Source organism: Rathayibacter sp. AY1B8, assembly GCF_002932775.1.
Lineage (GTDB): Bacteria > Actinomycetota > Actinomycetes > Actinomycetales > Microbacteriaceae > Rathayibacter.
In genome coordinates this window covers 55,638-100,053 of record NZ_PSWJ01000010.1, presented here as the reverse complement: position 1 = coordinate 100,053, position 44,416 = coordinate 55,638, and the positions used below count along the sequence as shown (strand labels likewise).

The following is a 44,416-nucleotide window of genomic DNA, read 5'->3' as shown; positions in this document are numbered from 1 at the left end:
ATCGCAGGACTTTCTCGAGTGGCCGGCGGGGGCCGGAAGAGGGGGTACTCGATGCTCGCACGGCGGACGCACGAGTGCGACCGGAACGGGGGCCCTCCGTCTGGGGGACGCGCGGGAGCTGAGGTCCTCCGCGGGTCAGAGCGCTGGGAGAGGCCGCCTGAGAGCGTCCAGCCGCTTCCGCCAGGCGTCCAGGCGGCCCGGCTCCGCGGCGAGCGCCGGTCCGTCCGCCCAGGCGGTCGCCAGCCGCAGACCGTGCAGGGCGTTGGCCGTCCAGACCTCACGGCCCTCGAGCGACTCCGGCTCGGCCGGGGCCTCGATCACGTCCACGCCGAGCGCGCCGGCGAGCACCGAGACGGTGCGAGCCGTCACGCTGCGCACGCGGGTGCTCGTCGCCGGAGGGACGACCAGCGCGTCGCCCAGCCACCACAGGATCGCGCTGCTCGCTCCGTCGATGACGGCGCCCTCGGCGTCGAGCAGCACGGCCTCGTCCGCTCCCGCGGCGTGCGCGCGCGTCCGCAGGAGGGCGAGACGTGCGATGTCCGGCCCCTTCCAGGACGGTGTCCGGCGCGGATCCACGGGGCTCGTCCACAGCACCACGGAGCGGGTCGTCGGCGGGGCGGATCGCAGCCGGAGCCGCAGGGCGCCTCCCGAGAGCTCGACGCGGGGGAAGGAGCGGCCCTCGCGGGGCAGGGCGGCGATCGCGGCGTGGAGGAACGGCTCGACGTCCGGGTGCCCGCCCGCCGAGGCGACGGAGGCGGCGAACCGCTCGCGGTGCAGGTCGAGCCCGCGGACGCGTCCCTCGTCCACCAGCCAGGAGTCGGCCGCGTCCAGGGAGGTGCCGGGCGGCTCGGGAACGCTCGTCAGGGCCCGCCCGTCCCACTCCCGAACCTGCTCGCCGTCCACGACCGCCTACGCTAGCCCAGTGGTCTCGGAGGATCGGCACGTCCGCTCGGTCGAGCTGCCCTGGGTCGATCCGGAGCTCGCGCACCACGCCCTGTTCGCCACGGCCGAGGCGTCGTTCTGGCTCGACTCGGGCCTCGGAGCGACGAGCGGCCGCTCCTACCTCGGGGCGTGCGCCCGCGAGGACGTGCTCCTCGTCGAGGCCGGCGGCGACGTGGCGGCGGCGCTCGCCGCGGTCGACGACGAGGCCCCCGCGGGCGACCGCGCGCTCGGCCGCTACGGCTGGATCTCCTACGAGGCGGGAGCCGCCTCCGTCTCCCTGCCCTCGGCGCCGACCGGCCCCGCGGATCCGCCGGCCCTCGCCCTGCTCCGGGGCGACCCCGTGCTCGAGTTCGACCACGGCACCCGGACCGTCCGCCTGGTCGCCACGGGAGACGCGCAGGAGCTCACCGTGCGCCTGCTCGAGCTCGTCGGCGCGCTCGCACCCGCGGACCCCGCGGATCCCGAGCCCGCCGGCGTCCCGGTCCGCCGTCACTCCGCCGCCGAGTACACGGCGCTGATCGGCCGCTGCCAGGAGGCCATCCGCGCGGGGGACGCCTACCAGCTCTGCCTCACCGACGAGATCGTCGTCGAGGGCCGGTTCGATCCGGTCGAGGCGTACCGTCGCCTCCGCCGCTCCAGCCCGAGCCATCACGGCGGGCTGATCCGCCTCGGCCCGCTCGCGCTCGTCAGCGCCTCGCCCGAGCGGTTCCTCACCGGCGGGGCCGATGGACGCGTCGCCACGCATCCCATCAAGGGCACGCGCCCCCGGGGCCGGGACGCCGACGAGGACCGCGCGCTCCGGGTCGAGCTCGTGTCGAGCGTGAAGGAGCGGGCCGAGAACGTGATGATCGTGGACCTCGTCCGCAACGACCTCGCCCGGATCGCCGCCCCCGGCTCCGTCGTCGTCGACCGCCTGCTCGAGGTGGAGAGCTACCCGCACGTCCACCAGCTGGTCAGCGAGGTCTCGGCCCGCCGCGCGCCGGGCGTCGGGATCGCCCAGCTGATCGCAGCCCTCTTCCCGGCCGGCTCGATGACGGGAGCGCCCAAGCGCCGGGCGGTGGAGCTGCTGCGGGAGTGGGAGGGCGGTCCCCGCGGCGTCTACTCCGGCGCCTTCGGCCGCCTGGGCTCGGACGGCTCGCTGGACCTCGCGATGACCATCCGCACCCTCGTGCTCGACGGCGAGCGCGCCCGCCTGGGGACCGGCGGCGGCATCACCGCGCTCTCGGTGCCGGAGGAGGAGGTCGAGGAGACGCGGCTGAAGGCGCGGGCGCTCCTCGCGGTGCTGGGCGCCGCCGAGGAGTGAGCGGGCGCCGCGTTCGTCTGCCGTGCGCGCGGGGCCAGTAGGGTTGATGGTCGAACGCAGCCGCCCACGCGTGCGCGTTCTCCCCCTCCTTCAGAAGTGAGAAGCACCTGTGGCAGAAGACACCTCCCGGCAGACCGGCGCGAGCGACGAGGAGCGCTACGACTTCCGAGCGCTCCAGGAGAAGTGGCTCCCGATCTGGGAGGAGACGCGCCCGTTCGCGACGGACGACCCCGAGGACAAGCGCCCCCGCAAGTACGTGCTCGACATGTTCCCGTACCCCTCGGGCGACCTGCACATGGGCCACGCCGAGGCGTACGCGCTCGGAGACGTGATCGCGCGCTACTGGCGCCAGCAGGGCTTCAACGTCCTCCACCCGATCGGCTGGGACAGCTTCGGCCTGCCCGCCGAGAACGCCGCGATCAAGCGCGGGCTGAACCCGGTCACCTGGACCTACGACAACATCGAGCAGCAGAAGCGCTCGATGAAGCGCTACGCCGCGTCCTTCGACTGGGACCGCGTGCTGCACACCTCCGACCCCGAGTACTACAAGTGGAACCAGTGGCTGTTCCTCAAGATGTACGAGAAGGGCCTCGCCTACCGCAAGGACAGCTGGGTCAACTGGGACCCGGTGGACCAGACGGTCCTGGCGAACGAGCAGGTCCTGGCGGACGGCACCTCCGAGCGCTCCGGCGCGGTCGTGGTCAAGAAGAAGCTCACGCAGTGGTACTTCAAGATCACCGACTACGCCGACCGCCTGCTCGACGACCTGAACCAGCTCGAGGGGTCCTGGCCGTCGAAGGTCATCGCCATGCAGCGCAACTGGATCGGCCGCTCCATCGGCGCCGACGTCGAGTTCGAGATCGAGGGCCGCGACGAGCGCGTCACCGTCTTCACCACGCGCCCCGACACGCTCTACGGGGCGACCTTCATGGTCGTCGCGCCCGACTCCGACCTCGCCTCCGAGCTGGTCGAGGGCTCCGAGCCCGCGATCCGCGACGCGTTCCGCAGCTACCTCGAGACGGTGCAGAAGTCGAGCGAGATCGAGCGCCTGACCGCCGACCGCCCCAAGACCGGCGTGTTCCTCGGCCGCTACGCGGTGAACCCCGTGAACGGCGAGCGGCTGCCGATCTGGGCCGCCGACTACGTCCTCTCCGACTACGGCCACGGAGCCGTCATGGCCGTGCCTGCGCACGACCAGCGCGACCTCGACTTCGCCCGCGCCTTCGACCTGCCCGTGCGCGTGGTCGTCGACACCAACGCCTCCGTCACCGGGGCGATCCCGGTCATCCCGGAGGACCCGGAGGAGCTGGCCGCGCTCGAGAAGGAGTACTCGCTCGACCCCGCCACGACCGGCGAGGCGCTGACCGGCGACGGCCGCCTGATCAACTCCGGGCCGCTCGACGGGCTCTCCAAGCGCACCGCCATCGAGCGCGTCATCAGGATGCTCGAGGAGCGCGGCCGCGGCCGCTCGGCCAAGAACTACCGCCTGCGCGACTGGCTGATCTCGCGTCAGCGCTACTGGGGCACCCCCATCCCGATCATCCACGGAGCCGACGGCGAGCTCGTGCCGGTGCCCGAGGACCAGCTGCCCGTCGTCCTGCCCTCCACCGACGGCCTCGACCTGCAGCCGAAGGGCTCGTCGCCGCTCGGAGCGGCGGAGGACTGGGTGAACGTGCCGCACCCGGTGGACGGCTCGCCCGCGCGCCGCGACCCGGACACGATGGACACCTTCGTCGACTCCTCGTGGTACTTCCTCCGCTTCCTCTCGCCGAAGGACGACACGCAGGCCTTCGATCCGAAGCTCGCCGAGAAGTGGGCGCCCGTCGACCAGTACGTCGGAGGCGTGACGCACGCGATCCTGCACCTGCTGTACGCGCGCTTCATCACCAAGGTGCTGTTCGACCTGGGCTACGTGTCGTTCACGGAGCCCTTCACGGCGCTGCTCAACCAGGGCATGGTGCAGATGGACGGCGCGGCGATGTCGAAGTCGAAGGGCAACATCGTCCGCCTCTCGGACCAGCTGGACGAGTTCGGCGTCGACGCCGTGCGCCTGACGATGGCGTTCGCCGGCCCGCCCGAGGACGACATCGACTGGGCCGACGTCTCGCCCGGCGGCAGCGCGAAGTTCCTCGCCCGCGCCTGGCGCCTGGCGAAGGACGTCACCTCGAGGCCCGACGTCGAGTGGAAGTCGGGCGACGCGGCTCTGCGCCGCCAGACCCACCGCTTCCTCGCGGAGTCCCCGTCGCTGATCGAGGCGTTCAAGTTCAACGTCGTGGTCGCGCGGCTGATGGAGCTCGTCAACGCGACCCGCAAGGTCGTCGACTCGGGTGCCGGGGCCGGGGACCCCGCGGTCCGCGAGGCGGTCGAGGTGGTCGCGATGGCTCTCAACCTGTTCGCGCCGTACACGGCCGAGGACATGTGGCACCGTCTGGGCTACGAGGGCACCGTCGCGCACGCGCTGTGGCGCAAGGCCGACCCGTCGCTGCTGGTCGAGGAGAAGGTCACGGCGATCCTGCAGGTCGACGGCAAGGTCCGCGACCGGCTCGAGGTCTCGCCGAAGATCTCCTCCGACGAGCTCGAGGAGAAGGCGCGGGCCACGGCCGGCGTCGCCCGGGCTCTCGTCGGCCGCGAGGTCGTGAAGGCGATCGTGCGGGCGCCGCGCCTGGTGAACCTGGTGACGAAGGCGGTCTAGCCGCCGATCCGTCCCGACGGGGCTCCTCCTCTCGCAGGAGGGGCCCCGTCGTCCGTCCTGCGCCGGTGCTGCTCTCTCCTCCACAGGGAGGCGATCCGGCGGGCTGTCCCCGGATCGGTGTCGGCGGCCGCTCCGGGCGGTGACGCGGGTCCTACCGTCGGCGGATGCCAGAGACCAGCGGGACGGACGACGAGCAGTTGACGGCGCTGCTGCGGCCCCGCCGCGCCCGCCCGCGCTGGCGCGTGGGAGTGGGAGCGGCGGTCGTGCTCGTCATCGGCGCCGCGGTGGTCGCGGTGCTGCTCGCGGGAGCGCGGTCGAGCGGTCATGAGCGGGTCCTGGAGCCCGCCGTGTCGACGAGCGCGCCCGCTGCTGCGGCGGTCGAGTCGCTGTACGTTCACGTGGCCGGCGAGGTCGCCTCTCCGGGGCTGTACGTCCTGTCGCCGGAGGCGCGGGTGGCGGACGCGGTCGCCGCCGCCGGAGGGTTCCAGGAGTCGGCGGAGCGCGCGGCGGTCAACCTGGCCCGGAGGCTCGTGGACGGCGAGCAGATCGTCGTGCCGGCCGTGGGAGCGGCGCCGGCCGCGGCGGGAGCGGCTCCGGGCGGGGCCGCTCCAGGAGGAGCCTCCGCCGCCGGATCCGTGCTGAGCCTGAGCACGGCGACGGCGGCCCAGCTGGAGGAGCTGCCCGAGATCGGCCCGGCGACCGCGAAGAAGATCGTCGCCCACCGGGAGGCGAACGGCCCGTTCTCCTCCGTCGACCAGCTGCTCGAGGTCCCCGGGATCGGCGAGAAGACGCTCGCCGCGTTCCGCGACCAGGTCGCGCCGTGAGGAGCGTGCGGGCGGCGGACCTGCGGCTCCTGCCGGCAGCGGTGGCCGCCTGGACCACCGCGTGGGCGGCCGGGATGCTGCCGGTCGCGGCAGTGCTCGACGGGGGCCTCTCGTGGTGCGCCGCGGGCTGGGTGCTGCTCGGGGCGGCGTGCGTCCTGCTCCGGCGCGGCCTCGGCGGGCGGCTGGTCGGAGCGGTGCTCGTCGGGGGCGCGGGTGCCGCCCTCGCCCTCACCTCCGTCGTCGCCGCGGCGCCCGGTGACCACCCGGCGTCGCTGCGGGAGGCACAGGAGGATCGCGCCCTCACCCCGGTCACCGTGCGCGTCGACACGGGTGCCCGACCGCTCGCGACCGGGGGAGTGTGGTTCGACGCGACGGCGCTGCGGGTGGGAGACGCGTCGACCGCGGCCCCCGTCCGCGTGCTGCTCGCCGATCCCGGCGGTCGGCTGCCGGTGGGCGCCGAGCTCGACCTGGAGGCGCGTGCTGCGGCGCAGGAGGCGCCCGTCGGCGAGGCGACGATGCTGAGGGCGGCGTCCGTTCAGGACCGGCGCGGTCCCGGGGGAGCGGCGGCCGTCGCGGAGGTGCTGCGCTCGCGCTTCCTCGAACGCGCGGCGCTGGTCGGCGGCGACGTGGCGGGGCTCCTGCCGGGCCTCGCGACCGGCGACACGTCCGCGCTCGACGCGGGGCTCGAGGAGGCGATGCGCACCGCGTCGCTCACCCACCTGACCGCCGTCTCGGGCGCCAACTGCGCCGTGGTGGTGGTCGCCGGCTGGACGATCGCGGCGCTCCTCGGCGCCGGGCGCCGCCTCCGGACCGTCGCCGCCCTCGCCCTGCTCGCCGGCTTCGTGGTGCTGGTGACCCCCGAGCCGAGCGTGGTGCGGGCCGCCGTGATGGCGACGGTGGTCCTCCTCGCGCGGCTCGGGCGTCGCTCCGGAGCGGCCGTGCCCGCCCTGCTCGCGACCGTCGTCGTGCTCGTGGCCGCCGACCCCTCGATCGCGGGGAGGCTCGGCTTCGTGCTGTCCGTCCTCGCCACCGCCGGACTCCTGCTGCTCGCCGAGCCGATCGCGGGCGCTCTCGGTCGAGTGCTGCCCCGGCCTCTCGCCCTGCTGCTCGCGGTGCCGACCGCGGCGCAGCTCGCCTGCCAGCCCGTGCTGCTGCTCGTGGACCCGTCGGTGCCGGTGTACGGAGTGCTCGCCAACCTGCTCGCCGAGCCCGCGGCACCCGCCGCGACCGGGCTCGGGCTCATCGGCTGCCTGCTCGCCCCCTGGTGGCCCGGAGCCGCCGACGCTGCGATCCGGCTCGCCGCCGTCCCCGCCTGGTGGATCGCCTCGATCGCCCGCGCCGTCGACTCGTGGCCCGCCCCGAGGATCGCCTGGTGGCCCGGAGTAGGAGGAGCGCTCACGCTCACCGTGCTGACCCTGCTCGCCCTCGTGCTGGTCACGCAGTCGCCGCGGCTCGCGCGGGTGCGCCGGGTCGCCGCCGTCGGGCTGGCGTGCGCGATCGCCGCCGCCGGCGGCACCACCGTCGCCACGCCGCTCCTCCGCGCCGCCTCGGTTCCCGAGGACTGGCGTGTCGCGATGTGCGACGTCGGGCAGGGCGACGCGGTCCTCCTCCGCGGAGACGCGGGCGTGCTGCTCGTCGACACGGGGCCCGAGCCCGCACCGCTCGAGGCCTGCCTCCGCCTGATGGGAGTGGACCGGATCCCGCTGCTGGTGCTCACTCACTACGACCTCGACCACGTCGGCGGGCTCCAGGCCGTCCTCGGACGGACCGACGCCGCGCTCGTCGGGCCCGCCGCGGGCCGCGACGACGAGCGCGACCGGGCGGCGCTCACCGGCGCGGGGGTCGCCGTGCAGGAGGCGGTCCGCGGCGACAGCGGCGCGCTCGGCTCGCTGCGCTGGCGGGTCGAGTGGCCGGAGCGGCGGAGCGCGCTGCGGGGGAACGAGGCGAGCGTGACCCTCCGGGTCGACATCGGCCCGGACGCCCGCGGCGGCCCGCTCTCCGTCGCGCTCCTGGGCGACCTCGGCGAGCAGGAGCAGGGACGCGTCTCCCGGCTGCCGGTCGGCCGGGTCGACGTCGTCAAGGTCGCGCATCACGGCTCCGCCGACCAGTCGCCCGCCCTCTACGACGCGCTCGGCGCGAGCGTCGGGCTGATCTCCGTCGGGGCGGAGAACGACTACGGACATCCGAATCCGTCGCTCCTCGCTCTGCTGGCCGAGCGCGGGGTCGAGGCGCTGAGGTCGGATGTCGAGGGTACGGTCGTGCTCGCGTCCCGCAGCGACGGGATCGCGGTCTGGGTGAGCGGCGCGACGGCTCCCGCGGCGGCCTCGGGGCGCCGTGAGCGGGCCGTAGGGTGGAGGGCGCTCGGACGGGCGCGGCACGGAAGGACACGGCATGGCAGGCAGGGCCCCGGCGCGCGCGAAGGCAGCGCCCTCGAAGGCGGCGATCCCGCAGCTCGCCTGGAACCAGACCCGGCCGGCGCCGATCGTGCTGATCACCGGCCCGGAGCAGTTCCTCGCCGACCGCGCGCTGCGCTTCCTCCGTGAGTTCCTCCGGGCCGAGGATCCGAGCCTCGAGGTCAGCGACATCGACGCCGGCGGCTACGCGCCGGGGGAGCTGCTGACGCTCGCGAGCCCGTCCCTCTTCGACGAGCCCCGCCTCATCCGCGTCTCGAACGTCGAGAAGTGCACGGACGCGTTCCTCCTCGAGACCCTCGACTACCTCTCGGCGCCCGCGGACGGGGCGACCCTGGTGCTCCGCCACGGCGGCGGCAACCGGGGCAAGAAGCTCCTCGACGCCATCCGCTCGGGCACGGGCGGCGGCATCGAGATCGTCTGCGCCGAGCTCAAGCGCGAGAGCGACAAGGTCGACTTCGCGATCGCCGAGTTCCGCACCGCCGGCCGCACGGCGACCACCGGTGCCGTCCGAGCCCTGGTGTCTGCCTTCTCCGACGACCTCGACGAGCTCGCGTCGGCGTGCCAGCAGCTGCTGTCCGACGTCACCGGCGAGATCACCGAGGCGACCGTGGCGAAGTACTACGGCGGCCGCGTCGAGACCACGGCCTTCACCGTCGCCGACTCCGCGATCGCGGGCCGTCACGGCGAGGCGCTGCTCGGGCTCCGCCACGCCCTCGCCTCCGGCGCCGACCCGGTACCGATCGTCGCCGCGTTCGCGAGCAAGCTGCGGACCATGGCGAAGGTCGCCGGCTCGCGCGAGGGCTCGGGCCAGGTCGCCTCGCGTCTGGGCCTCGCTCCGTGGCAGGTGGACCGGGCCCGGCGCGACCTGCAGGGCTGGACCGGCGAGGGCCTCGGCACCGCGATCCTGACGGTCGCCGACGCCGACGCCAACGTGAAGGGCGCCACCCGCGACCCCGTCTACGCCCTCGAGCGCATGGTCTCCGTCGTCTCCGCCCGGGGCGTCTGACCCGCCCGAAAGGCCCTGCGCCCGCGATCCGCACCGACCTCGTCCCCGGCGTGTCTCGATACGCCGCTCCGCGGCAACTCGACCAGCAGTGAGGGGATCACCTCCCCTCGCAGGGTCGCACCGCGGCCGACGAAGAGTCGGACGACGACCCCACAGGGTCACCGGTGATCCGCGTGTCAGCGGATCGTCGTACCCGGAACGGAACCCGCTCCTCCCACCGCGACCACCCCTGGAAGCCGACTGCGCGACGGGCGACGAGGCACGAGGAGCCCGTCGAGATCGGTGCGGGTCACCGGCGATCCGCGAGTCAGCGGATCGTCGTACCCCGAAACGCTCTCCGCTCCTCCCCCCGCGACCCTCCGCGGTAGCCGACCGGGCCGCAGCCGATCGAGAGCCGGACGATGCCCTCGCAGGGTCACCGGCGATCCGCGTGTCAGCGGATCGACGTACCCGGAACGGAACCCGCTCCTCCCACCGCAACCAAGCGCGGAAGCCGACTGCGCGACGGGCGACGAGGCACGAGGAGCCCGTCGACCGCGAAGCGGAAACGACGAAGGGCCCGGCCAGAGGCCGGACCCTTCGTCGTTTCCGCTTCGCGCAGTATTACAGCGCGGCGACCTGCTTCGCGATGGCCGACTTGCGGTTCGCGGCCTGGTTCTTGTGGATGACGCCCTTGCTGGCGGCCTTGTCGAGCTTCTTGGCGGCGAAGGCGAGGGCGGTGCCGGCCTTCTCGGTGTCGCCGGCGGCGATGGCGGTGTGGACCGAGCGGATGGCGGTCTTCAGCTCGCTCTTGACGGCCTTGTTGCGCTCGTTCGCCTTCTTGTTGGTGAGGTTGCGCTTGATCTGCGACTTGATGTTTGCCACGTGGATTACCTTCTTCTCGGATGTGCGTGTGTGCAGCCGGCTACTCGACGGAGTGCCCCTTCCGCGGGCGTCTGAACGCCCTGCGGTGCGACTGGAGGTCGCCGGCTTCTGATCACTCCACGCCTGCCGGGTGTCCGGAGGGGGAGCGCAAGCCAACAAGGAACTTTAGCGCACCCGTCGTCACCCTTCAACCGCGCCGCGCCCGCGGGTGCGGCGCCGTCCGGGTCGGGGCCGCCGGGGCGACACGCCGGGGGAGGCGGACCGCCGTGGCGTCTCGCGGTCCGGGCCCGCCGGTAACGTGACGCCGGTGCCCCGTCTCGCCGATCACCTCTCCGCGGTGCCGCCCTCGGGCATCCGCCACCTGTTCGAGATCGCACTGCGGCTCGACGGAGTGACGCTCCTCGCGGTGGGCGAGCCCGACGTGCCGACCGCGCCGCACATCATCGAGGCGGCCCGAGCGGCGTGGGCGGCCGACGACACCCGCTACGGGCCCAACGGCGGCGTGCCCGAGCTCCGGCGGGCCATCGTGGAGAAGCTGGCGCGCGACAACGGCATCGAGGCGGACGTCGAGCAGGTGTGGGTGACCGTCGGCGCCACGCAGGCGCTGCACCAGGCGATGACGCTCCTGCTCGGGCCCGGCGACGAGGTGCTCATCCCCGACCCGGGCTACACCGTCTTCACGACCAATGCGCGGACCATCGGCGCCGTGCCCGTGCCGTACACGCTGCGCGCTGAGAACGCCTTCCTCCCCGATCCCGAGGAGGTCGAGCGCCTGATCACGGACCGGACCCGCGTCCTGATCGTCAACAGCCCGTCCAACCCGCTCGGCGTGGTGTTCCCGAGGGAGGTCCTCGAGCGCCTGCTCGACATCGCCCGGCGCCACGACCTGTGGGTGCTCAGCGACGAGGTCTACGAGTACTTCACCTACGGGCGCCCGCACGTGAGCCTCGCGGCGATCGCGCAGGAGCGCGGGGACGACGCCGACCGCGTCCTCAGCGTCTTCTCCTTCTCGAAGACCTACGCGATGACCGGCGTCCGCGTCGGCTACCTCGTGACGCCTCCCGGCTTCACGTCGATCATGGTCACGGTGCAGGAGGCGGCGATCAGCTGCGTCGCCACTCCGGACCAGCGCGCCGCCCTCGCCGCTCTGACCGGGCCGCAGGACGCGGTGGCCGCCGCCTCCGACCACTACCTCGCCAACCTGCGGCTCGCGACGGGCGTGCTCGACGAGCGGGGGATCGCCTACCGCGAGCCCGAGGGCGCGTTCTACCTGTGGATCGACATGGCGCACGCGACCGGCGGGGACGTCGCCTCCTGGGTCGAGTCGTTCCTCCTCGAGACCCTCGTCGCCGTCGCTCCCGGCAGCGCCTTCGGCCGCACCGGCGAGGGCTGGATCCGCGTCTGCCTCGCCGCTGACCCCGCCGCGCTGGAGCACGGGCTGCGCGCTCTCCCGGCCCCGGTGCGCGGATGAGCGCCGCCGAGGTGCTGGTCCGGCGCGTCCGGGCCCAGGAGTACGACGAGGTCTCGCGCCTGCGGCTCGCCGCCTACGCCCACGACTACGAGCTGGGGGAGGAGTACGCCGCCGACGTCGCCGCGGTCGCCCGGCACGACGTCGAGGGCGAGGTCTGGGTCGCCGTCGAGGGCGACGGGCGGATCCTCGCGACGGTCACCACTGCGCGCCCGGGCGCGAACTTGTACGAGCTCGGCCGCCCCGGCGAGCTGGACTGGCGGCTGCTCGCCGTCGCCCCGGAGGCACGCGGGCGGGGTCTCGGGCGGCTGCTCACCGAGTTCGTCGTGATGCTCGCCGCCGAGCGGGGCCTCCAGCGGGTCGTGATGAACAGCGGCACGCTGATGACCACCGCGCACGCCCTCTACGAGAGCATGGGCTTCGTCCGCCTCGGCGAGCGGGAGAACCCGCCCGGCGTCGAGCCCACCCGCACCTACGGACTCGATCTGTAGCCGCCGGTCCCGGCCTCCGCCGCCGGGCATGGGACACTGGTCCCACGATGTCTCCACGTGCACACTCCGGGCTCGAGCCCGCCGCGACCGATCCGGCGTCCATCCGCAACTTCTGCATCATCGCCCACATCGACCACGGCAAGTCCACCCTCGCCGACCGGATGCTCGGCATCACGGGTGTCGTCGAGGACCGGGCGATGCGCGCGCAGTACCTCGACCGCATGGACATCGAGCGCGAGCGCGGCATCACGATCAAGTCGCAGGCCGTGCGGATGCCGTGGGAGCGCGACGGGCGCACGTTCGCCCTGAACATGATCGACACTCCGGGCCACGTCGACTTCTCCTACGAGGTCAGCCGCTCGCTGGCGGCCTGCGAGGGCGCGATCCTCCTGGTCGACGCGGCGCAGGGCATCGAGGCCCAGACGCTCGCGAACCTCTACCTCGCGCTCGAGAACGACCTCACGATCATCCCTGTCCTGAACAAGATCGACCTGCCGGCCGCGGACCCCGAGAAGTACGCGAAGGAGCTCGCGAGCCTCATCGGCGGCGACCCGGACGACGTCCTCCGCGTCTCCGGCAAGACCGGCATGGGCGTCGAGGCGCTGCTCGACCGCGTCACCGAGCTCATCCCGCCGCCCGTCGGCGACCCCTCCGCCCCTGCGCGCGCCATGATCTTCGACTCCGTGTACGACGCCTACCGCGGGGTCGTCACCTACGTCCGGATGATCGACGGCAAGCTCTCGCCGCGCGAGAAGATCCAGATGATGTCGACCCGCGCCACGCACGAGATCCTCGAGATCGGCGTGTCGAGCCCCGAGCCCGTCGCGACGCAGGGTCTCGCGGTCGGCGAGGTGGGCTACCTGATCACCGGTGTGAAGGACGTGCGCCAGTCGAAGGTCGGCGACACCGTCACCACGGCGTCGAAGCCCGCGACGCAGGCGCTGCCCGGCTACACCGAGCCGCTCCCGATGGTCTTCTCGGGCCTGTACCCGATCGACGGCAGCGACTACCCGGACCTGCGCGAGGCCCTCGACAAGCTCAAGCTCTCGGACGCGGCACTCGTCTACGAGCCCGAGACGTCGGTGGCGCTCGGCTTCGGCTTCCGCTGCGGGTTCCTCGGCCTCCTGCACCTCGAGATCATCACCGAGCGCCTGCAGCGCGAGTTCGGTCTCGACCTCATCACCACGGCGCCCTCGGTCATCTACGAGGTCTCGACGGAGGACAAGAAGACCGTCACCGTCACGAACCCGAGCGAGTTCCCCGTCGGCAAGATCGCCGCCGTCACGGAGCCGATCGTCAAGGCCGCGATCCTCGCGCCGAAGGACTACGTCGGCACGATCATGGAGCTCTGCCAGAGCCGCCGCGGGACCCTGATCGGCATGGAGTACCTGGGCGAGGACCGGGTCGAGATCCGCTACCACATGCCCCTCGGCGAGATCGTCTTCGACTTCTTCGACAACCTCAAGTCCAAGACCGCCGGCTACGCCTCGCTCGACTACGAGCCCGCCGGCTCGCAGGAGGCCGACCTCGTGAAGGTCGACATCCTGCTGCAGGGCGAGCAGGTCGACGCGTTCAGCGCGATCGTGCACCGGGAGAAGGCCTACGCCTACGGCGTGCTGATGACGGGGCGCCTGCGCAAGCTGATCCCGCGTCAGCAGTTCGAGGTGCCGATCCAGGCCGCCATCGGCGCCCGGATCATCGCCCGCGAGTCGATCAGCGCGATGCGCAAGGACGTCCTGGCCAAGTGCTACGGCGGCGACATCACCCGCAAGCGCAAGCTCCTCGAGAAGCAGAAGGAGGGCAAGAAGCGGATGAAGATGGTCGGCCGCGTCGAGGTCCCCCAGGAGGCGTTCATCGCCGCGCTCTCGGGCGACGTCGAGACCAAGGACAAGAAGTAGGACTCCTCCAGCGGAGGCGCACCCCCCGAGAGGGGACCTGCGGTGAGGGGCCATTGCGGCGCCGATCACTTCCCAGGTAGCTTTCGAGCGCTGGACGCGGCTGCGGATCGAGGACGATCCGCTCGGGGGCTGGAGCGTCGACGGTCGGCCCTCTCATCACGATCAAGGGGGAAGCCCGTGGACTCTGCACGCACGAGGAAGCACTGGATCAGATCGGGGGCGGCGCTGCTGGGCGTCGCAGCGGTGACGGCGGGATCGCTCGTCGCCGCCGCACCCGCATCAGCCGCGAGCCGTGAGGTGCAGGCGTCGCCCGCGCCCTTCGTCTGGGAGGACATCGACCAGTTCGGCGTCGCGAAGGGCCTGTCCGTCTCCTCCGACGCGGAGACCATCACCGTCGAGCTCCCGGCCGCGAGCGCGTCCGCCGGGTTCACGGAGTGGTCGCACCCGGGGTACGAGACCGTGGACTGGCGCCTCAGCACCAGCGATGCCGACTTCGTGTCGGGCTCCTCGGCTGTAGACGCCGCCGCCAACACCATCGAGATCCCGCTCGAGCGCACGGTGGGCTCGTTCGAGCAGCCCGCGGTGAGGCTCGACCTCACCGCGGAGGCGCCGCAGGCGGACGACGCCTACGTCCCCCCGGCGCTCGAGTCCACGACGGGCTTCGACCTCAGCGTCACCGCCGGCCTGACCGTCGCTCCGGCGAGCGGCGAGGACGCGGCCGTGGTCGACCTGTCCGCGACCACTCCGAGCTCGACCCGCCACGACGGCGTCTTCTGGGCCGGCGGCGGCAGCCTGACCGACGCGGGCGCCGGCGACGTCGTCGTCGTCGAGACGGGCGTGCCCGGCTTCTTCGGCACCTCCGTCCGGGCCACCGTCGGAACGGACGGCACCCCGGCGCTCACCGCCCCCGCTAAGGTCCTCGACGACGGCTCGTCGGTCGCGGTGAAGCCGAACCAGGACTTCTACGACCGGTACCAGAACTTCGGCGACACTTCGCTCACGGGCGCTCCCTCCATCCGCGTCACGGGAGCCGGCCGCGGTGTCGAGCAGCCGGCGGGCTCCGCCTTCGTCGTCCGGGTGCCCCTCAGGGTCGTCGCGTCGACGACTCCGCCGACCACCGGGCCGACCCCTGGCAACGGTCCGACGGTGACCCGCCTCGCGGGCACCGATCGCCAGGGCACCGCCGTCGAGATCTCGAAGGCGACCTTCGACACCCCCGGCGTCCCCGTCGTCTACATCGCCACCGGCGCGAACTTCCCCGACGCGCTCAGCGCCGGTCCCGCCGCCGCGAAGCAGGGCGGCCCGCTCCTCCTGGTCGACCGCGACTCTGTGAGCCAGGTCGTGCGCGACGAGCTCACCCGTCTCAAGCCCCAGCGGATCGTCGTCGTCGGCTCCGACCTCAGCGTCAGCGACGCCCTCGCGACCGACCTCGGCCAGTACGCGAACGGGAGGGTCTTCCGCCTCGGAGGCACCGACCGCTACGACACGTCGCGGAAGATCATCGAGAGCGCCTTCGGCACCTCGCCGAAGGGGGCCTGGCTCGCGACCGGCGAGAAGTTCCCCGACGCGCTCAGCGCCACCGCCGCCGCGGGCAAGAACTCCGCCCCCGTCGTCCTCGTGAACGGCGGCCTCCCGGCGGCCGACCCGACCACTGTCGGGATCCTGACGCGGCTCCGGCCGCCGGTGCTCACCATCGCGGGATCCGAGCTGTCGGTCAGCGCCGGCATCCAGAACTCCCTCACGGTGCCGGCCGGACCGGTCGTCAACCGCATCGGCGGGGTCGACCGCTACGACACCTCGGAGCAGCTCAACCTGGCGGCCTTCCCCCGCGGGTCGAAGACCGTGTTCCTGGCCACCGGAGAGAACTTCCCCGACGCTCTGGCGGGAGCCGCGGCCGCCGGGCTTACGGGGAGCCCCCTCTTCGCCGTGCCCCCGACCTGCGTGCCGGTCAAGGTGCTGCAGGACATCAAGGCCGGCGGAGCGACGCGCGTCGTCCTCCTCGGCGGCACCGGCACCCTCTCGGACGCCGTGGCGAAGCTGACGCCCTGCAGCTGACCCGACCCGCACCACGACGAGGGCCCTCCTCCCGCTCCGGCGGGGGAGGGCCCTCCGTCGTTCCCGGCTCGGGGCGGCGACGGTCGGATACGCTGGGTCGGATGGACAGCACCACCCGGCACGCGGACTCGACGCGCGCCGCGCTCGAGGAGTCCGGGAAGAAGGTCGGGACGTGAGCATCCGCCGCTCCAACTTCGAGGGCCAGCCGCAGGTCACCTACGCGGCCGTCGGCGGCACTCTGGCACCCGACCTGCTCGAGTACCCGCCGGACGGCTTCACGGCCGAGCGTTTCGAGGCCCGTCTCGGCTCGGGCGACGAGCGCTTCGCCATCACCACCGCCTCCCTGATGACCTGGGGCGTGCAGCGCGGCAGCGGCATCGAGGTGACCGACATCACCAGCGGGAGCGGCGTGCAGTACACCGGCGTCAACTTCGACGCGGCGGGCACCCCGATCGACCTCGTCAGCCGGCCGACGGAGGAGCACTTCGCTCCCGACGGCACCCCCTACATCACCGCCGGCGTGACCGCCGTGCTCCGCGTGACCCTGCTCGGCCGCGTCTTCGACGCCCCGGTCCGCGTGGTCTACGTCGTCGACGAGCCCGACCAGGTCGGCTTCGCCTACGGCACCCTCGAGGGCCACCCCGAGAGCGGCGAGGAGTCCTTCGTCGTCGAGAAGCGCGCGGACGACTCGGTCTGGCTCGTCATCCGGGTCTTCTCGCGACCCTCCACCCGTCTCTACCGCCTGGGCGCGCCGGTGCTGCGCGCCGTGCAGAAGCGCCAGGTCGCCAAGTACCTGCGCGCGCTGCTGCCGGCGCGCGTCAGCTGACGTGGGGAGCGCCCTCCCGATCGCCGATCCTGCTCCGCTCGACGGCGGACTGCCCGCGTCCGTCGTCGACGGCGTGGAGCAGCGGGACCTCGGCCTCTACGTGCACGTGCCGTTCTGCCGGGTCCGCTGCGGGTACTGCGACTTCAACACCTACACGGCGACCGAGCTCCGCGGGGCGAAGCAGCAGGACTACGCCGACGAGGCGATCACCGAGATGGCTCTCGGCGCCGACGTGCTCGAGCGCGCGGGCCTGCCCCGGCGCCCCGCCCGCACGGTCTTCTTCGGCGGCGGGACGCCCACCCTCCTGCCCGCCGGCGACCTGGTGCGGATGCTGGGCGGCCTCCGCACTCACTTCGGGGTCGCGCCCGACGCCGAGATCACCACCGAGGCGAATCCGGACTCCGTCGATGCCGCCTACCTCCGCGCGCTGGCCGAGGCGGGCTTCACCCGCGTCAGCTTCGGGATGCAGTCGGCCGTGCCGCACGTCCTCGCCACGCTCGAGCGCACCCACGACCCGGAGCGGGTCCCGCTCGTGGTCGAGTGGGCGAGGGAGGCCGGCCTGCAGGTCAGCCTCGACCTCATCTACGGCACGCCGGGGGAGTCCCTGGCCGACTGGGAGCGGTCGCTCGACTCCGCGCTCGCCAACCGGCCGGACCACCTCTCGGCCTACGCCCTGATCGTGGAGGACGGCACGAAGCTCGCCCGGCAGATCCGCCGCGGCGAGGTCGCGACCCCGGACGACGACCTCACCGCCGACATGTACGAGCTCGCCGACGCGCGCCTGGCCGCGGCCGGGTACTCCTGGTACGAGGTCAGCAACTGGGCGCGCGACGACGCCCACCGCTCCCGGCACAACCTCTCGTACTGGCTCGGCCACGACTGGTGGGGCGTCGGTCCCGGCGCCCACAGCCACGTCGGAGGCGTGCGCTGGTGGAACGTGAAGCACCCGGCGGCCTACGCCGACCGGCTGAGCACCGGGGTCTCACCCGCTGCCGGGCGGGAGACGCTCGACGCGGGCACGCGGCGGGTGGAGGACGTGCTGCTGCGCTCGCGCCTGGCGGACGGGCTGCCCATCGACGCGATCGACGCCGGTCGGCGCAGCGAGGTGGCGGGGCTCATCGCCGACGGCCTCGTCGACGGCCGGGCGGCGCTCCGGGGGCGGATCGTGCTGACCCTGCGCGGCCGTCTGCTGGCCGACGCGGTCGTGCGGCGCCTCACCGACGGCTGAGGCCGGATCCCGGGGCGGCAGGCGCACGGCCGCCCCGGTTCCGCGGCTACTTGAAGAACGGGATGCTGAGCGGGTACGTGTAGTACTCGCCCGCGCTGGCGCGCACCGAGGCGATGATCGCGAAGACGATCACCAGGATCGGCACGACCAGGAACACGATGAAGCCGACGAGGACGAAGGACAGGATCGTCCCGGCGACGTAGGCGATCAGCGTCGTCAGGTGGAAGTTGAGGGCCGTCTTGGCGTGCGCTTCGAGGAACGGTCCGCGCCCCTTGAAGACCAGGAAGACGATCAGCGAGGGCAGGAAGCTGAAGAAGATGCCGGTCACGTGCGTGACGATCGCCCAGGTCTTCTCGTCCGCCGGGTTCAGCGGCGGAGCCGGGGTCCCGTAGACGGGGGGCGGGGGAGGGGTGGCCGACATGATGGTCTCCGTTCCGGCGGCGGCGACGGGCGTCCCCCGTGCGCTCGGCGTCCATCGTGGCATGCGGCGACTCCCTCCGCACCGGGCCGCGCGGGACCTCCTCCTCGGGGATGACGGGGCTCCTCCCCGCGGCCCTGCAGGAGTGCACCCCGGCCGATCCCCGCGCAACCCCGCCGGGCGGTCCGCCTCCCGGTTATGATTGGCACTCAGAGTTGCGGAGTGCCAGGCTCCGCGCGGCGTCAGCGCCGCAGACGGTCGTGCCCGCGGGCACTCGGAGTCCGGCGGGAGGTCGGTCGTATGGTCACGGAGCGCGGTCTCCAGGTCCTGCGCGTGATCGTGCAGGACTACGTGGCGAACCGGGAGCCGGTGGGCTCCAAGTCGATCGTCGAGCGCCACGCGTTCGGCGTCTCGGCCGCCACCATCCGCAACGAGATGGCCCAGCTGGAGGAGGAGGAGCTGATCGCGGCTCCGCACACCTCGTCCGGCCGCGTGCCGACCGATAAGGGCTACCGCCTCTTCGTCGACCAGCTCGCCGACCTGCGCCCGCTCACCTCCGCGCAGCGCCAGGCGATCGAGACGTTCCTCGGGCAGAGCCCGGACCTCGACGAGGTGCTGGTCAAGACCGTCCGCCTGCTCTCGCAGCTCACCAACAGCGTCGCGCTCGTGCAGTACCCGTCGTTCGGAGCCGCGCGGCTGCGCCACGTGGAGCTCGTCGCCCTCGCTCCCCGCCGCCTCCTGTCGGTGCTGATCACCGACACCGGCCGGGTCGACCAGCGCGTGCTCGAGACCCCGGAGGACGTGGACGACGCGCTCCTCGGCGAGATCCGCGCGAAGCTCAACACGGCCGTGCTGGGCCTCGGGCTCCAGCAGGCGGCCGAGACGCTCGGCTCCGTCGCGGAGCGCTTCAGCCCCGAGCGGCGCCACGTGCTGACGCCGATCGTGCAGACCCTGCTCGAGCAGGTCGGCGCCAACCGGCAGGACCGCCTGGTCATGGCCGGCGCCGCGAACCTCGTCCGCACCGAGGAGGACTTCTCGGGCAGCATCTACCCCGTGCTCGAGGCGATCGAGGAGCAGGTGGAGCTGCTGCGCCTCTTCGCCGAGATGACCCCGGACCCCCGGGGCATCTCGGTGCGCATCGGCCGCGAGAACGCGCCGTTCGGGCTGCAGGAGACCTCGGTGCTCACGAGCGGGTACAACACCGCGGGCGGCCAGGTCTCGCGCCTGGGCGTGCTCGGCCCGATCCGGATGGACTACTCCGGCAACATCACCGCGGTGCGCGCCGTCGCCCGCTACCTCTCCCGCCTCCTCGGCGAGGAGTAGGCCCGACCTCCCGGCCCCCGCCGGATCCCCCCGGTGCGCCGTGCCCGGCCCACCGACCCACGAACGAAGGACGAAGCCACCTGTGGCCGATCACTACGAAGTGCTGGGCGTCGACCGCGACGCCTCCGCCGACGAGATCAAGAAGGCGTACCGCCGACTCGCCCGCGAGCTGCACCCCGACGTCAACCCGAGCGCGGACGCCTCCGAGCGCTTCAAGCTCGTCACGCACGCCTACGACGTCCTGAGCGACGCCCAGCAGCGGGCGCAGTACGACCGCGGGCCCCAGGAGGGCTTCGGCGGCGGCGGCCAGGGCTTCGGCGGGTTCGGCGACATCTTCGAGACCTTCTTCGGGCAGGGCGCGCAGGGCTCGTCTCGCGGGCCGCGCTCCCGCCGCGAGCGCGGCCAGGACGCCCTGCTGCGCGTGGAGGTCTCGCTCGACGAGGTCATCTTCGGCACCCACCGCGACCTCGAGGTCGACACGGCGGTGCTCTGCGAGACGTGCCAGGGCTCGTGCTGCCAGCCCGGCACCTCGCCGGTGACCTGCGACATCTGCCACGGCTCCGGCCAGATCCAGCGCACGGTCCGCTCGCTCCTGGGCAATGTGATGACGGCCAGCCCCTGCGGCACCTGCCGCGGCTACGGCACCGTCATCGCGACCCCCTGCTCCACCTGCCAGGGCCAGGGACGCGTCCGCGCCCGCCGCACCATCCCCGTCGACGTCCCCGCGGGAGTCGACACGGGCCTGCGCCTGCAGATGCCCGGCAGCGGCGAGGTCGGCCCGGCCGGCGGCCCCAACGGCGACCTGTACCTCGAGATCAAGGTCAAGCACCACGACGTCTTCAGCCGCAACGGCGACGACCTTCTCTGCACCCTCGAGGTGCAGATGACGGACGCGATCCTCGGCTCCACGGCGTCGCTCAAGGCGCTCGACGGGGACATCGAGATCGAGATCAAGCCGGGCACGCAGAGCACCGAGATCGTCACGATCAAGGGACGCGGAGTCACGCGCCTGCGCGGCAGCGGACGCGGCGACCTCCGCATCGGCATCCAGGTCGTCACCCCGACGAAGCTGGGCCACCGCGAGCGGGAGCTGGTCCAGGAGCTGGCGAAGCACTACAAGCCGCAGAAGCCCGCGCTGACCCACTTCCAGCAGGGCCTGTTCTCCAAGCTCCGCGACCGCTTCCTGGGCTGAGCCCGTGGCGCACCACTACATCGACGAGTCGCTGGACTCCGAGGGCTTCATCGTCGGGGGCCGGCTCGCGCTCACCGGCGCGGAGGCACGGCACGCCGCGACCGTCAGCCGGATCCGCGCGGGCGAGAGCGTCCGGGTCGGGGATGGGCGCGGACTCGTCGCGACCGCGGTCGTCGAGAGCGCGGAGCCGGCGCGAGTGGTGCTCGTCGTGGAGTCGGTGCAGGAGTCCCCGGTGCCGTCCCCGCGCCTGGTCCTCGTGCAGGCCCTCGCGAAGGGCGACCGCGACGAGCTCGCCGTGCAGGCGGCGACCGAGCTCGGGGTGGACGAGGTCGTCCCGTGGCAGGCCGCGCGGTCGATCTCGCGGTGGTCCGGCCCGAAGGAGGAGAAGGGGCGCGAGCGCTGGCGCGCCATCGTGCGCGAGGCGAGCAAGCAGTCGCTGCGCCCCCGGGTGCCCGAGGTCGCGCCGCTCGAGCAGGTGCGCGGTCTCGTCGCGCGCGCCGCGACGTCCCGCGTGCTGGTCCTCGAGCCCTCGGCGCAGGCGCGGCTCTCCCAGGTGGTCCCGGACGGACGCGACCTGGTGCTCGTCGTCGGGCCCGAGGGCGGCATCGCTCCGGAGGAGCTGCGGCTGCTCGCGGAGGCGGGCGCCGAGGCCGTCGCGCTCGGCGACTCCGTCCTGCGCACCTCGACCGCAGGTCCCGCCGCCATCGCCGTCCTCTCGGCCCGCCTGGGCCGCTGGTGACGCTCCTCCACAGCCGACTCGGGGCTCCGGAGCAGGGTGCCGTGGGCGAACGCGGCGCCCGTCGCGCACGGGCCCCGTTTAAGATGAGTGCATGAGCGAACCCACCGTCTTCACGCGCATCGTCCAGGGCGAGATCCCGGCCGATGTGGTGTTCGAGAACGAGCGCATCCTCGCGATCACCGACATCGAGCCGAAGGCGCCCGTCCACCTCCTCGTCTTCCCGAAGACCCAGGAGCACGCCACGGTCGCCGCCCTCGCCGCCGCCGATCCCGCCCTGCTCGCCGAGATGGTGCAGGTCGCCCAGTCGCTCGCCGACGCCCACAGCAACGGTCAGTTCCGCCTCGTCTTCAACTCCGGCGAAGAGGCGGGCCAGACCGTGTTCCACGTGCACGCCCACGTCCTGGGCGGCCACCAGACGGAAGGCTCCCTTGCCACCGGTTGAGAACACGGGCGCGAGCCCCGACGAGCGTCCCGCCCCCGGCGCGGACGCGTCCGAGACGACGCGGCGCGTCGTCGCCGTCGACGGAGTCGCGATGGTGCGCCTCCTCGGACCCCAGGACCGCCTCATCCGAGCGGTCGAAGGACGATTCCCCGATGTCCGGGTGCACGTGCGCGGCAACGAGGTGACGCTCGACGGCGAGCGCGAGCCCGTCGCCGCGGCGACGCGCCTGGTGGAAGAACTGGTGCGCATGACCGCGAGCGGGCACGATCTCGACCCGGAGGGCGTGCGCGAGTCCGCCCGCATCCTGCAGAACGGCGGGCCGGTGAGCCCGGCCGAGGCGTTCGGCCAGGCCATCCTCACGGCGCGCGGACGGAGCGTGAGGCCCAAGACGCTCGGGCAGCGCGAGTACGTCGACGCGGTCGATCAGAACACCATCGTCTTCGGCATCGGCCCGGCCGGAACCGGCAAGACCTACCTGGCGATGGCGAAGGCCGTGCAGTCGCTGCAGCGCAAGGAGGTCGAGCGGATCATCCTGACCCGCCCGGCGGTCGAGGCGGGGGAGCGGCTGGGCTACCTGCCCGGCTCGCTCACCGACAAGATCGACCCGTACCTGCGCCCGCTCTACGACGCGCTGAACGAGATGATGGACCCCGAGATCGTCCCGAAGCTGCTCGCGGCCGGCACGATCGAGGTCGCTCCGCTCGCCTACATGCGCGGGCGCACGCTCAACAACTCGTTCGTCGTGCTCGACGAGGCGCAGAACACGACGCCCGAGCAGATGAAGATGTTCCTCACCCGCCTCGGCTTCGGCTCCAAGATGGTCGTCACCGGCGACATCACCCAGGTCGACCTGCCGACCGGCGCGAGCGGACTCCGCCTCGTGACGCGCGTGCTCGACGGCATCGACGACATCCACTTCTCGCGCCTGACCAGCGAGGACGTGGTGCGCCACAGCCTGGTCGGCCGCATCGTGGACGCGTACACCGAGTACGACCAGCAGAAGCAGGCGCAGCACTTCGAGCGCGAGCAGGCCCGGGAGTTCGCGAACCGCGCCGAGCGCCGCGGCCAGGCCGCCCGCCCCCGTGAGCATCGAGATCAACAACGAGTCGAGCGTCCCCGTCGACGAGGCCGCCCTGCTGCGCCTCGCCGGCTACGCGCTCGACTCGCTCCACGTGCACCCCGACGCCGAGCTCGCGATCGTGCTGGTCGACGAGGGCGCGATGGAGCAGCTGCACGTGCAGTGGATGGACGAGCCGGGGCCGACCGACGTGCTCAGCTTCCCGATGGACGAGCTGCGTCCCGGGACCGAGGACGAGCAGACCCCCGCGGGGCTCCTCGGCGACATCGTGCTCTGCCCGCAGGTCGCGCAGTCCCAGGCCGAGTCGGCCGGCCACTCCGTGCTCGACGAGCTGCAGCTGCTGACCGCCCACGGGCTCCTGCACCTGCTCGGCTTCGATCACGCCGAGCCGGAGGAGGAGCGCGAGATGTTCGGCATCCAGCGCGACATCCTGGTCGGCTTCCACATCAGCGAGCGACGCCGCTAGAGCGCGCCGTGCCCACTCTCCAGCTCCTCATCGCCGCCCTCGCGCTCGTCGCCGTCGGCGGCTGGTTCGCCGCGACCGACGCCGCACTCGGCGTCCTCTCGCGCAGCGACCTGCTCGACATGGCCCAGCACTCCCGCAGCGCCCGCGCTCTCCGCGCGATCGCGGGCGACATGAGCGCCCACGTCAACGTCGTCAACTTCTCGCGGATCGCGGCCGAGACGACGGCCGCGGTGTTCGTCACCACGGTGCTGGTCGTCGAGGTCCCGCAGCTCTGGCTCGCGCTCCTGCTGGCGGTCCTGATCATGGCGGCGGTCTCGTTCGTCCTGGTCGGCTCCAGCCCCCGCAGCGTCGGGCGCGCGAACGCGCGTGCGGTCCTGTCCACCAGCGCCTCGCTCGTGCACGTGCTCCGGCTCGCGCTGGGTCCGGTCGCGCACGGGCTCGTGGCTCTCGGCAACCGGGTGACGCCGGGGACCGGGCGCTCGGCGGGGTTCTCCTCCGAGGAGCAGCTGCTCAGCATGGTCGACGAGGCGACCGAGCAGGACGTGCTCGAGCAGGACGACCGCGAGCTGATCCACTCGATCTTCGAGTTCAACGACACCTTCGTCCGCGAGGTGATGGTGCCCCGCACCGACATGGTGACGATCGAGGCGACCTCCTCCGTCGGCGCCGGCATGGGGCTCCTGCTGAGCCGCGGCATCTCCCGGCTCCCCGTCATCGGCGACGGCGTCGACGACGTCCTCGGCGTGCTCTACCTGCGCGACGTGGCCCGGCACACCTACGAGCGGCCGGACGACGACGACACGGTCGCCGATCTCGCGCGCCCCGCGCTGTTCGTGCCCGAGTCGAAGAAGGCCGACGAGCTGCTCCGCCAGATGCAGCTCGAGTCCAACCACCTCGCGATGGTGGTCGACGAGTACGGCGGCATCGCGGGCCTGGTGACGCTCGAGGACCTGATCGAGGAGCTCGTCGGCGACATCTCCGACGAGTACGACCGCGAGGTCGACCTCTTCGAGGAGACGGCGCCCGGGGTCTACCGCGTCTCGGCGCGCCTGCCGGTGGACGAGCTCGGCGAGCTGTTCGAGCTCGACCTCGAGGACGACGACGTCGACTCGGTCGGCGGACTGCTGACCAAGGCCTACGGGCGCCTCCCCGAGCGCGGCGCGACGGCGCGGATCGGCGGAGTGCTGCTCGAGGCCGAGCAGGCGGACCCGCGCCGTGGGACCATCTCCACGGTGATCGTCCGCCGCGATCCCGATCTGGACACCGCCGGCGAGCCCGGCACCGGCCCCGTCGCGATCATCGCGGACGGCGGCACCACCACCCCCAGCCCGAGCACGGCTCCCACCCGCGGAGCCACGGGCGATCAGCACGAGGACGCACGATGACCGACACCACTCCCGCCGCCGCTCCCTACCGGGCGGGCTTCGTGTCCTTCGTCGGCCGCCCGAACGTGGGCAAGTCGACGCTCACGAACGCCCTCGTCGGCGAGAAGATCGCCATCACGAGCTCGAAGCCCCAGACCACGCGGCGCGCTATCCGCGGCGTGGTGCACCGCACCGACGGCCAGCTGATCGTCGTCGACACCCCCGGCATCCACCGGCCGCGCACGCTCCTCGGCGAGCGGCTGAACTCGCTCGTCACCTCGACCCTCGGCGACGTCGACGTCATCGGGATGCTGTTCCCGGCGGACGAGCCGATCGGCCCCGGAGACCGCTTCATCAACGAGCAGCTCGACTCCTTCCCGCGCGCCCGGAAGGTCGCGATCGTCTCGAAGGTGGACCTCTCCTCGAAGAAGTCCGTGGCGAAGCAGCTGCTCGCCGTCTCGGAGCTGCGCGAGTGGGACACGATCGTGCCGATCTCGGCCGTGACCGAGGAGCAGCTGGACGTCCTGGCCGTCGAGCTCCTGCGCCTGATGCCCGTCTCGCCCGCCCTCTACCCGGAGGAGGCGGTGACCGACGAGGACCTGTCCTCGCGGATCGCCGAGTTCATCCGCGAGGCCGCCCTCGAGGGCGTCTCGGACGAGCTGCCGCACTCCCTCGCCGTGACGCTCGACGACATGGTCGAGCGCGAGGACGGCTCGCTGATCGACATCTACGCCAACGTCTTCGTGGAGCGCGACAGCCAGAAGGGCATCATCATCGGCAAGGGCGGCCAGCGTCTGCGCGAGGTGGGAGCCGTCTCCCGCGAGCAGATCGAGCGCCTGCTGGGCCGCCGCGTGTTCCTCTCCATCCGGGTGAAGGTCGCCAAGGAGTGGCAGCGCGACCCGAAGCTGCTGGGGCGCCTGGGCTTCTGACGCCGGAGGACGACGGCGGTCACCCTCCAGGACGACGCCCCCGGGCGCGCGGACCCGTAGCGTGGTCCTCATGCGCGCCCTCCTCGACCGACCGGCGGCCCTGCCGATCGCCGGGGCGCTGCTCGCCGCCCTCCACCTGCTGCTCGGGCTCACCGGGGTCACTCCGACCGAGCGGATCGCCGGCGGCCTCGTGCTCGCGCTGGCCCTCGCCGTCGCGGGATTCCTGCCCGCGCTCGCCCCCTCGCTCGTCGCGGTCGGCGCGCTCGCCGACGGAGGCGTCCTGCTCGGCGGCGTCCCCGTCGACGGGGTGCTCGTCGGCCTGGTCGTCCTCTGGCAGACGACCCGCCGGGTGGGCCCCTGGACCCGTGCCCTGGCGCTCGCGGGCGGCCTGATCCTCGCCGGGATCGGCGGCGTCACCGTTGCGCTCGGCCTTTCCGGCCCGCTCGATCCGTCCGGGCTCCCGGCGCGCGTGGAGTTCGTGGTCCTCGCCCTGGTCGCCCTCGCGGTCGCCTCCGTGCTCGGTGCGGCGAAGGTCCTCGTGTACCTCAACGCGCTGCGGGCGCCGGTCCTCGCGGGCGATCGGATCGACGCGCTGCTGACCCGGGTCGCCGGGCCGCAGGACCCCTTCGCGGTGGGGGTCGCCGGTGGTCAGGCGCTGGTGCTCCTCCTCGTCGCCGGCCTCCCGTTCGCCGGGGTGGAGGGCGCGATGCAGCTGCTGGTCGCGGGCGTGCTCGCGGTCGCGCTGGTGCTGCACCGGCGGTCCCCGGTCCTCGCCCTCTCGATCGCCTGGGCCGGTGCCGCCCTGCAGATGAGCGCGAGCCTCGCTCCCGGACCCGCGGATCTGGCCATCCTGGCCGTCCTCTTCGGCGCCGGCGCGTCGGAGTCGCGGCGGGTGCGGATCGCGGGCGCGGTGTCGGCCGTCCTCGGCGCCGTGATCGCCGTCGTCTACCTCGTCCTCGTCTTCGACCTCGTCGCGAGCGCCTACGACGGCCTCCTGTCGGCCGGAGCCACCTTCGGCGGGATCCTCGCGACGCTCGGCCTCTCCTGGACCATCGGACTGCTCTCGCGCTCGGTCCGCCGGGCGCGGGAGGGCCAGACCCTGCGCGCGCAGGCCGAGCAGGAGCGCGCCCGGGCGCAGCGCGAGCTCGACACCGTGGAGGAGCGCAACCGGATCGCCCGCGACATGCACGACGTCGTCGCCCACTCCCTCGCCGTCGTGATCGCGCAGGCCGACGGCGCGCGCTACCTCGGCGCCACCAGCCCCGAGCAGACCGACGCCGCGCTGCTGACCATCTCCTCCGTCGCCCGGGACGCCCTCGGCGACGTGCGCGTGCTCCTCGCCCAGCTGCGGCACTCGCAGAGCGACGGCCCGCAGCCCGGCGCCCGCGACCTGCCGGCCCTCCTCGACAGCGTGGGCGGAGCCGGAGCCCCCGTCCGCGCCGAGCTCGCCGTCGACCTGGAGGCGGTGCCGCGCGCCGTCGGTCTGGCCCTGTACCGCATCGCCCAGGAGGCGACCACGAACGCTCTCCGCCACGGCCGCCCGGGCTCGCCGCTCGAGATCGCCCTGCGCCAGGACGGCGGCGAGCTCGCCCTGACCGTGCGCAACGCCCGGTGCGCCGACGTCGAGCGCGACTCCCTGCCGGGCGAGGGCCACGGCCTGGTCGGCATGCGCGAGCGCGCCGCGCTCGTCGGGGGAGTGCTCGCCGCCGGCCCGGTCGGGGACGACTTCGTCGTCGACGCGCGCCTGCCCTCCTCCCCGTCCCTCGCCCGCACCGCCCCACCCCTCGCCTCCGGAGGCAGCCCCGCATGACCGACACCATCCGCCTCGTCCTCGTCGACGACCAGGCCCTCTTCCGCGCCGGCATCCGCATGCTGCTCGGCTCGCAGCCCGACCTCGAGGTGGTCGGCGAGGCCTCGGACGGGGCGGAGGGCGCGGAGCTGGTCGCGCGGCTGGCCCCCGACGTCGTGCTGATGGACATCCGGATGCCGGGCGTCGACGGGATCGAGTCGACCCGGCGGATCCTCGCGGACGCGCAGGAGCGGCGGGTCGAGCCTCCGCGCATCCTCGTGCTGACCACCTTCGACCTCGACGAGGCGGCCGCGCGCGCCATCCGGGCGGGCGCGAGCGGCTTCCTCCTGAAGGACACGGAGCCCGGCTTCCTCCTCGCCTCCGTCCGCACCGTGCACGCGGGGACCGCCGTGGTCGCCGCCTCCGCGACCCGCGAGCTCTTCGAGCACTTCGGAGCGGCGGGCAGCGGACGGGAGACCCCGCCCGCCTTCGCGACCCTCACCGACCGCGAGCGCGAGATCTTCCACCTGGCCGCGCGGGGGATGAGCAACACCGAGATCGCGCGCGCCGAGTTCCTGAGCGAGGCGACGGTGAAGACGCACATCAGCCGCACCCTCGGCAAGCTCGGCCTGCGTGACCGCGTGCAGCTGGTGGTCTACGCCTACGAGAACGGCCTGGTCACCTAGCGCGGGACGCCGGGGTGACGCGCCGCGGGGGCGGTGCTACCCTGACCGGGTGCGCTTCGGACAGCTCCTCCTTCTCCGCCGCGACGAGATCTGATCCTCAGGCCATCCTCGTCGCGGAGTCCGTCGTCGGCTGAACCATCCCTCGCCCGCGAGGTCGATCCGCATCCGGATCCCCGCGAGACCGCTCGACCGGCACCGCCCACCAGCGGAGCCGCACGCGAGCGGGATCGGTCACGAGCGAGAACAGACACGTGCGCACCACTGCGCCGGGAGAGCACCTCATGCTGAACAACCAGAAGCCGTCGCCCATGCCGATCGGCAAGTACCGTCCCTTCCACGAGCTGATCGCCGTGGACCTGCCCGACCGCACCTGGCCGTCGAAGCGCATCACGACCGCGCCCCGCTGGTGCGCCGTGGACCTCCGCGACGGCAACCAGGCGCTCATCGACCCGATGAGCCCCGAGCGCAAGCGCATCATGTTCGATCTGCTGGTCCGGATGGGCTACAAGGAGATCGAGGTCGGATTCCCGAGCGCGAGCCAGACCGACTTCGACTTCGTGCGCAGCCTCATCGAGGAGGGCGCGATCCCCGAGGACGTCACCATCCAGGTGCTGACCCAGGCCCGCGACCACCTGATCGAGCGCACCTACGAGTCGATCCGCGGTGCGCGCCAGGCGATCGTGCACCTCTACAACTCCACGAGCGTGCTGCAGCGCGAGGTCGTGTTCCGCAAGGACCGTCAGGGCATCATCGACATCGCGCTGGCCGGCGCCCGCAAGTGCCGCGAGATGGAGTCGACCGTCCCCGGCACGGCCGTCTACTACGAGTACTCGCCCGAGAGCTACACCGGCACCGAGCTCGACTTCGCCCGCGAGATCTGCGACCGGGTCGTCGAGGTCTTCGAGCCGACTCCCGAGCGCAAGGTCATCCTGAACCTGCCCGCCACCGTCGAGATGGCCACCCCGAACGTCTACGCAGACTCGATCGAGTGGATGAGCCGCAACCTCGCGCAGCGCGAGAACATCGTGCTGTCGCTGCACCCCCACAACGACCGCGGCACGGCCGTGGCGGCGGCCGAGCTGGGCTACCTGGCCGGTGCCGACCGGATCGAGGGCTGCCTCTTCGGCAACGGCGAGCGCACCGGCAACGTCGATCTGGTCGCGCTGGGCGTGAACCTGTTCACCCAGGGGATCGACCCGCAGATCGACTTCAGCGACATGGACGGCATCAAGCGCACCGCCGAGTACTGCAACCAGCTGCCCGTGCCCGAGCGCAGCCCCTGGGCGGGCGACCTGGTCTTCACCGCCTTCAGCGGCTCGCACCAGGACGCCATCAAGAAGGGCTTCGAGGCGATGCAGGCCGAGGCCGAGCGGACCGGCCGCAGCGTCGACGAGCTCACCTGGGCCGTGCCCTACCTGCCGGTGGACCCGAAGGACCTGGGCCGCTCCTACGAGGCGGTCATCCGCGTCAACTCGCAGTCCGGCAAGGGCGGAGTCGCGTACCTGCTGAAGACGGACCACGCGCTCGACCTGCCGCGCCGACTGCAGATCGAGTTCTCGGGCGTCGTGCAGGCCAAGACCGACGCCGAGGGCGGCGAGGTCACGAGCGAGCAGATCTGGACGGTGTTCCAGGACGAGTACCTGCCGGCGCCCGCCGAGCGCGCCGACGAGAAGTGGGGCCGCTTCGAGCTGCTGCGCACGAACACGTCGAGCGATCTGGGCGGCAGCATCGCGCTGGACGCGGTCCTCCGGGTGGGCGACGAGCGCGTCTCGGCCAGCTCGCGGGGCAACGGCCCGATCAACGCCTTCGAGGCCGTGCTGGAGCAGCAGGGCGTCGAGGTCCGGGTCCTCGACTACGTCGAGCACGCGCTCAGCGCCGGCGGCGACGCGCTGGCCGCCTCGTACGTCGAGTGCACGGTGAACGGCCGCACCCTGTGGGGCGTGGGCGTGGACGCCGACATCTCGACCGCCTCCCTCAAGGCCATCGTCTCGGCCGTCAACCGCGCCCTGCGCGAGGAGGTCCCGGTCCGCGAGCTGGCCGGCGCCTCCGCCTGATCGGGCCCGATCCCCGCCGTGGGAGCCGTGATGCGTCGCGGCTCCCACGGCATTCCCGTGCGCGGACCGCGCGGGACTCCGCTCCCTGCGTCCGGGTCGGCCGCCGCTAGGTCCGGCGGCGCCAGCGCAGGCGCGGCACCCCGCTGAGCGCGCGCTGCTCGGGCAGGCTCCAGCCGTAGCGGACCGCGAGCAGGCGGATGACCGTGGTCACGCCCACCGCGAGCGGCGCGGCGAAGTCGATCGTCACTCCGAAGCGCAGCGCGAGGACCAGGACGCCCGTGCCCACCGAGGCCGCGACCGCGTAGAGCGAGCCGACGTGCATCAGCGCGATCGGCCGGTTCAGCAGGATGTCGCGGACCACGGATCCGCCGACGGCCGAGACGGTGCCGACGAACACGGCCGGCACCTCCGGCACGCCGAGCGACAGGGCCTTCGTGGTGCCGATCGCGCCGAAGAGCCCGAGGGTCAGCGCGTCGAGAGCGGTGATCGTCCCGTCGACCCGGTTCAGCAGGTGCTGGAGCAGCATCCCGAGCAGGGAGGCGGTCACCGCGACGATCAGGTACGCGTCGGTGTGCAGGGCCACCAGGGGCGTCTGGAGCAGAAGATCGCGGAGCACGCCGCCGCCGAGGCCGGTGGCCGTGCCGATGATCGTGACGCCGAGCAGGTCGATCCGGCGGTCGCGGAACTCGCCCGCGAACATCGCGCCCTGGAGGCAGCCGATGGCGATCGCGAGCAGGTCGGCCCAGGCCGGGATCTCGAAGAGGGAGGCTGCCACCCGGACATCGTTCCACGGCGAGGGCCCTGCCCCGGCCGGGCTGCCAGCCGGGTGTCGGGGGTCGGGGGGATAATCGGAGGATGCCCACCTATCGCGACGAAGCCGTGGTGCTCCGCACGCACAAGCTGGGCGAGGCCGACCGCATCGTGACGCTGCTCTCGCGCAGCCACGGCAAGATCCGCGCGGTGGCGAAGGGCGTGCGCAAGACCGGCTCCAAGTTCGGCTCGCGGCTCGAGCCGTTCATGGTCGCCGACCTCCAGCTCTACGAGGGCCGGAGCCTCGACATCGTGACGCAGGCCGAGTCGCTCGGCGCCTACGGTGCGCTGATCGCCGCCGACTACGACAGCTACACGGCGGCGAGCGCGATGGTCGAGACGGCGGACCGCCTCACCGACGCGGACGCCTCCCTGCAGCAGTACCTGCTGCTCGTCGGGGCCCTGCGCTCGCTCTCGAAGCACGAGCACGAGCCGGTGCTGACGCTCGACTCCTACCTCCTGCGGGCGCTCTCGATCGCGGGCTGGGCGCCCAGCTTCGAGGACTGCGCGCGCTGCGGCGCCCCCGGGCCCCACGGCGCGGTCGTGGTGCAGCTCGGAGGCGTCGTCTGCGCCGACTGCACGCCGCCCGGCGCACCGCGGGTCGCTCCGGAGGTCGTGGTCCTGCTGGGCGCACTGCTCACGGGAGACTGGGCCCACGCCGAGACCACCGAGCCGACCACGCGGTCGCGGGCGAGCGGAGTGGTCGCCGCCTACACGCAGTTCCACCTCGAACGCGGTCTGAGATCCCTGGAGCACGTCACCCGATGAAGCCCTTCACCCACAAGGACGCCGAGCCGTACCGCCCCCTCGACTGGACCGGGATCCACCCGCCCGCGATCCCGCGGAAGGCCGTTCCGGGGCACGTCGCCATCGTGATGGACGGGAACGGCCGCTGGGCGAACTCCCGCGGCCTGACGAGGATCGAGGGGCACAAGCGCGGCGAGACGGCGCTGCTGGACGTCGTGGCCGGAGCGATCCAGATCGGCGTGAAGCACCTCAGCGTCTACGCGTTCTCGACCGAGAACTGGAAGCGCTCGCCCGAGGAGGTGCGCTTCCTGATGGGCTTCAACCGCGACGTGCTGCACCGCCGCCGCGATCAGCTCAACGAGTGGGGCGTGCGCATCCGCTGGGCCGGGCGGAAGCCGCGCCTGTGGGCGTCGGTGATCAACGAGCTGCAGTTCGCCGAGCGGATGACCGCGGACAACGACGTGCTCACCCTCACCATGTGCGTCAACTACGGCGGGCGCACCGAGATCGCCGACGCGGTGCAGCGGCTCGCCGCCGAGGTCCAGGCGGGGCGGCTCAAGCCCTCCGGCATCTCCGAGAAGACGATCGCCCGGGCGCTCTACGTGCCCGAGATGCCGGACGTCGACCTCTTCGTGCGCTCCTCCGGCGAGCAGCGCACCAGCAACTTCCTGCTCTGGCAGAGCGCCTACGCCGAGATGGTGTTCCTCGACCGGCTCTGGCCCGACTTCACGCGGACCGACCTCTGGGACGCGATCGAGCACTACTCCGGCCGCTCCCGCCGCTTCGGCGGCGCGGTCGACGTGCCGGGGGCCTCCTCGTGATCCGGATCGGAATCGTCGGCTTCGGGCTCGCGGGCAGCGTCTTCCACGGTCCGTTCCTCGCGGCGGATCCCGCTTTCGAGGTCGTCGCCGTCTCCACCCGCGACGCCGGTCGGAGGGCCGCGGCCTCCGCCGCGCATCCGGAGGCCCGGATCGTGCCCGACCTCGACGCGGTGCTCGCCGAGCGGCCGGAGCTGGTCGTGCTCGCCTCGCCGCCGTCGGTGCACCGGGAGCAGGCCGTCCGGGTGCTCGAGGCCGGGGTCGCCGTCGTGATCGACAAGCCCTTCGCACCGAGCACGGCCGACGCGGACGCGGTCATCGCCGCCTCCGAGCGGAGCGGTGCGCCCGTCTTCGTCTTCCAGAACCGGCGCTGGGACGCCGATCTGCTCACGCTCCGCCGCCTCCTGGGCGAAGGCGTCCTCGGCGAGGTCCTCCGCTTCGAGTCGACCTTCGAGCGCTGGAGCGCGCCGAAGACGGGCCGGTGGCAGAGCGAGACGGGCTCGGCCGAGGGCGGCGGGATCCTCTTCGATCTCGGCAGCCACCTGGTCGACCAGGCGCTGCTGCTGTTCGGCCCGGCGGTCGTCACGGCGGCCGAGACCCGGACCGTCCACGAGGGCTCGGCGAGCGAGGACGATGCGTTCGTCTCGCTCCTGCATCACAGCGGCGTCCGCTCCCACCTCACCATGAGCCGCGTCGCCCGGGCGACCGGCCCCCGCTTCCGCGTGCTCGGCACCCGCGCCGCCTTCAGCGTCGACGGCCTCGACCCGCAGGAGACCGCGCTCCGCACCGGCGGCGCCCGACCGGACGACGACGGCTTCGGCGAGGTCGCGCCGGAGGGATGGGGCGTCCTCGTCGACGACTCCGGCGCACACCCCGTGCCGAGTGAGCGGGGACGATACGCCGCGTTCCTCGAGCAGGTCGCGCGGTCCCTCCAGGACGGCGCTCCCTCGCCGGTCGACGTCCGCGAGGCCCGCGAGGTCGTCGCCGTGCTCGAGCAGGCGCACGCCCTCGCCGCCCGCTGACCGGGCCCGGCGCCGACGCGCCCGGTCGCTCCCCGGTCTTGGCGATCCGGCTCCGGAGCGTCATCCTCGAGAGGTGAGCACCGCACTGCCGAACTCCGCCGACCTGCGCGCGCGCTTCGCCGGTGCCCGCGGCTACCACAACGCCTGCACCCTCGGCCTGCCGCCGCGGGAGACCGTCAAGGCGCTGCGGGCGGACCTCGACGGCTGGTCGTCCGGGGAGAGCACGGCCGCCGCCTACGGCGTTGTCGCCGAGCGCGCGCGTGCCTCGTTCGCCGCGATCGCCGGCGTCCCGGTCGACCGTGTCGCGATCGGCTCGCAGACCTCCGCCATGGCCGCCGTGCTCGCCGCCTCGCTGCCCGACGGGGCCCGCGTGCTCTGCGTGGACGGCGACTTCTCCTCCATCGTGTTCCCCTTCCTCGCCCAGGCGCACCGCGGAGTGACCGTGCGCTCCGTCGCGCTCGAGGCGCTGGCCGACTCCGTCGAGGACGGGGACGACCTCGTCGTCTTCTCCGCCGTGCAGTCCAGCAGCGGAGCGCTCGCCGATCTCGACGCCGTCCTCGAGGCGGCCGCGCGCCACGGAGTGCGGACCGCGTGCGACCTCACGCAGGCGGTCGGCGTCCTGCCGGTCGACGCCTCCCGCTTCGACGCGACCCTCACCCACGCCTACAAGTGGCTGTGCTCGCCGCGCGGAGTGGCGTTCCTCACCGTCTCGCCCGCCTACGCGGCCGAGCTCGTCCCCGTGCAGGCGGGCTGGTACTCGGGGGAGGACGTGTGGTCGTCCTGCTACGGACCGGCCATGCACCTGGCCGAGAACGCCCGCCGCTTCGACGTCTCGCCGGCCTGGCAGGCGTTCGCCGGCGCCGAGGCGTCGCTCGCTCTGTTCCGCTCGCTCGACCTCGACGCGGTCTGGGCGCACGCCTCCGGCCTCGGCGACCTGCTGTGCGAGCGGCTTGACCGGGAGCCTCAGCACCGGGCGCTCGTGTCCTGGCCGGACGAGGGGGGAGCGGACCTGGAGCTGCTGCAGGCTGCGGGTCTGCGCGTCTCGGGCCGCGGCGGCCGGCTCCGCATCGCCTTCCACCTCTGGAACGACGAGTCCGACGTGGACGAGCTCGTCCGCGTGCTGCGGGAATAGCGGGGCGCCCCCTCCGTTGTCCTGGGAGTGAGTGCTGAGCCGAGCCCCCTCTCCGTCGACGTCTGGTCCGACATCGCCTGCCCCTGGTGCTACATCGGGAAGCGCCGGTTCGAGCGCGGGCTCGAGGCCTTCCGCGCCGCGCACCCCGAGGCTCCGGAGGTCGTCGTGGAGTACCGCAGCTTCGAGCTCTCGCCGGACACGCCGGAGGACTACCGCGGGGGAGAGGCGGCGTTCCTCGCCGAGCACAAGGGCATCCCGGAGGTGCAGGCGCAGCAGATGCTCGACTCCGTCACGGCGATCGCGGCGAGCGTCGGCCTCGACTACCACTTCGAGTCGGTGCGCCACGTCAAGACGGTCACCGCCCACCAGGCGCTCCACCACGCCAAGGAGAACGGACTGCAGCTCGAGCTCGTCGAGCGTCTCCTGAGCGCGTACTTCGTCGAGGGCCGCGACCTGGCCGATCCGGAGGTGCTCGCCTCGCTCGCCGGCGAGGTCGGGCTCGACCCGGCGGAGACGCGCCGCGCTCTCGAGGACCGGCGCTACCTCGGGCGGGTGCAGTCCGACATCGCCCAGGCCCGCGAGTACGGGATCTCGGGGGTGCCGTTCTTCGTCCTCGACGGGCGCTTCGGCGTCTCCGGCGCCCAGGAGCCGGCGGCGTTCACCGAGGTCCTCGAGCACGTGCTGGAGCAGCGGGCGGCCGTCGCGTGAGCGGGCCGTTCGAGATGCTGGGCGACTCCGGCGTGCCGCTGTGCGAGGACGGCGTCTGCGCCGTGCCGCAGGCCGCGGAAGCGCAGGCCGAGGTGCCGCCGATCAGCGCGGAGGCTCCTCCACGGTGATGTCGGCCACGGTCGCGCCGTAGGCGGCCACGAGGGCGTCCGCGTCGACGAAGGCGCTGCGCCCGTCGGCGCCGGCTCCCATCGCGACGCGGCGGCCGAGGATCCGCTCGTCGGCGTAGACCGGCCAGGCCGTCGTGGAGCCGATCGGGGTAATGGTGCCGCGCCGGTAGCCGGTCGCCTCGAGGGCGGCCGTCTCGTCCGGGAGGCGGAGCTTGTTCACTCCGACCACCGCGCGCAGCTTCGGCCACGCGATCTGCCGCCCGCCGGGGACGAGGGCGAACAGGTAGCCGCCGTCGTGGCGCTTCACCACGAGCGACTTCACGATGTCGCCGGGCTCGATGCCGAGCAGCGCGGCCGCCTCGTGCAGGCTGCCGGCAGCGGGCCTCTCCACGATCTCGACCGCAAGGCCGCGGGCGGACGCGTCCGCCTCCAGCCGCTGCGAACCGTCCTCCACAGGTGTGCTCCCGTTCATCTCTCCACCTCTCCGCTCGTCACTCCGCCTTCCCCAACACAGGATCTGGGAGAATCGATACCGATGTCCTCCACTCTCACGGCCGCCCCGCCCGCGCGCACCGCGCCGGCGCTCCGGATCGGCCCCCTCGAACTCGACGCGCCGGTGGTGCTCGCCCCCATGGCGGGCATCACCAACACGGCGTTCCGCCGCCTCTGCCGCGAGTTCGGCAACGGCCTCTACGTGAGCGAGATGATCACCTCCCGCGCGCTCGTCGAGCGCACGCCGGAATCGATGCGCCTCATCCGCCACCACCCCAGCGAGTCGGTGCGCTCGATCCAGCTCTACGGAGTGGACCCGGTCACCGTCGCCGAGGCGGTCACCATGCTCGTCGCCGAGGACCGGGCCGACCACATCGACCTCAACTTCGGCTGCCCCGTGCCCAAGGTCACCCGGAAGGGCGGGGGAGCGGCCCTGCCGTGGAAGCTCCCGCTGTTCCGGCAGATCGTCGAGGGCGCCGTGAAGGCCGCCGGCGACGTCCCGCTCACCGTCAAGATGCGCAAGGGCATCGACCCGGACCACCTCACCTACCTCGAGGCCGCCCGTGCCGCCGAGGGCGCCGGGGTCGCGTCGATCGCGCTGCACGCGCGCACCGCCTCCGAGTTCTACAGCGGGCACGCCGACTGGTCGGCGATCGCCACGCTCAAGGAGACGGTCACGAGCGTGCCCGTGCTGGGCAACGGCGACATCTGGTCGGCCGAGGACGCGCTGCGGATGATGGCCGAGACGGGCTGCGACGGAGTCGTCGTCGGTCGCGGCTGCCTCGGGCGCCCCTGGCTCTTCGGCGACCTCGCCGCCGCGTTCGCCGGCTCCGACGAGCGGTTCCGCCCTTCGCTCGGACAGGTCGCCGAGGCGTTCCGCCGCCACGCGGAGCTGCTCGTCGACTTCTTCGAGAGCGAGGAGCGCGGCTGCCGCGACATCCGCAAGCACGTCGCCTGGTACTTCAAGGGCTACGCCGTCGGCGGCGACCTCCGCGCTCGCCTGGCCACCGTCGAGTCGCTCGCGCAGCTCGACGAGCTCCTGGCGACGCTCGACTGGACGCAGCCCTACCCGGGCGAGGCGGCCGAGGGGCAGCGGGGCCGCGCCGGCTCGCCCAAGGTCCCCTCCCTCCCGGACCGCTGGCTCGAGTCCCGCGAGCTCGACGCCGGGCAGCGCGACGCGGTCTCGGCCGCCGAGATCCACAACAGCGGTGGATGACCGCGCGCTCTGGGGGTACTCGCTCGTCGACACCGAGCGATTCCTGCCGGAGGACCACTCGACTCGCCGCTCCGACTTCGCCCGCGACCGCGCCCGGCTCTTCCACTCCAGCGCGCTCCGCCGCCTGGCCGCGAAGACCCAGGTGCTCAGCCCCACGGCGGGCGTCGACTTCGCGCGCAACCGCCTGACCCACTCGCTCGAGGTGGCGCAGATCGGCCGGGAGCTCGCCACGAGCCTCGACCTCGACCCCGACGTCGTCGACACGGCCTGCCTCGCGCACGACATCGGGCATCCGCCGTTCGGGCACAACGGCGAGCGCGCGCTCAACACCTGGGCCGAGGGGATCGGCGGCTTCGAAGGCAACGCGCAGACCTTCCGGCTGCTCACACGGCTCGAGCCGAAGGTGTTCGGCGACGACGCCCGCCCCTACGGGCTGAACCTCACCCGCGCCAGCATCGACGCGAGCTGCAAGTACCCCTGGCCCGACACGCGCTCGGTCGCGGACCCGTCGGGGCGCGCCAAGTTCGGGTTCTACGCCGACGACGCCCCCGCGTTCGCCTGGATGCGCGAGGGCGCCCCCGAGGGGGTGCGCTGCATCGAGGCCGAGGTGATGGACCTCTCGGACGACATCGCGTACTCCGTGCACGACTTCGAGGACGCGGTGGTCTCCGGCTACATCGACGTCGAAGCACTCGGCTCCCGCGCCGACCACGAGGACCTCGTGCAGTCGATGCACTCCTGGGTCGGCGGGGAGGTCGGACACGACGAGCTCGTCGCCGCCTTCGACCGTCTCGACTCGCTCGACGTGTGGGTCTCCTCCTGGGACGGCTCCCGCCGCGACCAGGCCCGGCTCAAGAACCTCACCAGCCAGCTCATCGGCCGCTTCGCCGCCGCCGCCACCGAGGCCACCCGCGAGGCGTACCAGCACCCCGACCTCGTCCGCTTCGGCGGCCACGTCGTCGTCCCCCGCGAGCAGCAGGCCGAGATCGCCGTGCTCAAGGGGATCGTCGCGACGTTCGTGATGTCGCGGAACACCCGCCAGCCCATCTACGCCCAGCAGCGCGAAGTCCTCACCCGCCTCGCCGACACCCTCCTCGACCGCGGCCCGGGAACCCTCGAGCCCGGCTTCGCCGAGGACTGGCACGCCGCCCCCGACGACGACGCCCGCCGCCGCGTCGTCGTCGACCAGGTCGCCAACCTCACCGACCAGAGCGCCCTCGCCTGGTTCGAGAGGCTGTGCTGATGCGCTGAGCCGGGCGGCGCCCGGCTCAGCTGTGCCGCCGGTCCCTGCCCGGCGTCACCGCGGTCGGCTTGTCGAGGTGGTGCGTTCCAGGGAGCGGGGTGCGTCCGCCTAGGGCGATCCGCTGGGACGCGGATCGGCCGTTCGGCGGTGCTCGATTGCACGCCGGTCCTCGCCCGGCGTGGCGCGGTCGGCTTCTCGGGGTGGTGCGGTTCGTGGAGCGGGGTGCGTCCGCCTAGGGCGATCCGCTGGCACGCGGATCGGCCGTTCGGCTGTGCTCGATTCCACGCCGGTCCTCGCCCGGCGTGGCGCGGTCGGCCTCTCGGGGTGGTGCGTTTCGTAGAGCGGGGTGCGTCCGCCTAGGGCGATCCGCTGGCACGCGGATCGGCCGTTCGGCGGTGCCGGTGGCACGCCGGTCTCTGCCTGGCTCGGCGCGGTCGGCGGTGCTCGATTCCACGCCGGTCCCTGCCCGGCGTGGCGCGGTCGGCTTGGCGACGTGGTGCGTTTCGTGGAGCGGGGTGCGTCCGCCTGGGGCGATCCGCTGGCACGCGGATCGGCCGTTCAGCGGTGCCGGGGCACGCCGGTCACCGCCAGGCGTCACCGCGGTCGGCTTGCGGGATGGCGGGTTCCAGGGAGCCGGGTGCGTCGTCTGAGGCGATGTGCTGGTGTGCGGGTCGGCCGGTCGGCTCGGAGGGCGGGGAGGGCACCGCACCGCGAGGCGCGGAGGGGCGCGGGGCGGCGGGTACGGTGAGGGCGTGGGAGCGGAGCGGACACGGCAGCGGATCCTCGAGGCGGCGACGGAGGAGTTCGCGGCGCACGGGCTGGCGGGAGCGCGGGTCGACCGCATCGCGGCACGGTCGGGGATGAGCAAGCCGATGCTGTACTCGCACCGGCTCACGGCGCGCGAGGCCGTCGCCGCCGTCGTCCGCGTCAGTGCGGAGGGGTACTCCGCGCCCGGCACACCTGCCGGCTGCTTCGTGCTGAGCGAGCCGCGGCTCGAGGCCCGTCGCCGTGAGATGGAGGCGCTCGTCGCCGCACGAGTCGAGCGCGGGATCGAGGAGGGCGACGTGCCGCCGGAGACGGACGCCGGATCCGTCGCCGCCTTCGTCGTCGCCGTGCTCAGCGGGATGTCGACGCAGGCCCGCGACGGAGCACCGGCGGACCGCATCGCGGTCATCGGCGAGCTCGCACTCGGCGCGCTGCCGGCGGCCACGGGCGTGCGAGCCGCAGGGCGCACGCCGGGAGCTCCCGGATGAGGCCGCGTCGGCCCCGTCTCGGCCTCCTCGCCCTGGTCGTCGCGGGGCTGCTGCTGGTCCAGCCCGCCGCGGCCTCGGCGGCTCCGCTGCTCCCTCCCGCGAACGGCGTCCTCGACGACCAGCTGGGAGGCGCCTACGCTCCGGCGTCGAGCGTCACCATCGTCGACCGCGACCGCACGGACGCGCCCGCCGCCGGCCGCTACAGCATCTGCTACGTGAACGCCTTCCAGACCCAGCCCGGCGAGAGCGCCGCCTTCGCGAAGCGGCACCCCGAGCTCCTGGTGAGGCGAGCGGACGGGAAGCCCCTCGCCGATCCGGGCTGGCCGGACGAGTACCTCTTCGACGTCTCGACCGCCGCGAAGCGGACCGCTCTGCTCGCGATCGTCGGCGCCTGGATCGACGGCTGCGCCGAGGACGGCTTCGACGCCGTCGAGGCCGACAATCTGGACAGCTACACCCGCTCGGGCGGGAGGCTGACGAAGTCGCAGGCGCTGGCGTTCGCCACCCTCCTGACGGCGCGCGCTCACCGCTCCGGCCTGGCGATCGGCCAGAAGAACGGAGCCGATCTCGCCGCTGCCGGGAAGAGGACGGTCGGCTTCGACTTCGCCGTCGTCGAGGAGTGCCAGGTCTACGACGAGTGCGCGGCGTACACGGACGTCTACGGGCGCCAGGTCTACGAGATCGAGTACACCGACAACGGCCGGTCCGCCTACTCCGAGGCCTGCGCCGCGCAGGGCCGGAGCATCTCGGTCACCCTCCGCGACCGCGACGTCGTCCCCCGTGGCGCACCGGGCTACGTGAACCGGCACTGCTGACGCCGGGCGGACGCTACCGCAGGGCTCCCAGCACGACGGCCGCGGCTCGGGCGACCAGCGCGTCGTCGTAGTCCGCCTCGGGGTCGTTGCGCGACGAGAGGATCGACAGCACGACCGCGTCCCGCCCGGGAGGCGTCACCACGGCGACGTCGTTGCGGATCCCGCCGGCGCCCCCGGACTTGTCCGCGACGCTCCAGCCGGCCGGAGCGCCCGCCCGGACGAGAGTGTCGCCGGTCGCGTTGCCGCTCATCCAGTCGAGCAGGAGTGCCCGGTCCTCCGCGGACAGCACGTCACCTGTGGCGACCGCGACGAGGTCCGCCGTGAATGCGGCCGGGGTGGTGGTGTCGTCGATGCTGCCGGGCTCGATCGTGTTCAGAGCGGGCTCCTCGTTCACCACCTCGGTGGTGGTGTCGCCGAGAGCCTCCAGTCCTCGGTCGAGGGCGGAGGGTCCGCCGAGGCGCCGGAGGACGAGATTCAGCGCTGTGTTGTCGCTCCGGCGGACGGCCGCCTCGGCGAGCTGCGACAGCGGCAGGCCGGTGGCGGCGCTCTCCTCCGTGACGGGGGAGTAGCCCGCCGCCTCGACGTCGGCCACGGTCCAGGTGACCACCTCGTCCCGCTCGGCGGCGGGGACGGTGCGCAGGAACTCCGCCGCGGCGAGGGCTTTGAGGCTCGAGGCGAAGCCGAAGCGCTCGTCGGCCCGGTGATCGACCCGGCGACCCGAGCCGGTGTCGACGGCGCTGACGCCGATCCGGGCGTCGAACTCGTTCTCGAGCACGGCCAGCTCGGCGGAGACGTCGATCGGAGGAGGGGTGGCGGAGGACGCCGACGACGGCACGGAGGCGGACGACGGCGGCGCGACCGGGGCGTCCGCGGTGGTGGTGCACCCGGCGAGGGCCAGGAGGAGGGCGGAACCCGCGAGTGCGCGGAGGGTCCGCGACGACCCTCTCGAACGCTTCACAGCGCGGAGTAGACGACGGAGAAGGCGACGGCGGCCGCCGCGGTGACGCCGAGCGCCGCGAGCGAGACGAGTGCGCGCGGCTTCCTCCGCACGACGCCCAGGACGAGGAAGCCCGCGCCCAGGACGATCTGGAGCCACCAGTACACCGGACTCGTGGTGTCGGCGACCACGCCCAGCGCCCAGACGCCCTCGCCGATCAGCACGCCCGAGAGCGGCGCGACAGCCAGGACGCGCCACGTCCTCGAGCCGTGGAGGGTGAGTGCGGCGGCGGCGCCCAGGATCGGCCCGGCGGGGACGGCGAGCAGCCAGAAGACGTCCGTGAAGGGAGGCGAGTAGCCGAAGCCGCACGCCGCGGTCACCAGGTCGTAGCCCTCGAGCAGCGCCCAGAAGCTCAGCAGGCCGAGAGCGGTCGCCGCCGCCGGTCGGGCGCCGCCGAGGCGTACGAGCGCGAACACGAGCATGGACCAGCCCCCGGAGGAGTTGGCGAACGAGCTCACCGACGGCGGGAGGGAGCCCTGCAGCAGGCTGGTGAGCCCGCCCAGGACGAGACCGCCGAGCAGGGCGACGAGCAGAGCACGCAGGAGAGGCGGGCCGGAGGCGGCAGGGGGCATGGGTCGATCCTCGGAGACGGCGGGCGGGTGCGGATCAGGGATGACCCTGATCTCGGGGTGCGGGTGGATCACAGGTCTCGGGGTGATCCGCGCCGCCCTGGTGCAGTTCTCCCCACCCCGGCTCGGCGGCCCCGGCGGCCGATACGATGGACCCCATGCCTCGGATCCGACAGTCAGATGTCGAGGAGGTCAAGGCGCGGGTGAACATCGGCGACGTGATCGGCGAGTACGTCACGCTGAAGTCGGCCGGCATCGGCTCGCTGAAGGGCCTCTGCCCCTTCCACGACGAGCGCAGCCCCAGCTTCCACGTCCGCCCGCAGGCCGGCTTCTACCACTGCTTCGGCTGCCAGGAGTCGGGCGACGTCTACAGCTTCGTCATGAAGATGGACCACAGCTCGTTCAGCGAGACCGTCGAGCGCCTCGCCGGGCGGATCGGCTTCCCGCTGCAGTACGAGGACGGCGACGGCCGCGCGCCCGAGACCGGCGGGCGAGCGCGCCTCCTCGCCGCGAACGACGCCGCGGAGGAGTACTTCCGCGAGCAGCTCGCGACCCCGGGCGCCGACGTCGGTCGGCGCTTCCTCGGCGAGCGGGGCTTCGACCGCGCCGCCGCCGACCGCTTCGGCGTCGGCTTCGCACCCGACGGCTGGGACGGGCTCACCACCGCGCTCAAGCGCCGCGGCTTCTCGGAGGAGGAGCTGACCACGGCCGGCCTGGTCAGCAGCAACAACCGCGGCGGCGTCTACGACCGCTTCCGCGGCCGCCTCGTCTGGCCGATCCGCGACGTGACCGGCCAGACCGTCGGTTTCGGCGCCCGCCGCCTCCTCGAGGAGGACAAGGGCCCCAAGTACCTCAACACCCCCGAGACGCCCGTCTACCACAAGTCCCAGGTGCTCTACGGGCTCGACCTCGCCAAGCGGGACATCTCCCGCGGGCACCGGGTGGTCGTCGTCGAGGGCTACACGGACGTCATGGCCTGCCACCTCGCCGGCGTCACCACCGCAGTCGCCACCTGCGGCACCTCCTTCGGCGTCGACCACATCAAGGTGCTGCGCCGGGTGCTGGGCGACGACAGCGGCGTCGGCGAGGTCGTCTTCACCTTCGACCCCGACGCGGCGGGCCAGAAGGCGGCGATGCGCGCGTTCCAGGAGGAGCACCGCTTCGCCGCGCAGACCTTCGTCGCCGTCGCGCCCGAGGGCCTGGACCCCTGCGACCTCCGCCTGAACCGCGGAGACGACGCCGTCCGCCGCCTCATCGACGACAAGAAGCCGATGTTCGAGTTCGTGATCCGGCAGCTGCTGGACCGCTACGACCTCGAGACGGTCGAGGGCCGGATCGCGGCCCTGCGCGCGGCCGCCCCGGTCGTCGCCGAGATCCGCGACCCGGCGCTGCGGCCCGGCTACTCCCGCGAGCTCGCCCGGATGCTCGGCCTGGACATGGCCGAGGTCAACTCCGCCGTGCGCTCCGCCGGATCCCGGCCCCGCTCCTTCGGACCCGAGGGCCGCGACCAGCAGGGCGGGCGAAGCGGCGGCGAATCGTCCGCGGCCGAGGCGCCCCTCGGCGCGCGCATCGCCGACCTCCCCGTCGACGTCGTCACGCGCATCGAGCGCGAGGCGCTGATGGCGATGCTCCAGCTTCCGCAGGCGATGGGTCCGGAGCTCCTGGCCCGGGCGGCGCACGCGGCGGTCACCAACGAGACCCTCCGCGTGGTCCGCGACGCCGTGGTCGCGAACCTCGAGCGGGCGGAGGACCGCGACTGGGTCGAGCACGTCGCCGACGACGTCCCCGGTCCCTTCGCCTCGCTGGTGCGCCAGCTCGCGGTGGCGCCGATCCCGGCCGCCGACGAGGAGGGGCTCGCCCGCTACTCCCGCGACGTGGCGATCTCGCTCATCGAGCGCGATCTGCTCCGCGAGATCGCCGAGCTGCGCGGGGCGCTCCAGCGCGCGTCCGCCGATCCGGTGATGGCGCGCGCGGT

Annotated in this window: 38 protein-coding genes and 1 pseudogene (1 of these 39 running past the window's edge); 32 read left to right on the top strand and 7 right to left on the bottom strand. The window is 73.1% G+C overall.

All coding sequences use genetic code 11. The features are described from left to right. Positions 1 to 135: 135 nt before the first annotated feature. Complete coding sequence (locus tag C5C63_RS08540) at positions 136 to 903, bottom strand: aminotransferase class IV (RefSeq protein WP_258065417.1); 768 nt, start codon at positions 901 to 903, stop codon at positions 136 to 138. A 19-nt stretch (positions 904 to 922) separates the two neighbouring features. On the opposite strand from C5C63_RS08540, the gene pabB reads away from it, so the two are divergent. The 5 genes from pabB to holA all read left to right on the top strand — a co-directional run bounded on the left by pabB (position 923) and on the right by holA (position 9,181). Then, a complete protein-coding gene (gene pabB / locus C5C63_RS08535) occupies positions 923 to 2,245 on the top strand; it encodes an aminodeoxychorismate synthase component I (RefSeq protein WP_104325855.1) in 1,323 nt (440 codons plus the stop codon). Between the two features lie 109 nt (positions 2,246 to 2,354). Beyond that, positions 2,355 to 4,937, top strand: a complete 2,583-nt coding sequence (gene leuS / locus C5C63_RS08530; RefSeq protein WP_104234466.1) for a leucine--tRNA ligase — start codon at positions 2,355 to 2,357, stop codon at positions 4,935 to 4,937. 164 nt (positions 4,938 to 5,101) lie between these two features. Beyond that, positions 5,102 to 5,761: a ComEA family DNA-binding protein gene (locus C5C63_RS08525; RefSeq protein ID WP_104255142.1), complete on the top strand. Its 660-nt coding sequence runs from the start codon at positions 5,102 to 5,104 to the stop codon at positions 5,759 to 5,761. Continuing rightward, positions 5,758 to 8,304: a ComEC/Rec2 family competence protein gene (locus C5C63_RS08520; RefSeq protein WP_146076986.1), complete on the top strand. Its 2,547-nt coding sequence runs from the start codon at positions 5,758 to 5,760 to the stop codon at positions 8,302 to 8,304. Before C5C63_RS08525 ends, C5C63_RS08520 begins: the two co-directional genes overlap by 4 nt. Further along, a complete protein-coding gene (gene holA / locus C5C63_RS17385; RefSeq protein ID WP_244229664.1) occupies positions 8,204 to 9,181 on the top strand; it encodes a DNA polymerase III subunit delta in 978 nt (325 codons plus the stop codon). Before C5C63_RS08520 ends, holA begins: the two co-directional genes overlap by 101 nt. Positions 9,182 to 9,784: 603 nt before the next feature. Here holA and rpsT read toward each other — a convergent pair. Further along, positions 9,785 to 10,045: a 30S ribosomal protein S20 gene (gene rpsT, locus C5C63_RS08510; RefSeq protein ID WP_097165711.1), complete on the bottom strand. Its 261-nt coding sequence runs from the start codon at positions 10,043 to 10,045 to the stop codon at positions 9,785 to 9,787. Positions 10,046 to 10,352: 307 nt separating this feature from the next. Between rpsT and C5C63_RS08505 the strand changes: the two genes are divergently transcribed. From C5C63_RS08505 to hemW, 6 genes are all read left to right on the top strand, one after another. After that, on the top strand, positions 10,353 to 11,516 hold the full coding sequence (locus tag C5C63_RS08505; RefSeq protein WP_104248213.1) for a pyridoxal phosphate-dependent aminotransferase: 1,164 nt from the start codon (positions 10,353 to 10,355) through the stop codon (positions 11,514 to 11,516). Beyond that, a complete protein-coding gene (locus tag C5C63_RS08500) occupies positions 11,513 to 12,004 on the top strand; it encodes a GNAT family N-acetyltransferase (protein WP_104223126.1) in 492 nt (163 codons plus the stop codon). The genes C5C63_RS08505 and C5C63_RS08500 overlap by 4 nt, the downstream gene beginning before the upstream one ends. A gap of 47 nt (positions 12,005 to 12,051) precedes the next feature. After that, a complete protein-coding gene (lepA, locus tag C5C63_RS08495; protein ID WP_104223127.1) occupies positions 12,052 to 13,902 on the top strand; it encodes a translation elongation factor 4 in 1,851 nt (616 codons plus the stop codon). 177 nt (positions 13,903 to 14,079) lie between these two features. Next, positions 14,080 to 15,957 (top strand): cell wall-binding repeat-containing protein, encoded by a 1,878-nt coding sequence (locus C5C63_RS08490; RefSeq protein WP_146086371.1) that lies wholly within the window; start codon positions 14,080 to 14,082, stop codon positions 15,955 to 15,957. 172 nt (positions 15,958 to 16,129) lie between these two features. Continuing rightward, complete coding sequence (locus C5C63_RS08485) at positions 16,130 to 16,783, top strand: DUF1990 family protein (protein WP_244229440.1); 654 nt, start codon at positions 16,130 to 16,132, stop codon at positions 16,781 to 16,783. A 1-nt stretch (position 16,784) separates the two neighbouring features. After that, positions 16,785 to 18,011 carry a radical SAM family heme chaperone HemW gene (gene hemW, locus C5C63_RS08480; protein ID WP_104325853.1) on the top strand — a complete coding sequence of 409 codons (1,227 nt, stop codon included), beginning with the start codon at positions 16,785 to 16,787 and terminating at the stop codon, positions 18,009 to 18,011. Positions 18,012 to 18,057: 46 nt separating this feature from the next. On the opposite strand, the gene C5C63_RS08475 is transcribed toward hemW, so the two are convergent. Further along, the gene (locus tag C5C63_RS08475) at positions 18,058 to 18,432 is read right to left on the bottom strand and encodes a DUF4870 domain-containing protein (RefSeq protein WP_104223130.1); all 375 of its coding nucleotides are present in this window, start codon (positions 18,430 to 18,432) and stop codon (positions 18,058 to 18,060) included. A 297-nt stretch (positions 18,433 to 18,729) separates the two neighbouring features. Between C5C63_RS08475 and hrcA the strand changes: the two genes are divergently transcribed. The 11 genes and pseudogenes from hrcA (at position 18,730) to leuA (ending at position 30,491) form a co-directional block, all read left to right on the top strand. After that, positions 18,730 to 19,752 carry a heat-inducible transcriptional repressor HrcA gene (gene hrcA, locus C5C63_RS08470; protein ID WP_104223131.1) on the top strand — a complete coding sequence of 341 codons (1,023 nt, stop codon included), beginning with the start codon at positions 18,730 to 18,732 and terminating at the stop codon, positions 19,750 to 19,752. Between the two features lie 82 nt (positions 19,753 to 19,834). Then, a complete protein-coding gene (gene dnaJ, locus C5C63_RS08465; protein ID WP_104225203.1) occupies positions 19,835 to 20,944 on the top strand; it encodes a molecular chaperone DnaJ in 1,110 nt (369 codons plus the stop codon). A 4-nt stretch (positions 20,945 to 20,948) separates the two neighbouring features. Then, the gene (locus C5C63_RS08460) at positions 20,949 to 21,683 is read left to right on the top strand and encodes a 16S rRNA (uracil(1498)-N(3))-methyltransferase (RefSeq protein ID WP_104258276.1); all 735 of its coding nucleotides are present in this window, start codon (positions 20,949 to 20,951) and stop codon (positions 21,681 to 21,683) included. Positions 21,684 to 21,774: 91 nt separating this feature from the next. Further along, entirely contained in the window at positions 21,775 to 22,125 is a 351-nt protein-coding gene (locus C5C63_RS08455) for an HIT domain-containing protein (RefSeq protein WP_104225201.1), read from the top strand. Between the two features lie 91 nt (positions 22,126 to 22,216). Continuing rightward, positions 22,217 to 23,230 (top strand): annotated as a pseudogene (locus tag C5C63_RS08450) (PhoH family protein); the annotation flags it as partial. Continuing rightward, complete coding sequence (ybeY, locus tag C5C63_RS08445; protein ID WP_104223424.1) at positions 23,208 to 23,669, top strand: rRNA maturation RNase YbeY; 462 nt, start codon at positions 23,208 to 23,210, stop codon at positions 23,667 to 23,669. The pseudogene C5C63_RS08450 and the gene ybeY, both read left to right, overlap by 23 nt. An 8-nt stretch (positions 23,670 to 23,677) precedes the next feature. Continuing rightward, positions 23,678 to 25,054 (top strand): hemolysin family protein, encoded by a 1,377-nt coding sequence (locus C5C63_RS08440; RefSeq protein ID WP_104223425.1) that lies wholly within the window; start codon positions 23,678 to 23,680, stop codon positions 25,052 to 25,054. After that, entirely contained in the window at positions 25,051 to 25,962 is a 912-nt protein-coding gene (gene era, locus C5C63_RS08435) for a GTPase Era (RefSeq protein ID WP_104223426.1), read from the top strand. Before C5C63_RS08440 ends, era begins: the two co-directional genes overlap by 4 nt. A 70-nt stretch (positions 25,963 to 26,032) precedes the next feature. Beyond that, entirely contained in the window at positions 26,033 to 27,772 is a 1,740-nt protein-coding gene (locus C5C63_RS08430) for a sensor histidine kinase (protein ID WP_146086370.1), read from the top strand. Continuing rightward, entirely contained in the window at positions 27,769 to 28,437 is a 669-nt protein-coding gene (locus C5C63_RS08425) for a response regulator transcription factor (protein ID WP_104309522.1), read from the top strand. Before C5C63_RS08430 ends, C5C63_RS08425 begins: the two co-directional genes overlap by 4 nt. Positions 28,438 to 28,718: 281 nt before the next feature. Further along, a complete protein-coding gene (gene leuA, locus C5C63_RS08420) occupies positions 28,719 to 30,491 on the top strand; it encodes a 2-isopropylmalate synthase (RefSeq protein WP_104238221.1) in 1,773 nt (590 codons plus the stop codon). Between the two features lie 106 nt (positions 30,492 to 30,597). Here leuA and C5C63_RS08415 read toward each other — a convergent pair whose 3' ends face one another. After that, on the bottom strand, positions 30,598 to 31,266 hold the full coding sequence (locus tag C5C63_RS08415) for a trimeric intracellular cation channel family protein (RefSeq protein WP_104223430.1): 669 nt from the start codon (positions 31,264 to 31,266) through the stop codon (positions 30,598 to 30,600). Positions 31,267 to 31,346: 80 nt separating this feature from the next. Here C5C63_RS08415 and recO point away from each other — a divergent pair, with 80 nt between their 5' ends. From recO to C5C63_RS08390, 5 genes are all read left to right on the top strand, one after another. Further along, complete coding sequence (gene recO, locus C5C63_RS08410; RefSeq protein ID WP_104223431.1) at positions 31,347 to 32,069, top strand: DNA repair protein RecO; 723 nt, start codon at positions 31,347 to 31,349, stop codon at positions 32,067 to 32,069. After that, positions 32,066 to 32,869, top strand: a complete 804-nt coding sequence (locus C5C63_RS08405; RefSeq protein WP_104238220.1) for an isoprenyl transferase — start codon at positions 32,066 to 32,068, stop codon at positions 32,867 to 32,869. Before recO ends, C5C63_RS08405 begins: the two co-directional genes overlap by 4 nt. Beyond that, complete coding sequence (locus tag C5C63_RS08400; RefSeq protein WP_104325851.1) at positions 32,866 to 33,888, top strand: Gfo/Idh/MocA family oxidoreductase; 1,023 nt, start codon at positions 32,866 to 32,868, stop codon at positions 33,886 to 33,888. The genes C5C63_RS08405 and C5C63_RS08400 overlap by 4 nt, the downstream gene beginning before the upstream one ends. A gap of 73 nt (positions 33,889 to 33,961) precedes the next feature. After that, positions 33,962 to 35,020, top strand: a complete 1,059-nt coding sequence (locus C5C63_RS08395) for an aminotransferase class V-fold PLP-dependent enzyme (RefSeq protein ID WP_104292606.1) — start codon at positions 33,962 to 33,964, stop codon at positions 35,018 to 35,020. A gap of 27 nt (positions 35,021 to 35,047) precedes the next feature. Further along, on the top strand, positions 35,048 to 35,728 hold the full coding sequence (locus C5C63_RS08390) for a DsbA family protein (RefSeq protein WP_104292605.1): 681 nt from the start codon (positions 35,048 to 35,050) through the stop codon (positions 35,726 to 35,728). A 102-nt stretch (positions 35,729 to 35,830) separates the two neighbouring features. On the opposite strand, the gene C5C63_RS08385 is transcribed toward C5C63_RS08390, so the two are convergent. Further along, positions 35,831 to 36,328: an aminoacyl-tRNA deacylase gene (locus tag C5C63_RS08385; RefSeq protein ID WP_104223436.1), complete on the bottom strand. Its 498-nt coding sequence runs from the start codon at positions 36,326 to 36,328 to the stop codon at positions 35,831 to 35,833. Positions 36,329 to 36,391: 63 nt separating this feature from the next. Between C5C63_RS08385 and dusB the strand changes: the two genes are divergently transcribed. The 4 genes from dusB to C5C63_RS08365 all read left to right on the top strand — a co-directional run bounded on the left by dusB (position 36,392) and on the right by C5C63_RS08365 (position 40,875). Further along, complete coding sequence (dusB, locus tag C5C63_RS08380) at positions 36,392 to 37,564, top strand: tRNA dihydrouridine synthase DusB (RefSeq protein ID WP_104223437.1); 1,173 nt, start codon at positions 36,392 to 36,394, stop codon at positions 37,562 to 37,564. Further along, positions 37,557 to 38,807, top strand: a complete 1,251-nt coding sequence (locus C5C63_RS08375) for a deoxyguanosinetriphosphate triphosphohydrolase (protein WP_104223438.1) — start codon at positions 37,557 to 37,559, stop codon at positions 38,805 to 38,807. The genes dusB and C5C63_RS08375 overlap by 8 nt, the downstream gene beginning before the upstream one ends. 752 nt (positions 38,808 to 39,559) lie before the next feature. Then, a complete protein-coding gene (locus C5C63_RS17380) occupies positions 39,560 to 40,060 on the top strand; it encodes a TetR family transcriptional regulator (RefSeq protein ID WP_181110583.1) in 501 nt (166 codons plus the stop codon). Beyond that, a complete protein-coding gene (locus C5C63_RS08365) occupies positions 40,057 to 40,875 on the top strand; it encodes an endo alpha-1,4 polygalactosaminidase (RefSeq protein WP_104325849.1) in 819 nt (272 codons plus the stop codon). The genes C5C63_RS17380 and C5C63_RS08365 overlap by 4 nt, the downstream gene beginning before the upstream one ends. Before the next feature lie 13 nt (positions 40,876 to 40,888). Here the strand turns inward: C5C63_RS08365 and bla are convergent, their stop codons facing one another. Together bla and C5C63_RS08355 are read right to left on the bottom strand one after the other, a co-directional pair. Further along, a complete protein-coding gene (gene bla / locus C5C63_RS08360; RefSeq protein WP_104325848.1) occupies positions 40,889 to 41,833 on the bottom strand; it encodes a class A beta-lactamase in 945 nt (314 codons plus the stop codon). Beyond that, positions 41,830 to 42,444, bottom strand: a complete 615-nt coding sequence (locus tag C5C63_RS08355; protein WP_104325847.1) for a DUF6518 family protein — start codon at positions 42,442 to 42,444, stop codon at positions 41,830 to 41,832. Before C5C63_RS08355 ends, bla begins: the two co-directional genes overlap by 4 nt. A 155-nt stretch (positions 42,445 to 42,599) precedes the next feature. Here C5C63_RS08355 and dnaG point away from each other — a divergent pair, with 155 nt between their 5' ends. Next, positions 42,600 to 44,416 carry the 5' portion of a DNA primase gene (gene dnaG / locus C5C63_RS08350; RefSeq protein ID WP_104295887.1) on the top strand. Its footprint extends 55 nt past the window's final position, so 1,817 of the gene's 1,872 nt are visible here — the first part of the coding sequence; it begins with the start codon at positions 42,600 to 42,602; its stop codon lies beyond the right edge, outside the window.

Bases quoted from the DNA above. Each gene is read 5' to 3' on its own strand.
- C5C63_RS08525 (WP_104255142.1), top strand. From the start codon at position 5,102: ATGCCAGAGACCAGCGGGACGGACGACGAGCAGTTGACGGCGCTGCTG.
- hrcA (WP_104223131.1), top strand. From the start codon at position 18,730: ATGGTCACGGAGCGCGGTCTCCAGGTCCTGCGCGTGATCGTGCAGGAC.
- recO (WP_104223431.1), top strand. From the start codon at position 31,347: ATGCCCACCTATCGCGACGAAGCCGTGGTGCTCCGCACGCACAAGCTG.
- C5C63_RS08500 (WP_104223126.1), top strand. From the start codon at position 11,513: ATGAGCGCCGCCGAGGTGCTGGTCCGGCGCGTCCGGGCCCAGGAGTAC.
- C5C63_RS08405 (WP_104238220.1), top strand. From the start codon at position 32,066: ATGAAGCCCTTCACCCACAAGGACGCCGAGCCGTACCGCCCCCTCGAC.
- C5C63_RS08355 (WP_104325847.1), bottom strand. From the start codon at position 42,444: ATGCCCCCTGCCGCCTCCGGCCCGCCTCTCCTGCGTGCTCTGCTCGTC.
- lepA (WP_104223127.1), top strand. From the start codon at position 12,052: ATGTCTCCACGTGCACACTCCGGGCTCGAGCCCGCCGCGACCGATCCG.
- era (WP_104223426.1), top strand. From the start codon at position 25,051: ATGACCGACACCACTCCCGCCGCCGCTCCCTACCGGGCGGGCTTCGTG.
- C5C63_RS08475 (WP_104223130.1), bottom strand. From the start codon at position 18,432: ATGTCGGCCACCCCTCCCCCGCCCCCCGTCTACGGGACCCCGGCTCCG.
- C5C63_RS08430 (WP_146086370.1), top strand. From the start codon at position 26,033: ATGCGCGCCCTCCTCGACCGACCGGCGGCCCTGCCGATCGCCGGGGCG.
- C5C63_RS08425 (WP_104309522.1), top strand. From the start codon at position 27,769: ATGACCGACACCATCCGCCTCGTCCTCGTCGACGACCAGGCCCTCTTC.
- C5C63_RS08365 (WP_104325849.1), top strand. From the start codon at position 40,057: ATGAGGCCGCGTCGGCCCCGTCTCGGCCTCCTCGCCCTGGTCGTCGCG.
- C5C63_RS08455 (WP_104225201.1), top strand. From the start codon at position 21,775: ATGAGCGAACCCACCGTCTTCACGCGCATCGTCCAGGGCGAGATCCCG.
- leuA (WP_104238221.1), top strand. From the start codon at position 28,719: ATGCTGAACAACCAGAAGCCGTCGCCCATGCCGATCGGCAAGTACCGT.
- C5C63_RS08385 (WP_104223436.1), bottom strand. From the start codon at position 36,328: ATGAACGGGAGCACACCTGTGGAGGACGGTTCGCAGCGGCTGGAGGCG.
- dusB (WP_104223437.1), top strand. From the start codon at position 36,392: ATGTCCTCCACTCTCACGGCCGCCCCGCCCGCGCGCACCGCGCCGGCG.